Consider the following 57,671-nt stretch of genomic DNA (forward strand, 5'->3'; position numbering starts at 1 on the left):
CCGACGCGAAGCTTTGCAGTACTTCACGAACCGACGCCACCCACAGCAACCGCTCTTCAGCAGTCAACACAAGGGCGTCAATACGCAACCGGAACTCCGCTACCTCCTGATCGGAAATTCCATACTCACGACGAAAGCGCTGAACGGCTCCCGACACTCGCCCGTCTTTACCGACAGAATCCGCAGCATTGCTCCACGCATGCAGCCCATCCTTGAACAACGCACCGAATGCCCGCTTTTCTGTCAGCAGTTGGCTCAAGGGATGCGCGCATTCGACCAAGGGTACATCCGGCCCATCGAACCAGAGCTCATGCGCCCCCTGTTGCGTGACGTGTTCAAAGACATCACCTACCGAGTCTTTGCCCAGGCAGCCGAGCTTGCCGTCAAACGACCATTCGATCCAGACATCGTCATAGTGGCGGATGATCAATCTGGCGAAAACCTCCAACGCCTTGCTGGCATTGAAATCGTTGTGCGCCGCGCTGGCAGCGGCCATCAGATCCGGCATAGCCAAATGCAACTGGCTACGCAGCTTCACCGCCAGCGGATCATTACTGTCACCGTGGCAGCTGATTTTTGCGGTTTTCGGTTCGAAATGCTCCAAACCGTAGCGGCAGGCGTTCTCTTTGCTCAGTTTTCTGACCACCCACAATTTGATGTCGTTGAACGAGAGCAATGCGGTGGGATTTTCCCCACTATCGTGCCAGATGCGGTCCCCTGCGCAGCCCCACGCCAGTCCTTGTTGGCGCCCCGCTTCGCCGACGACTCGATAGAGCACGGGCGGTGCCAGGCTTTCGTGCTTGAGGGTCAAATCCATCAGACTGCGATACAGCTCGCGCAAATCACGCAGCGCCGCCGAGTCCAATGTGCGCGGATCAATGTGCCGCAGGCGCTCAAAAGCGCGGCGCACCCGCTCGGCGCCATTGGTCTCCAGTGCATTGGCAATCCCAAGCTGGGCGTACCAGGTCGCGTCATTGCCTCGTTCTACTTCCAAACGCGGCAACAACAAGGTTCTGAACCCCCCACTGCTCCGCTGGCGCCAGATGTCCAATGGCGCATAGGGACCCTGGCCCTGCAGCCCGTCACGGATAATCACCGTGCCGCCGCTGTGCAGCCAGCGGCACCGCTCCAGGGCAGCCAACAGATGCCGGCCTTCCTCTCGGGCGAGAAAGCCGGAAAGCAATGGCCAGCGCGCAACAAGCTCGGTCATCGTTTCGACCGGCAACTCATCGGGCAATGCGATCGTTTCAGGGTCGGACAATGGAATAGGGCCAATCCCCAATAGCAGACACAGATCATCGATGGTGGGCGACGGCACAATACCGTCCACAACTTCAGCCAGCCAGAGCTCATCCAGTTGCGGCCACGGTCCTTTGACTCGTGCACACGCCTGTGCGGCATGCCAATGGCCATCCATCCCTTTCACCATCAGGCTGGCCAGGCTTGCACCAGCACTGGCGGCAGTTTCCTTGCTAACAAAACGCCAGGCCGCGCCGACACCACGCTCCTTCGCCCGACGCAAAAACGAGCCAACGCCTCCAGTGCCCTCATGACCGGCCAAGGCCAGCGCGGCGCAGACCAGCTCGACATGATCGTCTTCGTTGTCCCCAGGACGAAGTTGCGCGAGTATTTCTGGTCGATCAAAGTTGATCAGTCCTTGTTGCGCGAGTGACATATCCAAGGCAGGCGTGAAGGTCGTGATAAAGGACTTCTGACGCATGATCACTTGAGCCAGCTCGGTTTGATTTTCAAGCCCTGAGCGGCGGTAGTAGATGCGGTCGACCTCGGCACCACGATGCTGCCCCCTGGCAATTTGAACCAGCGGCTGCGCGCGCAGGACAGGCGCATTCTCCTCCAACCCCTCGCTGACAATCGGCAGGACCTTGGCGCCACTGGCCTGAATCCGCGCTAGCAGATATTCACGGTGCGATGAAAGATAACCGAGCTTCAGGTTGCGATAAGCGTAATCCGCCCAGGCTTCAAGCGCCTCGAACAGCTGTCGGTAGCGCACCAGAGGCCATGTCCGGCCATTCGAAAAACTCTTCTTCACCATGCTTTCAAATACCGCTCCGCGCGCCTGCCAGAACAGCGTGGCGACTTCGCGTTTCAGGTGCGGGCAAGTACAGGCACGCGGCGTGGCGTATTCCCAGAATGTTTCAGCCAGGCAAACTTCCGGCGTTTGCCAGAGCTCAACGATGCACTCAGCGGCCAGACGCACCAAAGTCGCATTCCACCCAGCCGGGTCAGTCGCTTGCCCGGTGCCTTCCAGTTTTCGCAGCGTCAGGTGACGGCGCGAATTGCTCAAGTAGAAGTCGCCGTGAATCTGAACGCCAAACCCGGCAGGCTGTTCGGTGGGCAAATAGGACCAGTAGCGCGAGTTGCGCGGGTCATTGGACGCAATCACCCGCACATCAGCGACGTCCAGATCCAACCCGGTACTGGCACGCACTTCGACGGGGAATGCCATGTGCCGCTGCGCCATCGCCAGGTAATTCTTGGCGTCGATAACATGGGTGACGTCCTGCTCCCCTGCGACACTCAAGGTAATGCGCAAGCCAAGTGCGGAGCGCTCCTGCAGGAAGGCCAGCGGTCCACGGCTCAACTCCGCCATGGATGCCTCAATGCTGGCAACGACCTCAGGTTTTCTGATGTCCTGCAAGCGAATCAGTGTGACATGCTCTGAATCGAGTTCTGGCTGGGCCGAGAGCATCAGCGGCGCGTAAAAGCTGGCCGCGTCCTGGCTGATCCAGCCGTCAACGGCCACCGCGAAGCGCGCCGGATGTTGCAGATGCATGCCCCACCAATGGCCATCTTCAGCACGACTCCAGACCTCGACCTGACTGCCGGCACCAAATACCGAACGAAAGCCGACACCTTTATTGCCAATGCTTTCGCCAGCTGATTTGCTGCTCGAATGCATACTCAGCAACGCCTGAATATCGGAGCGACGCCCGTCCACGCTCTGGGTCGTGATCGCGCGTCCATCGTTGGCGACTTCGAGAATCTGTCGTTGTCGATCCCAGCGAAGCAAAATATGGCCAGTAGCGCGATCAAGGGCGTTTTGCAGCAGCTCGAAGACAACCCGTCCCGAATAATCCTGCACCACCGCTTTTTCCGAGCCCAGGTCCCGCAGCCGAGTACTTTCCGGCAGGTGCCGATGTTCTTCGAGATGCGCGTGCAACAGGGCCCGCACCTGTGCAAGGTTGCGGGGTAATCCCTTGATACCGATCATCGTTGAGCCTCTTTGGACAACTCAGCCTTTAACTGCAATGCCAGCCCACTCAAACGCTGTACATTGCGGCTCACCGCGCCCTCAAACACCCCAGGGCCGGCCTCAATCAGGCTGAACCAGTTTTTCGCGCGGGTAATGCCGGTGTAGAGCAGTTCCTTGGTCAGCACCGGGTTTAGCGCATCCGGGAGCAGCAACGCGGTGTGGTTGAATTCCGAGCCCTGGGATTTATGCACGGTCATGGCGTAGACCGTTTCGACTTCAACCAGCCGGCTGGGCAAGACAAAGCGTACATCGCCAGTGCCGTCATTGCGGGGGAACGCCACCCGCAGGCTCATGCGTCCGGGTTGACTGTCATCGGGCACAGGAAGGTAGAGCGCTATGCCGATGTCGCCATTCATCAATCCCAGGCTGTAGTCATTGCGGGTGACTAGCACTGGTCGGCCTTCGTACCAGCCATGGTCGGTGTCGATCAGTTTGCGATGTTTCAGCTCGCCGGCCACGCGCAGGTTCAATCCTTCTACGCCCCAAGGGCCACGGCGCAAGGCGCAAAGCAGCCGGAACTCATCGAAGGCTTTGAGAACATTGCTCGCCCATTGCACCCAGCCATCGCTGTTCCAGACAATGCCAGTTGCCGGTCGCAGCTGTTGCAATTGCTCGAGGTAATAGCGATAGCCCGAGGGCTTGCCGTCAGCCTCGGGATGACCATCGATAATCAGACGGGTAAGTTTGCTGTCTTGTTCGCCTCGCAGTTTCAAGCTGAACAGTTGTTCCGGCGGATGTTCGAGCAGTTGTCGAGCCTCGCCAGCATTCTTTTCGTTGACCAGCTTTGCCAGGCGTCCGATGCCTCTGTTGGCATCGAAACGTCGCGAGTAACGCAGCATCACTGTCTGCTGCGCCAACGGGTCGCCCAGGCCCTCGCCAAGTTGCAGGCCCGTCGCTTCAATTGCTTCGTGGGTGTGTTCAGTGAGCCAGGCGCTGGTCGCCGCAGAGTAACGCCCAGCCTCGGCGTCGCGACACAGGTCACCCAGCACGGCGCCAGCATCGACAGAGGCCAACTGGTCCTTGTCGCCGAGCATGATCAAGCGTGCCTGCAGCGGCAAGGCATCGAGCAGGCAGGCCATCATTTCCAGATCGATCATCGATGCTTCATCGACCACCAACACATCCAGCGCGAGAAGATTGTCCTGATGGTGGATAAAGTTGCGCGAGTCGGGACGACTGCCCAGCAAGCGATGCAGCGTCGAAACATCGGTGGGGATGGCCTGGCGAACGTCGTCCGTCACTTGCAGTTCGCTGACCGCCTTGCCGATGGACTCCGACAAGCGTGCAGCCGCTTTGCCAGTCGGCGCGGCCAAGCGAATGCGCAAGGGTTTGCCAGCCTCGACGGCCGGGGTCTGCAGCAGCCCCAGCAGGCGCACCACCGACGTGGTCTTGCCGGTGCCAGGCCCGCCGGTGATCACGCTGAAATGCCCACGAGCAGCCAACGCACAGGCCAGCTTTTGCCAATCGGTGATCCGCTGACCACCGTCCTTGGCCGATTCTGGAAACAATTCATCGAGCCGTTTGGACAAATGATCGGGGGTGATCGACGGCTGAGTCAGTCGAGCGCTGAGCGCTTTGGCAATTTTCTGCTCGTAGTTCCAAAAGCGTCGCAGGTACAAGCGTTGCCCGGCGAGCACCAAGGGGCGCTCCGGGTAACGTCGTAGGGTGTCGCGATCCTCGACCAGACCACTGGCAGCCAATGCCTGACGCCAGGTGACCGCATCCACGCAGTGCAACCACTGCGATGGTAGCTGTCCGCCCTCATCGCCTTCAGGCGGCAGCGAAAGGACAAAGTCCGGCGCGCTGAGGGTTGCCGTCAGATCGAGACAGGAATGCCCTCGGCCCAATTGATGGCTGGTCATCGCAATCGCCAACAGGACACTTGGCGGCGCTTGGGGGTCCTGCTCCAGGACGAACGCGGCCATTGAACGATCCAGGGCGCGCAGCCAACCGCGGGTCACCCAAAGCTCCAACTGCTGCAGCAAATCCTGGCTAGAAGCCTGAGACAGGGCAATCGCAGGTGCGTCGCTGCTGCGCTGGCTGTCACTGAGTTGTTTGAGTGTCAGGATCATACTGCCACCTCCGTGTGCTGGCCCATGAAAAGTCTGTCCATTTGTTCGATGAGTTGGCGAGGCGGTCTTTCGAAATGCACACCCTGGCTGGCGGAATGGTGCCCGCGCACGAATAGATACACAGCACCGCCCATGTGCCGGTCGTAGTCATAGTCACGTAGGCGCAACTTCAATTGCCGATGCAGGGCCAGCAGATAGAGGCAGAACTGCAGGTCGTAGCGCTTGCTAAGCATGGTTTCGGCCATCGCTGCAGCGTCATAACTGTCGTCATTGCGGCCCAGCCAGTTGGACTTGTAGTCGGCCACGTAGTGGCGCCCCTGATGTTCGAACGTCAGGTCGATAAAGCCTTTGAACATACCGTTCAGCTGGCCGGGATTGAGTACCGGTCGCGGTTCGCCATTCAAGGTATATTGGCGCACCAATTTGTCGAGCTGCTGGACATTTACCGACTGACTGGAAAACCAGAACTCCATCTCCACCTGATAGGTGCTCAAGCCACTCAGGCTGACCGAGCTGCCGTCAAAACGCAGCGGTGTACTCAGATAGGATTTGAGCCAAGCCGCCAGTGGTTCGATCCAGGTTTCCCAGCTTCGCAGGTTGCAACGGCGGCCAACTGTGCTGTCGATCGACTCGGGCATGGCCTGAGCTTTCGCGAAGCCTTCGTTACCCGCCCACTCGAACAACCCATGCAGGAAAGTACCGGGGCCTGCGCCACGGGGAAAACCGTGAATGCCCGGACCCGCAGGAAGCGTCGCGACTATTTCATCCACAGCAAGGCCTTCCTCGCTGAGGTTCGCCTCCAGGGCCGTGGCAGGCTCAAGCCGCTGACCGGCTTCGGCGCCCATCAATTGGTTGCCGTCGGCGATGGACAGTGCCGAGTAGCTGGCGATCCACCAGTTTGAGGCGGGCTTATGCAGGGGGATCAATGCCTGGCTGAGCTCGGCTTTTAGTGGTGGTGTATAACAATCATCCGTGGCCTCGGGTGCTGGTTCACAGACGATGTGTTCGCAGTCCCCGCGCAGCTCGGACAAAAGCGACTCAAGTTGCCCGGCAACAATCTTGTCACCGCCAGCCAGCAGATAACCCAGGCCGCCTTTATCCAGATCGGTCGCCTTGCCATTGGAGCGACCCACTGCTGCGATACCCAGCCAGGTGGCGTAACGGGCACGGGTCAATGCCACATAGAGCAGACGCATTTCCTCGCCCAGACGCTCGTCGTTGGCTTTTTCATACGCCACCCTGGCTGCCTCGGACTTGCCCAATTCGATGCACAACTCGCCGTCTTCGTCGCCATGGAACATCGGCGGCGACTTGCTGCGACCATTGAGTTCAGTCGCGTTGCAAATGAATGGCAGCAGAACCAGTGGATACTCCAGCCCCTTGGATTTGTGGACGGTGATGACTTTAATCAGATCGGCATCGCTTTCTAGACGCAGTATTTCTTCTTCACTGGCAGCTTGCAGCTGCTCGGCCAAGTGACGAATCAATGCATTTTCGCCGTCCAGCTCAGTGGCGCTACGCTGCAGCCATTCGGCCAGATGCAGCAAGTTGGTCAGGCTGCGTTCGCCGTCGGTCTGCAGCAACAAACGCGCGGGTATCTGAAAGTCTGCCATCAGTTTGCGCAGCATCGGCAGCACACCTTGCTGCTGCCAGAGATGACGATAATCCCGGAAGCGTAAAACCTGTTGCTCCCAGTAAAGCTCGTCATGGTTGAGCTGCTCCAGCGTCAGCCAGCTTAAGCCAATGCTGCGCGTCGCCAGCGCCGCCCTGAGCAGCCGATCCACTGAAGGCTCAGCGCAGGCACGCAGCAGATAAAGCAGGTCCTGGGCTTCTGGACTGTCAAACACCGAGTCGCGATCAGACAGATATACGCTGGCCAGTTTGCGCTGGGACAGCGACTTGCGGATGGCCTCGGCTTCGGTTCGATTGCGCACCAGAATCGCGATGTCGGCCGGTCTCAGGGCAACGAAGCTGCCATTGGGCTGTCGCAGACCTGCTTGCTGGGCACCATCCGGCACCAACCAGGATTGAATAGCCGAAGCCGCTGCTTCTGCCATGCCTCGCCGGTACGCCCCGGTGCTGATCATGCCGTCAGTGCCGGGTAGGCTCCACAACGTCATCGCGGCAGCGGCCTCACCGCCTATTTCCAGACGCGCCTCGCGCCCCTTGGCAAGCACGGCGGAAAACGGCACTGGGTTGGCAAAGCCTTCCCGGGCAAACCGAAAGGCCGCTCGCGGATGTCCTTCGGCAAACTCGAAACAGCGGTTGGCGGCCGTCACCATGGCCTCGGTGGAGCGGAAGTTTTTACCCAGGGTGTAATGTCGTCCACTGGTGGCTTCACGGGCGCTCAAGTAAGTGTAGATGTCCGCGCCACGGAAGGCGTAGATCGCCTGCTTCGGGTCACCGATCATGAACAGCCCGCTGTCCGGTGAATTGTCGGCGATACGGTAGATGCTTTCGAAAATTCGGTACTGCACAGGGTCGGTGTCTTGAAACTCATCGATCAAGGCAACCGGATACTGCTCACGAACAGTTTTTGCCAGTCGCTCACCCGACTGCCCCTGCAGCGCCGCATCGAGCCGATTGAGCAGATCATCGAAGCCGATTTCGGCGCGGCGCAGTTTTTCGGTATCGAAACGCTCGCTGATTTCAGCCAGCGCATGAAGTAGTAACTGGGCCCGAATGTCCTGCTTGCTTGCTTGATGGTCCGCCAAGGCGTCGATGGCTGCGAACGCTGCATGCGATGGGGCCTGTGCGCCACCGGTGAGTTTGAAACGTTCCTGACCAAACTTGCTCAGATTGCCAGGTGCGGTCTGGCCCTGGCTCCAGTTCGCCAAGGCCTCAAGCCACCCGGCAAATACCTGATCATCCTTGACGCCCCGATAGGTATTGCCATGCAGCTTGCTGCGCATGCCGTGCAGCAATTGTTCAATCTGCTGCCGGTCATCGCGCCATGCCGTTCGTGCGAGTTGCTCCAATGCAGAGAGGCTGACCTTCCAGTCAGCAGGCGCCTTGAGCAAGGCCGCCAGGGTTCCGGGGGCAGGCAATACTGCGCCGCCATGCATGAAGCTCGCAGTGCGCCGCGCCAGCAAGGACGAGAGCAGCTGACCCAACTCTTGAGGCCCGCTGAAATAGTCGGCGATCACCTCAGCCTGATCCAGCGATAGCCCATAAAAATGCCGCCGCCAGTAATCCCTCACCACCTCGGCCAGCAATTCGCTCTGATCGGTTTCCAACGTCTGGGTGAACAGGCTGCCGCTGTCGAAGGCATGCTCACGCAACATCCGATAACACCAGCCATGGATGGTCGAGACCGCCGCCTCATCCATCCACTCGCCGGCCAGTTGTAGGCGACGGGCGCAATCGGGCCAATGCTCAGCCGGATAATCAGCCCGTAGTTGCTCCAATAACGAATCGTGACTACCGAGGGGCTCGGCGAAACACTGCGCGGCTTCACTCAAACGCAGGCGGATACGATCGCGCAATTCCTGAGTGGCGGCGTCCGTAAAAGTCACGACCAGAATCTGCGGCGGATTGAGCGGCTCTTTGAATGCATTCGCGCCACCGTGCCCAAGCACCAGCCGCACATACAGCAACGCAATAGTGAATGTCTTGCCGGTCCCGGCGCTAGCCTCGATCAGACGGCTGCCGTGTAACGGAAAATTCAGAGACTCCAGATTCACGGGATTCATAGGTCGCTCCCTGCGCCAGCAGATGAAAGATGGTTAAACAGAGGGCCATACAGGTGTTCGGCCAACAACGTAAATCGTCCATCACCAGACAATGCATCGAAGTCGGGATAAGCGCGGCGCAAGGCGGCCGAACTGGCGACCTCCCCGGTCACCATATAGCCGCCCTCGAATGTTTCCCTGGCCTGGTCCAGAGCCGCGCCCCCACTGCCCGACAACCAGGCGAAAGCAGTCTTGCAGCCAACCGGCAGCGGTTCGCACATGCCCTCGACCCAGTATTGCAACAAGTGCTGCAGATGGTCTTGCGCAGTAGCCTTGCTCAATGGCGGGAACAGCACATTGCCGTTGAGACAAACCAAAATCGTCGTGCACGGCTCGGTACCCAGCTGCAAAGCAAGGTGCCGTACCCAGAGACGGACTAGGTTATGCCAACGAAAACCGTCGTCGGTGAGCAGTTTGTTGCTCACCAGTTGTACGTAGGCCAAGTCCTTCCCGGCGTTACGGCGCAGCCCGCCCAGCCAGTCGACGAAGCCTGGCGTCGAATACGTCGGCTCGCACCTGAGCTCGATCTGGCCTGGCTCTACCTCGCTCCATTCCTGAATGGCCGCGTGGTAACGCGCCATCAGATCAGGAAGCGGTCCAGCAAGCTTGGCCGCACTCAGTGAGCCGAATGCCGCCAAGGGCAATTTGCCCTCCCGTTGCAAACGCTGCACATGCTGTTCCAGCTGGGCGTCCATATGCTCAGGCTGATAGGACTCCTCGACCCAGCGTTTGAGTGATTGGCTCAAGGTTTCCTGATGCTGCCAATTCTCCAGCGCGTCCAGCTCAAAAGGCTCCTCATCGCGGCTGACCATTTCATCACTGTCGAAATGTACCTTGAGGCGCTGTTGAAAGAACGCAGCCACCGGATCGCGCAGAAAACCCGCCAGTTGGCGCAGGTTCAAAGGCGTGTCTTGCTGGAGCGGTGTCAGCTCGATCGGCGCCTGCACTGCCTCGGCAACCGTATGGACGTTGCGCCACTCATGGGAATAGGTGAACAGACCGTCCGGCCCCGACAGATTCGCAAAATACGAAGGGCTAAAGGGCTGCAGCGGGTGTTCCAGGGTCAGAGCGTCAATCAGCGCCTTCGGATTCTCCTCGCTACCGCTCAGTCGCCAACCGGTCGAAAGGTGATCGCGCAGTTGCCCGATCAAAACCGATGGCACCCGCTCACTGTTGTCGCGGATATTGCGCCCCACCCAACTGACATACAGCTGATCCCTGGCCGACAGTAGCGCCTCAAGCAGCAGGTAGCGGTCATCCTCACGGCGGGAACGGTCACCGGGACGGTAGTCAAGACGCATCAGGTCGAAGTCGACGTGGGACTGCTGGCGAGGGTAGTCGCCATCATTCATGCCAAGCAAGCACACCACCTTGAAGGGGATCGCACGCATCGGCATCAAGGTACAAAAATTCACCGCGCCCGCCAGGAAGCGTTGGGACAGGCCGCCCTGATCCATGCCGCCAAGCCAGGTTTCGTGGACAACGCTCAGCGGCACCGCCTCATCAAACTCAGCCTCGTTGCAGGTTTTCAGCCAGTCATCGAGAATCTTCAGCAGTTGGTTGACGAGCAATTCATCGGCCTCGCCAACGGGCCGGAAAAACACCTTGAGCAGCGACTGTAAACGCTCAACCCAAACCTTCGGCACTGTGGGTTGCTGCAAGTCCAGACGGGCGATTTCCATGTGATCGAGCAGGGTCAGCAACGGGCCTGCCAGCGCGGCTTCGAGGCCGGAGACTTCGTCGTAAGGCTCGATGCCGTCCAGCGCCGGGCCTTTGCCCGCGGCATATCCCAGCAGCATGCGGCGCAAGCCGAAGCGCCAGGTGTTTTGTTCAAGCCCGGCTGGCATGTCCAGGCTTTCACGCTGCGCGCCATCGAGTCCCCAGCGAATACCGGACCCTTCAATCCAGCGATGCAGCGTAGGCAGATCGGCCTCGGTGACGCCAAAGCGGGCACGAAGCGCGGGCACATCAAGCAGGTCAAGAATATCGCTGACCGCAAAACGGCTCTGCGGCAGCTTGAGCAAGTGCTCCAGCGCGATTAACAGCGGCTCGCGACCACGCGGCCCTTGGTCGGCGAGAGTAAACGGGATGTAACGCGGGTCGTGGTAAGGCACTTGCCCGAAGACTGCCTCGATGTGCGGCGCATACGCGTTGATGTCCGGGACCATGACAATCACGTCACGCGGGCTGAGCCGTGGGTCTGCACTGAAACGGGCCAACAGCTGGTCATGGAGGATTTCCACTTCTCGCTGGGGGCTGTGCGCCACATGGAAACGCACCGAGCGATCCTTGTCCGACAGTACCGGCGCCCAGTGTTCGCGAGTTTCAGCCAGTGGGCGCAGTTCCAGAATGTCGTCCTGCAATTGCGATAGCAGCGTTGGTGCCTCATCTTCACTGAACAGGTCAATTCGTCCGCCGTTCACGTCTGCAAACAGATGCCGGTAGCTGGAGGGGTCGTCGTAGCTGTCTAGCAGATTGATATAGTCGCGGCCCTGTTTTCCCCAGGCAGCCAGCAGTGGTTGACCGTTTTGATGCAGCGGATCTGCCAGCGTCGGGCTGGCCGCCTTATGTTGTTGACGTTTATAGCTGTGAAGCAGCAGGTCCTTGTCGGCCACGATATCGATCCAGTGGTGACGACAGGGGTTATGCACGCAGAGCAGCACCTGACTGAAACGCGAGAGCATCGCCAGGGCTTCGAGCACCTGAGCCGGCATCGACGAAATACCAAACACCACAATGCGCCGAGGTAGACCTTGCGGAGCCTGTTCCACCGACTGCAAGCGGGCAACAAAGCGCTTATGGACACCTGCTCGGCTGCGCTCAAGCGCGCCTTCGCCGACATCCAGCAACAGCTCGCGCCACAGGTCAGCCTGCCAAAGATTATCGGCATCCAGCGGGTTAGGCATGCCATTGATCTGCTTGAGCTGGTCGCGGAGTTCAGCCCAGTCTTCCAGCCAGTCCGCACGGTACACCTGGTACTGATCGAACAAATCGGCCAGACGCTCGGCTAACTGATGACGCTTGCGAAGATCGTCGTCCTGCTCCAGAAACCGCTGCAGGCTCTGGAAATTAGGCTTGCTCATCAGCTGCGGCAGCAAGCGCATCAGCCGCCAGCTCAGGGGAGTCTTGTCCAGTGGCGAGGTTTCAGGTGTTGAGTCCTTACCCAACACTGATCGATAGGCTTGCCACAGAAAACGTGCCGGCAACTGCACGTCCAGCGCAGCTGCGATGCCGCAACCGCCTGCTTGAGGGTCATCGGCCAGGGCCAGCTTGAGCCACTGCGAAATACCATTGCTATGGACCAGCACCACTTCGTTTTCCAGTGGTGCCAGCGGATAACGCTGCATCCAATTCACAGCCAAGGCTCGCAAATCATCGAGACGATTGCTGTGGATAATCATGAAGCCAGGCTTCAACTCGTCAGCGTCCTGCATAAACCACTCCCACATTCTTAGACTGTCGCCAACACCTGGGTGCCGGCATCGGAAAATCTGTTAGTACACTAGGGCCTGATTCGCCCTTAACGCCTTCAAAATCGGAACAAGGCCAAGCGCCGTTGCTGAGCGCAGACGGTTTTTTGAGCCAAAAAAAAGAGGTGTTTTGATGACCGAACGTAATGAAACGATCGGCACTCACCACCGCATAACTGTTGCGGGATTTTTCGGCGAGTTGTCGGTCCTGGCTGCACACGCTTTGTAGCAGGCCATCGAACACATCATGATCAAACAGATAAATCCCGGCGCCGTACTTCCAGATTCGCACGCCAAATTTGCGCAACCACTCATCCTGAAACGCACGAATTGTCCGCTGGGTACAGCGCTGAACGGCATGATGACTGAACTCCCCCCTTTCGCCCGCCTGGCGATGATCTACATGACATAGAAAACATCAAATCCTCCTTGATTCAGGCTTCAGCGGTCGGGGCCAAAATTCCGTACACGCAGACGATATGTCGTTAAACACTACCGGGGAATATTGGGCGGATATACAGGTCAAGTTTTGCAGCAGGTTCCTCGCGTCGACAGGGGAAAAAGCAGCATACGGCGAGCGGAGATCCATTGTTGTGTGCGTTTTGTTGACGGTAGGCCACTGTTGGTCGTGATCAAATGAAGGCCAGCACAAGCCCGCCAGATGTTATGCCGGGACGTCCTGACTTTCATCTTGATAAAGAATAGGGGCCAGCTGGATCATGAGCCGCCGCTTCAGCTTCTCCAGGTCGCCGGTGCACAGGTTGAGGCTCTTGAGATGCTCAAGCAGCTCACTCTGGCCAGGTTGGCCGAATGCCAGGCGATACAGGGATAAGATTTTCAGCATCTGCGGATAGCGTTGTTGCTCCTGACTCATCGCCATGACTGGAACCAGACGACGAATCTGAGCATCGCCCTCGGGATAGTGCCAGTAAGGTACGAGGTCGGTTTTCCAGGGCATTTTTGCAGCGGTCTCAAAGAGTGCTGCCCACCGCTGGAACGAGTCGGTCTCTTTGGAAAGCGCCTGGACCACCCGCCGTCTCACGACCAATGACTGGTAGCGATTCACTCGTCCTTCACGCTGTTCCAGGTCGATGGGATTGCTTGGCAGGTTCCAATGCACGACATCACTACAATACCAATGGAAATCCAGTCCTTCTTGACCAATCGACGTCGAGGCGAGAACAAACGGACGAAACGGCGAGTTGAAGCTCTCACGGATACTGACGACCCGTTCCTGACCTGCTTCATCACTGGCCTTCTGCGTACCGAGCTGCACTGCGTAGTGACAACGCAAGTGAGTGCTGTCATCGATCGGACCGGCTTTCCAGACTTTCACGCTGGACGGCTTGGTGCGCAGCGAATTATCGATAGCTTTCACCGCGTCATCGACACCGTTCGATGAGGAGAGCATGTAGAAATACTCCTCCAGCATCGCTTGCAGCCCCCCTTCAGCGCAGTATTTGATAATGCCTCGCCAATGCTGTCGTTTGCTGATGCGCTTGATGACGGCGCTACCGCTGACCCCATTGAACAAGCTGACGAACGCCAAAGCGATGGAGCTGGCATGCCCGGCATTCACCGTTGGATCATCTTCGCTATAGGTCAGAGACAGTGCGCGATAAGCACATATAGCAGGTGAACCAACAGACAACCAGGCGAGATACTCTGGCAAATCGGCAGGCATTTCACCGAGCTCTTTAATGCTGTCCAGCCGCTGAGAGATATCGTCCACTCGCCCTAGAGTGTTTTCGTTAAAATCAGATCCGTTGCTGATACTCGCGATCCAGTCCTCATACCAATTGTCGTTGTGCATGCGGTCGAGCAACATTGGTCCCAGCACATACCAGTGATTCTGATTGCGACTTCCGCTATGCCCCGCCGCCAGTGGTTTGAGCAGCCCGGCAAAGTGTTTGATTCTCTCGGCAAGCAAATCTTTGAGCGATGCTTCATTTCGCTTCAGAGGAACATCGATCAACACTTTGCTCGGATAAACCAGCGACCAGTACGCAAGATCGCCAGCGTCCAGCCGGATCAGACGATTCAGATCATGATGGCTGGCGGAGTCATCTCGCGCCTTACTCCTTGTCTTGCGCGGAAAATAATCAGCCTCAGGCTGGCGTCGACCTAACACCCGCCTCTCGGACTCATAACTTAACAAACCACTGAGCATCCGCGGGACCATGGCCCAGGCAGAAAATAACAGCGTCTTGCTGAATGTTTCGTGGCCGATAAAGACACCTGCCAGCGGATAGTGGGGCATGCTGGGCGGAACCCACAGCAGCATTTCCGGCCCACTTTTCTTACCGTCACCAAACAAATGAGTAGTCAACGACCGCACCCTAGGATTTGGAGCATCCCGTGCGACATTCAATTTATAGTCGTTGACCTGATCCCGAGGCAGCCAAAGGCTCTGGCTGCGTTTTACCCACTTACGCACTTCGGGATCACTCTCGAACTTGCTCTGCAATACATCTTGCAGTTTGTAGCCTGTGCTAAACGACAGCGGCCATGCGGCTGACTTGTAGAAATCCATCATCTGCCGGGAGAAACTCATGTTGCGGTCCTTCTCAAGCAATCTTCCCAGTCGATCCAGCTCTATGTAAGCCTTGATGTCCTCGGCACGCACTTCAGCGCTGCAGTCGAAAGGGGGCGCATCGATCAGACGGTTTACATCGACGGCTATCTGGCTTCGTTCGGTACGGACAATAAGCGGGCGCAGTAGGCTTTCAACCTGCTGGCGAGGGCGCTCATCTAGATCATCAACTTTCACGCCCGCCTGACGCAGGCGCTGCAATTCCGACTTCAGCATTTTGCGCACAGGCTCATAGGCCGTAAGCGGAGTCAGGTTCAGAAAACTCAGTATTTGCTCCAGCTTGGCAAGGTGTCCGTCGTCGTTTTCGTCATCGGGGATGGTGCTCAGTGCCTTGAACGGTGTCGCCGAGAGTAAGATGATCTTGCTGCGGCGGTTCTTGCGGAACACCTGCTGGGCAATCATCGAGTGCTCGTTCCCCTCAGACTGGTCGAGCAAACTTTCAAACCGCTGAAACTCGTCGAGGATGAACAAGTCCGCCTGCAGGTGTGCCGCGCAAGATCCAGCAAAAAGCACGCGTAGCCGACGCAACAGGCTGTGTTCTTCGGGGCTGTCTCGATTAACGCCAGTCTGGGCGACCTTCGTCAGCACCTCCATGTTTGACCGGGCCTCACCCGGAGCAACTTCCATCAGCTTGTGATGAAAGTCCTCAACGATCTTTGTATTAAGTCCGCGGACTTGAACTTCCTGAAGCCCGTACTCCCAACCCTCGACGTCCTGCACCCGATCGCGAAACAGATCAGACAATTTGCCCTGCAGTGGGACGATATCTTCATGTTGAAGGAGAGCCGCAAAAATCACCAACCGTTCGCGTTTGTTGCCTGCGCCGTAAGTCATCGAAAAAGAAGTACTGGGCGTGAGCGTACAAACTTCCAGCAAGGCACCGTCGGCCAGATCCGGTTCAGGAAGCAGCGCGACTTCTGCCAGCCTCGAAAAAGCGGGCTCGCGCACCAGGCTAGCCATGCTTGGGTCCTTGAAAACCGCAAGCTTGGAGCGGTTTTCAGTCGCCAACGCAAGGTTGGAGCAAATGTACGTGACGCGAAACGGCCGGGGCTCATGCCAGTCCAGTAACAAAGATGCGATGACGCCTTTGGCAACTATCGTTTTACCCAGTCCCACTTCATCAGCCACCAAAATCCGGTGGTTATGGTTGGGGTCATTGAATAAAGAAGTTATCCGTTGCACCGTAGCCTGTTGGAAATCCTTGAGTCCAGAGAGCGTGGACCTTAACTCCAGGCATGCGCGTTCACGCGTCGTAATGCTTGTATTCACGCTTTTTCCATCCCTAGAAATGCTTTGTAGTTATGCCACAGCTGGTTGAACTCTTTGGGTATCCGGCCTTCCACAGATCGCAGATGACTGAGTACAGCCTCTATTCGCTGCAGCTTTTCGGGCTGCCGGGCTGCACACAGCAGTAGCGACTCGTAGATGGGCCCACCCATCAGATGGCTCAACAATTCGTCAGAGCCATCTAGTGCTGAAGCGCCAGGGTCGCGGGCGAACCATTCAGTTTTTTCATGATCAGGCTGCAACACCATTCGTATGTACGCCAACAGCTTGTGCGGGCTGTCGATCAAATCGCTGACAATTTTCTGCTCTCGACCGTCGCCACCGTCAATGATGAGTGAGGCTTTGATTACCCGCTCGATAACCTTGTCGCCAACCCGCACTTTCACGACCAGAAAGGCACTGACCTGCAAGAGGCTCAGTCGATCCCACACCAACGTCGCCTTCAAGTCCTGGTAGCCAGGCACGTCCAGAAACCGCACCTGGACCGATTCGGAGCTTGCAAGGAGCGGCGCTGAACAGTGAACTTCACACCTGTAGGTGAAGTCGGCATTGACCTTGGCCCTGACACTCCAATCGTCCTTAATCAAGGTGTGCAAAAGTTTGCGCAGACCCTCGTCGTCCGAGCTCTGCTCTTGCTGCTCTTCATTCTGGAACGAGTGAGGAATGAAAACTCCCGTCGGATTTTCCTCGCTACCGATCAGCTCCAATTTCAATTGTTGGGCCGACTGGGCGATACTCGAGCTTGAAAGGCGCAACATGAATTCAGTGTTACGAGGCGGTGCTTGCCTGAGACCACCAAGCGCTGCCTTAGTCGCATTGGCGGAGCCCACGTGCCAGTGACTGGTAGCGCCGTTCTGGACCAAAACCAGCTTTGCATGCAGGTTTTGCGTTTTACCGCTATCCAAGTGATCTTCGCCATTGACGACCCGCTGGTTAAGGGCAAAACACTCCCAACCCGCGAGTTTCTCAGCCCCAAGTCGTTCCAACTCTTCAGCACGACTGAATAACCAATGGCGCTCGCCACGCTCTTTGAGCATGTCGAGTGCCTCCGCATGCAGAAAAGGCGATATCACCAGCACAGTGTTCGTGGAGCTACCCAAGTCCAGCGGAACTTGCTGTGCCTTACCCATTAAGGTTTTTAGCTCTCGAAAACCATTGGGTTTTTGCCAAACGACACGAGGCAGTTCTTTCTTGAATAGAGAGAAGGCCGGGGCGAAATCCAACGCTTTGTCTTTATGCCTAGCGAAAGGTGTGAGCTCCTGCAAAAGCTCCAACAGACCTTCATTCTCCCGACTGCTTTCCTTGGCCACCTCCCCCTCAAGCGCGACCGCCAGATCCCAACTGCGGTCAAACGTCAGATTACGAGACAGCACCAGTAGCCGGTAGCGCACCTGCCGGATGTCATTGGTGAACCGCAGCAGCCATATCTTGGGGTGGAAGGAGCTGAAGCCGCCGCTTGGAACCATAGGCACCAAACATGGTTCGAGGAGCGTAAACAGTGGGGTAAACGCACTGGGAACCTTGATATTGCCTTGCTGAAAAAAGACTTTCAGTCGACCTTTAAGTTGGCGGATGCCCTCAAGCGCAGCCAGCTTGCCGCCATGCGGATTGCCCTCCAGCGTGCCGTTCAAGGACAGTGCCAGGGGTAGGCACAGCAGGGTATCGAGCTCCAGTGAATAACTGGTTGCCACCGCGTAGCTCAGCTGAAACCCTTCTGGGGCCTGCAGCTTTTCGCCGTAGTCAAGACGATCGACGCTCGGATTTAACATGGCAAACCCTCCTGAATATCGCCCAGGATGGTGCGCACTTGAGACCACCGGAAATCAAGACGGCTCATGCCGATCCAACGGTAGTTATCAGGCAAACGCTTTTTCAGAATTGATCGCTCTTTTTTGTTTCCCAAAGCCTGTTTTTCGACCAGAGCATCAAGCACTACTACCGATGCGTTGTTGGCAATGTGCTCGCTCCATTCCATCAAGAATGCCCCCACCCGGCCTTGCAGCGTGATGTTGGTGGCTGCCAGCCATTGCATAACCTGTTCAGGTCCAGCCTGACGAACCTTACGCCAGTCGAGCCAGTGCGACTCGTACTGATCGAGCAAATCCTCGCGCTGATTATTCCTAGCAACCAGAATGTTGAAGCGAAGATGGGCACCGTAGATCAGCTCACTGAATGCATGAGCCATCTTTACCGTGTCGCGGGTGCTCTGAGCCAAGTTGGGCTTTGCCGCTACCCACCCGGCAAGTTGAGCGAAGCCCGCCAGATCCTCATCTAAAACCTCTTTCAACAGGCCATTGAGCTCAAACTGCGATGGCAGGCTATTGATCGGACCGTGTTGAAGTTTGTCGCTGAGAAACACCGCCTCGGACTCGGTCAAGGTGATGTGAACATCCTCGATCCATTGCGGATTGTATCGATCAAGGTGAACCCTGCTATCAGTCGAGACGCCATCGGCATCGTCGGCCTCATCTGGCAGGCTGCTTCCCAAGCTGCTTTCGGGAGGTTTGACTGACTTCAAGAATTGATTAAGCGAAGCCTGGGTATTGATGATGCCCCAAGTACGTAATGCCACCCAATAAACAGACGATGGCAATCGCGCAACCGACTCGCCTTCCTTCATCGTTGAGCCGATGATGCCGGTCACACCCTCATTCTGGTGTTGCAGGGTCAGAGCCCTGGCAAGCTGATTTTCCTGCTGTTCAAGATACTGCTGCAGTGACTGTCTGCGTTGTTGCGCTGGCTTGAGCGCCAGATAATCGCGAATGATCCGTGGAATGGTTATCAGGTATTTAGCGCGGGTTTGAATGGTCGAAAAACCAGGAAACATAAGGTCGGCAAAACCATCACGCAGGGCACCGATTCCAAGTTCATCAAGGGTTCCAGGTTCTGAGAGCTGCTTGATCACATCCCTCACCCGATCCCTGTCCTCGGATGAAAAATCCACCCACCCCATTTCACTCTTATTCAGCATACCGATGACCTCCCCTATGGCGTCCCACTAACGACATCCTTATTAAAAATCGTGCGCCAGCATGTAGCAGGCTCTAGCGCAGGGCAATTAGCCATTAGCCATTAGCAGCAATCATTCAACAAACAACAGAATGGCTGCCTACCACGACGGAATGAGTCGCGGACGATCAGCCTGCACGTCCTTTAGCACCGCACTCCTCGCAAATCTGCCGCTGCTGGGACCCAGACCGCGACACATTACGACGCACCCCTGGCTCATGATCGTGTCTCGTCAGTATCAGGAGTAGTCGCCGTGCCCATCCCGCGTTCGCTGAACCGCAGTAAAGTACGTAGTTCCGGCCCACATAACGCGGACACCTGCGCCCTGACGCTCAAGTGGTCGTTCATGATGATGCTCGACCTGGGCGGGCATCGGAATCTTATCCAACGCCATGGCTTCAACGATGACGAACTGGCCATCGAGCTTGGTCTGCAAGCGCTGATCGATGAAGAGGATTTCCATCCGCGCCAGGCACTCCTGCGCTTGAAGGGCGAGCGCAAGCTGTTCGATGAGATGGTTACCGACTGCGATTACCCCGACCTGCTGGAGGATAATCTCGAGGCGCTGGGAGAGTTGCTGGGCCTGGATGCGGCAGAGCTGCGGATTCTCGGTTTTTGTGTCCTGATGCAAACCGATCCGACGCTCAATAACGCTGCCGACCTACTGGGCATGCTCGGCTTCAACCGCATGCTCGCTGCTCTCAGTGCCCTGCTGGAAATTCCGCAACTGCAATTGACGCATTACCTGAGCAACGACGGTCGACTGGTCCGGGCGGGTTTGCTTGAGGTCAATACCATGTCCTCCGCAGTCACCACCCTGAGCAGCCGATTGTGCGTGGGTAATTCTGATTTGCCTGGATTGATGCGTTTCAATCAGGAAGAGCCCATCGAGCTCTTCAAGTATGCGTTTAGGCTCAGCCCTCCGGGCACTCTGCAGCTCGACAACTACGAACACCTGCGTCAGCACGTTGATATCGCCCAAGCCTACCTGGGCAAGGCTCTGGCTGAAGGCCGTACTGGGGTGAACATTCTGCTCTACGGCCCGCCAGGGACGGGCAAGACGCAACTCAGCCGCCTGCTTGCCAAGACGCTAAATACCGACCTGTATGAAATCGCCTGTTCCGACAGCGACGGTGATCCGGTCAGCGCTAGCCAGCGCCTGTGCGCATTGCGCTCGGCCATGAGTGTCTTGCACTCGCACAAGTCGCTGCTAGTCCTGGACGAAATCGAAGACATCTTCGATAGCCCCATGCCCATGGGTATCGGTGCTCGAAGCAAGGCACAAAAAGGCTGGATTAATCGGATGCTAGAGGAAAACACCCTGCCCTGCTTCTGGTTGAGCAACAGCGTCGAATCACTGGACGCCGCACATATCCGTCGCTTCGATCTGGTCATTGAGCTACCCAACCCGCCTAGGGCGCAGCGCGAGCAAATCGTCAGGGATTGCAGCGCCAACAAACTGGGCACCGACCTCGTAGAGAAACTGGTCGATCACGAGCATGCGACACCGGCAGTGGTCACCCGCGCGGTGCGTATCGCCCGTAGCCTTAATCCCCGCGCGGGCAAAGCACTCGATGCGACAGTCGAGTGCCTGGTCGACAGCACACTCAAAGCCCAGGGTTTTGACAAACTGGAAGCCGCACATGGCCAGCGGCTGCCGAGTTTCTATTCACCCGATTTGATCAACACCGATGTGTCGCTCGATGGACTAGTCGAAGGTCTGCGTAAGCACGCTGAAGCACGCTTGTGTTTTTATGGTCCGCCCGGCACGGGCAAGACAGCCTTCGGCTGCTGGCTGGCGCAGGAGCTGGGCAAGCCATTGATTGTGCAACGTGTATCGGACCTGGTTGCACCATATGTAGGTCAGACTGAACAGAATCTGGCCAAAGCCTTTGAAAAGGCCAGCCAGGATGGCGCGGTGTTGCTCCTCGATGAAGTTGACAGCTTTCTGCAGGATCGGCGCAAGGCCAGACAAAGCTGGGAGGTGACAGCTGTCAATGAAATGCTTACCCAAATGGAGAGCTATCGCGGCCTGTTCATTGCCTCAACCAACCTGATCCGCGATCTGGATGAAGCGTCGCTGCGCCGTTTCGATATGAAGATTCACTTTGGCTACCTGGGCCAGCCGCAGGTGCAACAACTATTCGGTGGCCAGACGCGCGCGCTTCAAGTCCTTCGCGACCGCAAATGAGCTGGCCAGTGCATTGATTGCCGAAACTCGCCTCAAGACTGCCGGGCAACAGCGACCCATCGGCTTCGTCCATTAACAGCGCCGACTTCGCCGCGGGCGTTGACTGGCTTATTGCCATATAACGCCCTTGCCGCCATGCTGGGCTTAAGCACTACACAAGGATTCCTGTCTTGCCCTCCGCCAAAGCCCATTCCACCGTCAATCGTCAGTGGGAATTGCTTCGTCAGTTGCCCTCGAAATCACCTGGCATTACCACCTCCGAAATCACCACGCGCCTACAGTCGGCAGGTTACACAATCAGCAAGCGCACGATTGAACGTGATTTGATTGATTTGTCGTTGATGTTTCCCCTGCAATGTAACGACGCAAGCGCGCCTTACGGTTGGCACTGGAAATCCGGCGTCAGCGTCGAGCTACAGGGCATTACGCTGACCGAGGCCTTGAGTCTGGCTTTAGTCGAAGACGCGATCCGCCCCCTTCTACCCAAAAGCATGCTAAAGGTGCTGGAGCAGCGCTTCAGCCACGCACGACAAAAACTCAAGACCCTGGGCGAGGAGAATCATGCCGCCCGCTGGCTGGATAAAGTGGCCAGCGTGCGCCCGGACTTGAACCTGCAGGCGCCGGATATTCCCGAAGATATCCTGGAGACGTTGCAACAGGCTTTGCTGGAGGAAAAGCAGCTGCATTGCCAGTACTACTCCGCGCACACCGACAAACTCAGCCAGTTGACACTCAACCCTCTGGCCCTGGTGCAACGCGGCCTGATCACTTACCTGATTGGCACTGCTCATTCCTACACCGACGTCCGCCAGTACGCGGTACACAGATTCCGCGAACTGACCATCATGCCCACCGCAACACAGGGGCTAAAGGATTTCAATCTACAGGCCTACTTGAGTACCGACGCGCTGCAATTCGGTAGGACTGAGAAAATCTCCTTTCAGGCCTGGCTAAGCGAAAAACAGGCCCGCCTGCTGCGGGAAACCCCGCTGAGTGTTGATATGGCTCTAACCGATATTGGCAATGGCAATGGCTATCGCGTCACGGCAACGATCAGCGATAGCTGGCAGCTGCAGTGGTGGATCTTGTCGCTGGGCGATGCGCTGGTTGTTGAGAAACCGCAGAACCTGCGTGAACAGATCGCAGAGAAGCTGAGGAGTGCTGCGGCTGGGTATGAGTAACCACACGAAAGGAGGTTTGTTGGTCGCTCGTGGACGCTTACCACTGAACACCCAGCTAACGGGCAACCTTTTTGCCACTAGATCTCTGACAACCTCTTAATTTTTCTATAGATTCCTGACGTATTGCTCCTCCAAGGTAGGAACCGCACATGAAGATCGGCATTGATTTCGGCACCAGCTACTCCAGCGCCGCAGCTTTTCGCAACGGCCGCATCGAACACGTCATGTTCGATGGGCAGCCGCAATTCAGGACGTCGGTATTCTTTCCCGACCGTGCAGTCGATATTTCGGGGTTCGAACTCACGTCGCTCCACGAGCAAGAAATCAGCGATGGTATTCGCTCTGCCAAAGCGTCTTATGCCAAGCGACTTGCCGAATACAACAAGGATATCGCAGCGATAGAGATGCGCGCGCGAGCTGCAGCTCGCAACAAAACACCAATGTCCGAAGAGGAAAAAGCAGAACGCCGCGCCATGATCGCGAAGCCGTTCCTGAGCCGCGATCAGGACCTTCGTGAGTCTGCCGTCAATGCGATCAAGCGTCACTGGCTTAGCGATGAGATCGCGAAGGCCAAAGAGGCTGACATTCATCTTGATACCGCAATCTTTGGCGAGGAAGCCATTGATGCCCTGTTCATCTACGAATCTGGTCGGTTAGTGCAGTCGCCAAAATCGATGCTGGGCTTTCGCCTGGAGCGGGTCCAGCGCGGCTACATCACAGGGATCGTGACACGCATCCTCAAGCACATCCGCGAACAAGCCAGCTTGCAACTTGGGCAAGAGGTAACGCAGGCGACCCTGGGCAGGCCGGTAAAATTTCGCAGCTCGATAGGTCCAGATGGAGGGTTGCAGGCCATTGCCATACTGACCGAAGCCGCCCTTGCTGCCGGCTTCGAAAAAGTCGATTTTCTGCATGAGCCTTCCGCGGCCGCTGTGGGTTACCACACTAGTTCGGCCACGGCTCACCACGCGTTGATCGTCGATATCGGCGGTGGGACCACCGACATCGCATTAGCTGAAGTCGGCACAGAGGATACGCAGCCTCATATTCTGAGCACTTGGGGTGAACCCAAGGGCGGCACCGATGTTGACCTTGGTCTCTCGCTTCGCTCTGTGATGCCGTTGTTCGGCAAGGGGGTATGCCCCGAGTTGTTGGCACCGGTGTTTATGGATGCCGCGTCAGTAAGTGACCTTAATCGTCAGAAGTCCTTCCGGGACCGTCGCTTCATTCATACTCCACTGCCTTACGCTTCCCGATTGGCGGAGTTGCAGAAGCCAGGCATACCCGTGCGCCTGAACCGTGACGTGGAGAAGCTGAAGATCGAGCTGAGCAAAACTGCGCGTAGCGAACGTTCACTGAGTTACATCGAGCCGAGCTTAGTAGCGCAAGCGACCGATACCCACTTGGCATCGGGAGCCGAGAGTTTCATGCGCTCTTTTGAGCAACTTCTTGCGCAAGTCAGCAAGGAGATTCAGGAATATACCCCGGTGCTGTTCTTGACTGGCGGCATGTCCCGAGCGCCCTACGTGATTGAAGCGGTAAAGCAAGCCTTCCCCCGATGCGACATAGTCCCCAGTGAAGCGTCCCTGGGAGTCGTCGATGGATTGTCGGTGTACGCATCGTTGACCCAGGATGTTCGGTATCCCTAACCTGCCTGAAATCCCCCATTGCCGCACGCAAGACGCGATAAAACGTCGCCTCCGACGCCAGATAACGTTCTTGATCGGCCAACCGCGGCACGATCTGGCTCGGCGGCAGATGGGCATACTCAGGGCTGTTGCACAGCGTCACAATCGCCTGTCGCTCGACCTCGCTCAGCGCATTACGCGGCGTTGGCCGCACGCTTGTAGTGCGGGCATCGGCTTGAACGACCTCTGCCTCGGTCCAGCGCTGCAAGGTTCTGAGCGACAGACCGATCTCATGACAAGCCCTGATTTTCCTGCTCCCTGCCGCGACGGCTTCGGTCATCGGTGGAAGCCAAGCAGCGCGAAAAAAGTGAATTGAAAATCCTGACCCGACGTTGGGCGAAGGCCAAGAGTCACTCCGTAGAAACCAGGTGGTTAGGGTTGTGGATGGGGATACGGGGAGGTCTTTCGGGTCAGTTTTCGGTCAGCGGCAACAATTTTTCACGCACCGGGCGCCGACGCTATCAGCAATCCACGCGAAATCACTCAAAACGCAAAAAACTTTACAGTAAATAAATTTACACTGATGCCTCATATCAGGCATCATCTGGACCAGCTCACATTCAGGAATGCCAATGCCGCTCCCCAAACACGAAGCCCTCCTCAGGCTACGCGCGATAGAGCTAATCAGCTATTGGGAGGGTCGCCTGGTCACCACTCAGTTGATGACATGGTTTGGCATCAGCCGCCAGCAGGCTTCTTCCGACATCAATCGCTATAACAGCGAATTCAATCCAGGCTCGCTAATTCACAGCCCTGCAGTTAAAGGCTATGTCCCGACGGCTGGCTTTCAGCCCGTACTGAGCGCTGGGCACATCAATGAGTACATGGCACTCATCTGCGATCAATCTGATCAGCCCGTGTCTGAGATTTTGGAAGCTCACCCCAGCGTTACTACTGTCCAACTTCCAGACCGTGCAGCCCGCCCTGAAGTGGTTCGCGAGTTAATCAGAGCCTGCCGCAATGCCGGCAGCCTGAAAATACTCTACGCCTCCATGTCCAACCCGCAAATTCATGAACGTGTGATTTCACCTCACACTCTCGTTTATACGGGTTTCCGCTGGCACGTTCGCGCTTGGTGCCATAAGCGCCAGGCCTTCCGCGATTTTTTACTCTCACGTATCTATCGCACGCCAAAATCGTGCGACGCCCAGGCTCCTCTATCGAGTACAGACAGTAGCTGGCACGACCAAGTCAACCTGACACTAATCCCTAATGAACTACTCAGCGATGCCCAAAAGTCTTTAGTTGAGCGCGATTTCGGTATGCCAGAAGGCCGCCTACAACTGACAGTTCGTACAGCACTTGCCCACTACTCCCTTCAACGATATCAGGCCGCCATCACCTCAGAAGAAGCCGAGCGAGTACGCGAGCATCCATTGCAATTGCTTCCAACTGATCGCGCCAAGCTAACTCTCTTCCTCTTTAGCAGTGATGGGAAATAGGCATGCATAGCTTCCATTACGACTCCGACTTAATCGGCGGCTCGTTGCAGGTGCGTGAATCACGCATCGTTGCAGACCTGCTGCTGCAGGACGCTAGCCTTGAGCAATGGCATGAAGTCATACAGCAACAGAACCGGCTGCAGAAACGCGCACCAGCTTCGGCCAAGCGTGTGGCTCAAGCCATCCGCAAGCGGCTGGAGCGATTGGATGCCCCTTTCTGGCGGGCAATTCGAGATGGAGATGATGAACTCGCTACCCAAGTGGTGTTCTGCTCGGCCTTGGAGCGCAACCTGCTCCTCGTCGAATTCATCGAGACCGTCCTCAAAGACGCTTTCGTCACCCGCGCCGGCGTGCTCGAATCCTACCACTGGAATGAGTTTCTGGATGAACGCAGCCATCGAGATTCGGCCATCACCACCTGGACGGAGTCCAGTCGCAAGAAGATGGCGCAGGTCGTCTATCGCATGCTGACCGAGGTCGGCCTGTTGAAAAGCACCCGCAACATGAAACTACAAAACCTGATGATTCGGTCAGAGGTCCGCGTATTGCTGGATGACAGCTACCGCAATCGCATAAAAGCCTGTTTGGAAGTATCCAATGCCACCGGATAGTAGGCGTGGAATAAGGAGTGTTCGCATGAATCAGCAACTGCAGGATCGGCTAAACCAGATCCCAGACAAGATCCTCACCGAAGAGTTCTTGAGGAGCCAAGGATTGGGCAATGAGCTCGGTTTCTGGATCTTCGACTACGCCCCCGAGGATGAGCTGCAGGTGCGCGAATACCTCAGTTTTCTACAGGGGTTCCTCGCCAAGAAGCATAGCCAGCTCAAAGTGGCTCATATCAATTTGCTGCAGGCTATGCGCGAATATCTGGATCAACGCAGCTTCACTGAAAAAGCCATTCAGATGCAGCAAACCAAAGGTGACCTCGCGTTGCTCAAGGCGTTGTCCGGACCGCTGCATATGGACAAATTCGCGCCCTTCCTAATGGAACACAGCGACGCCGATCAACACGACGTGGTGCTAATCAGTGGCGTTGGCTCAGTTTGGCCGGTTCTTCGCGCCCACAACCTTCTCAACAAGCTACACGCGCTGCTTGGCCACAAGCCTCTGATTCTTTTTTACCCCGGTCATTACTCAGGGCAGTCACTCGCCTTGTTCGACCGCATTCCCAGCAACAACTACTACCGCGCCTTCAAGCTGGTTCCCTGATAAATAAGGACGATTGCCGTGAGCATTAAAGATATTTTCTTCAAGGAACTCGATCGCCCGATCAACGGCGTGGTTAAGGCGGATCAGTCCGACGACGCAACCGTGCACCAAGAGCTGGATGAGTACGTTGTCACCAACGAGCTGGAAAAACACTTCCGCAGCTTCTTCGAGTCCTACAGTACTGACTTGAACGATCCCTCCATCGCCAACCGCGTGGGCGTATGGATCAGCGGTTTCTTCGGCTCGGGTAAGTCGCACTTCCTCAAGACCTTGTCATACCTGCTGGCCAACATCGAAGCGCGCGACGACCAGGGCAACGCCCGCAAGGCTGTTTCCTTCTTTGATGCGAGCAAACTGCGTGATGCCACCATCCGTGCCGACATCGACAAGGCCGTTGCCAACAGTGCCGATGTCATCTTGTTTAACATCGACAGCAAAGCCAGCTCCAACGATGCTGGCAACCCGATCCTCAATGTCTTCCTACGGGTGTTCAACGAGCATCAAGGTTTCAGTGGCGACCATCCCCACATCGCCCACATGGAGCGTCATCTGGCCCAGCGCGGCGTCTATGAGCGATTCAAGCAAGCCTTTAATGACTCCACCAGGATGGACTGGACTGAGGAGCGTGATGGCTATCAGTTCTACCAGGATGACATTGAGCAATCGGTAGCCGCAGCCCTCGATCTGTCTGCTGAGGCTGCGCACAAATGGTTCGAAGACTCCGAACAAACGTTCAGCGTCTCAGTCGAGAACTTCTGCAACTGGGTGCGTGAGTACCTCGACACCCAGCCAGCTAAACACCGCATGCTATTCCTGGTGGACGAAGTCGGCCAGTTCATCGGCAGCGACACCAAGTTGATGCTGACCCTGCAGACCATCACCGAAAATCTCGGCACGATCTGCAAAGGCCGCGCCTGGATCATCGTCACCTCCCAAGCCGATATGGATGCCATACTGGGCGAGTTTTCCGCCTCCAAGGCCAACGACTTCTCGAAAATTGCCGCGCGCTTCAAAAGGCTTTCGCTGTCCAGCTCCAATACTGACGAAGTCATCCAAAAGCGCCTGCTGCGCAAAACACCGGAAGCTGAAACCGAGCTGCGCGCCCTCTGGGAACAGAAAGGCGACATCCTACGCAACCAGATCACCTTCGACCGTTCCGGCCCGACCCTAAAGAACTTCGATGGTCCGGAAAGCTTCATCAGCAACTACCCCTTTGCCCCGTACCACTTCCAACTGGTGCAAAAGGTCTTCGAGGAAATCCGCAAGGTCGGTGCCACCGGGGCACACCTGGCCTACGGCGAGCGCTCCATGCTCGATGCCTTCCAGATGGCGGCCATGGCCATTGCGGATAAACCGCTCGGCGCGTTGATTCCCATGCACAGCTTCTACCGCGCCGTCGAAGGCTTCCTCGACACAGCCGTCAAGCGCACCATCGACCAGGCGGGCGAGAACAGCATCCTCGACGCCTTCGATGTACAAATTCTGCGCACCCTGTTCATGATCCGCTATGTTGACCTGATCAAGGGCACCCTCGACAACCTCGTTACCCTCTCCATCGAACAGGTCGACGAAGACAAACTAGCGCTACGTCGCCGCATCGAAGAAACCCTCCAGCGCCTTGAAAAGGAAAGCCTAATCACCCGCAACGGTGATGAGTTTGTCTTCCTAACCAACGAGGAGCGCGACATCACCCGCAAGATCAAGGCCACAGAGATCGCCGGCTCAGAAGAGAACAAGGCACTCTCGGACCTGATCTACAAAGACCTCTTCAAGGACAAGAACAAGTTCCGCTACAGCGTGAACAAGACCGACTACAGCATCGGTCGCTACCTCGACGGCCACAGCCTCGAGGGCCGTTACGAGCACGACCTCCGTGTCGAAGTCATCTCGCCACTGGATCTCGACTACGCCCTTTATGGTGAAGCCGGCTGCATCAATAAAAGCAACGAAGCTCCTGCCGGAATGGCACTGTTCAAATTGCCCGACAGCAAGGATTTCTTCACCGAGCTGCGCACCTGGCTGAAGACTAACAAGTTCGTCCGCCTCAACGACGACGGTAGCCAGCCTGAGCTGAGCAAGATCCTCGCCGAACGCGGCCGCGAGAACCAGGAGCGTAAAAAGCGCCTGCGCTTGCTGCTGGAAGAGCTGGCCGAGCGCGCAGAAGTCTATGCGCAGGGGCAGCACCTGAAGTTCAACAGCAACAATATCGTCAGCAAGTTCGACGAGGCGTGCCAGTACCTCCTTGAAAATACCTTCACCAAACTGAGCTACCTGCGAGTATTACAGCAGGAGCCCGAGCGTGAACTCCACGCCATTCTGCACACCAACGACATCGGCCAACTCGGCCTGACCCTCGATGGTGACGAAGGCAATCCGCAAGCCATCAGGGAAGTTGAACAGTTCATCTCACTGCGCGCCTCCGGTAACGAACGCTTACTGGTCGCAGACATCATTGAGCGTTTCAGTAAGCGCCCCTACGGCTGGCCGGACGGAGAGATCCTGCTAATCCTCGGACGTCTGGCCGCTTCCAGCCGTATTTCATTCCACGCCGCGGGCCCCAGCATGCTGCTGTCGGAGGCCTTCGAGTACCTCACCAACAGCCGTAAGCGTCGTGAAATTTCGGTGCAGAAGAAGCGCCAGACCGACGAAGGACTGCTCAAGCAAGTACGCAACCTGACCCAGGAGTTGTTCAACGCCCTTGGCCCAGCAGGGGAAAAGGAGTTGTTCGATTACTACTGCGTGCACTTCGGCAGCTGGCGAACCAACCTGGAAAAATACAAAGCAACGGTTAGCGCCGGGCGCTTCCCTGGTAAAGAGTCCATAGAACAGGCCTTACTCAGCCTGCAGCGCCTGCTAAGCAACACTGATAGCGTCGACTTTTTCAAGGCCGTGGTCGACAACAAGGATGACTTGCTGGATCTGGAAGAGGACTACCGGGATCTACACGAGTTCTTCACCAACCAGTTGCATACCTGGCAGCAACTGCAGCTGGCCTTGCGTCGTTTCGACAAGAACAGACCAGCGCTGGATAAAGACGAGAAAGCCCGCAAAGCGCTGGCCGAGTTGAAAGCCATTGAGCAGAACACCACGCCCTACGGTCAGCTGCACCAGGTCGCCACACTGGTTGAAACAGTAGAAACCATTAACGCCGCCATCCTGGCTGAAAAGCGTCAACATGCCCTGGCCCGTGTCGACGAGAAAATCGCCCAATTGCAATCCGAGATTGCCAAGAGCGGTATCGAAACCGCCGAGCTGAGTAACCGCTTACTGCGCCCCCTGCAACTGGTCAAGGCGGACCTAGAGACCGAAACCAGCATCGCCAACATCTACATGCTGCAAACCCAGACCGCTGACGAGCGCCTGAACGACGGCGTGTTCGATCTGGAGCGCGCCATTCAGGCCGAGGTTGAGCGCCTGCAGAAGCTTCAGGAAGAGCAGACCAAGGCCGCACAGGCAGCCAACACAGCTAACGGCGTCAAGGAGGACCGAGCGCCTGCCCTGGTGCCAACCTCCAAACCTGTAACGCCGCCCAAACCGGTGGTCGAGGTGGCAGCGACCAGTGTGTTCAACAAACTAGGGAACGGCTTGTATCTAGAAAGCCAGAGCGATATCGACCGCTTTATTGACGCCCTCAAGGTCGAGCTGGAAAGTGCGATTAAGCAAGACAAACGCATTCGTATTCGCTGACCCAGCGCAACCTGTAGGAGATGAGGCAACCGCCAGGCCGCAGCAAAGCGTCAATGTCAGCTCAAGAAAATTAGGGAAAGCCCATATGAACACCAATAACATCAAACGCTACGCCCCCAAGGCACGCACCGCCTTCATTGCCGCAATGACCAAACGCGCAGCGCTGTTTGGCATCCGCGAATCCAGCATCCCCAGCATGGGCATCGAACCGCTGGAGCAGAAAGGCGATCTGGCCCTGATCGGCGATCGGCCTTTCCCGGCCAGCATCATCCGCCCTCGCGCCGCGTTGGTGAAAAAGGTCGAACAAATGGGCTTTGCCCAAGCCATGGAGCAGGCCGCCTATAGCTGGTTCAACCGCCTGTGCGCCATCCGCTTCATGGAGCTCAAGGGCTACCTCGACCACGGCCGCCGCGTGCTCAGCCACCCGGAGCAGCCGGGCAGTTTCCAGATCCTCGACGACTGCCTGGATATCGAGCTGGAAGGCCTCGACCCACAGCGCATTGCCGAACTGAAACTCGATGGCACCAAGGATGAAGAACTGTACCGCGAGCTGCTGCTTGCCCAGTGTCACGCCCTGCACCAGGCCATGCCGTTCCTCTTCGAGGCGGTCGACGACGCCACAGAGCTACTGCTGCCCGACAACCTTACCAAGACCGACTCGCTGATTCGCGAGCTGGTCAGCGCCATTCCCGAAGAAGACTGGCATGACGTGGAGATCATCGGCTGGCTCTACCAGTTCTACATCTCCGAGAAGAAGGATCAGGTCATCGGCAAAGTGGTGAAGAGTGAGGACATCCCCGCCGCCACTCAGTTGTTCACCCCCAACTGGATCGTCCAGTACATGGTGCAGAACTCCTTGGGTCGCCAGTGGCTGCAGACCTATCCAGACTCACCGCTCAAGGCCAAGATGTCCTACTACATAGAGCCAGCCGAGCAGACGCCAGAGGTACAGGCTCAGCTGACAGCTATGACCCCGGAAAGCATCGACCCGCTGAGTATCAAGGTGCTTGATCCCGCTTGCGGCTCTGGCCACATTCTGGTCGAGGCCTACAGGGTGCTCAAGGAGATCTACACCGAGCGCGGCCAACGCAGCCGTGACATTCCGCAGCTGATCCTAGAGCACAACCTGTTTGGCCTGGACATCGACGATCGTGCAGGCCAGCTCGCCGGATTTACCCTGATGATGCTCGCCCGTGAGGACGACCGCCGAATCTTCGACCGCGAGGTAAAACTAAATGTGCTGTCCCTGCAGGAAAGCAGCCAGCTCGACTTCCCCAACCTTTGGAAGGCTCTCAACCTGAACAGCGACTGGCAGCGTGGTCAGTCGCGGACCCTGTTTGACAGCCAGCAGAGCGACCTCAGCGCCGCCCAAGCCGACAATCGCTACCTGTTGTTAAAAGCTACCTTGGCGCGCTTTACTCAGGCCAAGACCTTCGGCTCGCTGATCGAAGTACCGACCGAAGATGCCAAACCGTTGGGCGAGCTGCTGGAGCAACTGCGGCATCTGGCCAAGGACGGCGATGTGATGCAGAAGCCGGCGGCGCATCAGATAATCCCCTATGTGCAGCAGGCTTGGGTATTGGCCCAGCGGTTCGACGCAGTGGTGGCGAATCCTCCGTATATGGGTAGCAAGTACCAGACGCCAACCGTGAAAAAATTCCTGAAGGATAATTTCGGCGGCTTTGAGAAGGATCTGTTCTCCGCATTCATTATTCGCAATATCGACCTTGCCAAGCCGCATGGTCAGCTTGGTTTTATGACCCCGTTTGTCTGGATGTTCATTTCAAGCTATGAAACGCTGCGGGCACGCCTCATTGACGAAGAAGTAATTTCAACTTTAGTTCAGTTGGAGTATTCAGGGTTTGACGGCGCTACTGTCCCAATTTGTACCTTTACGCTTAACAAGGGGTATATTCAAGACTACAAGGGAAGCTACATCCGCCTGTCAGAATTTCGGGGCGCGATAAACCAGGGCCCAAAAACTTTGGAAGCGATTCGGAATCGCGATTGCGGCTGGTTTTATATGGCCAAACCAGATGACTTCAAGAAAATCCCAAGTAGTCCAATTGCGTATTGGGAGTCACCCTCTGTACTTGAGACATTTGTGCTGGGTGAGTCTCTTGGCAAAAAGGTGATAATGCGAAAGGGCATGGTGACTGCTGATAATGAATCATACATACGCAATTGGAGTGAGGTTTCTTTTTCAAGAGTTGGACTTGAATTGCCGACTAGAGAGGCAAGCAAGGCGTCTGGAAAGAAATGGTTCCCTTATACAAAGGGCGGAGAGTTCAAGAAGTGGTATGGAAATAACCAATTCGTAGTAAATTGGGAGAACGATGGCTATCTTCTACAAAACAAGAGACACCATACAGATGATCGAGTCGCGGCAACCAACTTCAACTTGGATTTTATATTCAAGCCGGGGGCCACATACTCCAGCATTAGCTCAAGCAGCTTCTCAATAAGATACACACCACCTGGCTTCTTGTATGATCAGAAGGGCGCCCCTGTTTTTTCAGAAAGCAAAGAGAATCTTTTGTTTTCAGTTGCACTACTCAATAGCAAGGTGGCATCTAGGTATCTTAAAATTCTGTGCCCTACGCTCGACTTCAACTCAGGCAGCGTAGTTTCAATTCCAGTTCTTAATCAGGATAGAGTGTGGGGCGAACTACGTGAAAAAGTTAATCACCTTATCGATCTATCCAAACTGGACTGGGACTCTTTTGAATTTTCTTGGGACTTCAAGTTAAATCCAATTGTCAAAGTCGCTCGCCACGACGGACAGAAAAAGATCCGTACATCTATAGCAGAGCACGCTAGTGACTGGAGGGATAAAGTTCTTGACGCTGCAAATGTTGAAGCCTCGATAAATTCGGAGCTTGCAAAAGCGTATAATTCTCTATGCATTGAAGACAGTACAGCCTGCACAGATGAAGTAACTTTATTGAATAATCCAAAGTATCGGTACGGAGTTTCCGAAGAAGATCACGACAAAGCACCAATACAAATGTCCGATATTACATCGGAGCTTGTTTTTTACGGTATCGGTTGCATCATGGGCCGATACTCCCTTGACCGTGAAGGGTTGGTCTACGCCCATGCAGGTAACCAAGGCTTTGCCGAACTAGTCGCAGAAGGTGCCTACAAAACCTTCCCCGCCGACAGCGACGGCATCCTGCCGCTGACCGATCAGGAATGGTTCGCCGACGACGCCACCAACTGTTTCCGCGAATTTGTCCGCACAGTCTGGGGCGACGAGCATCTGCAGGAAAACCTCGACTTCGTTGCCGAAAGCCTGTGCCTGCACGCCATCAAGCACAAGCGCGGCGAGTCGGCGCTGGACACTATCCGCCGCTACCTCAGCACACAGTTCTTCAAGGACCACCTCAAGACGTACAAAAAGCGCCCTATTTACTGGCTGTTCAGTTCAGGAAAGCATAAAGCCTTCGAGTGCCTGGTCTACCTTCACCGCTACAACGAAGGCACACTGGCACGCATGCGTACCGAGTACGTCATTCCGCTCACCGCCAAGCTCAACACATACGCCAACAAACTCGAACAGGATATCGAAGCCAGTACCAGCACCGCCGAGAAAAAGGCGTTGGAGAAACAACTCGCCACCCTACACAACCAACAAGCCGAACTCGCCACCTTCGACGAAAAACTCCGCCACCACGCCGACCAACGTATCAGCCTGGATCTGGATGACGGGGTGAAGGTGAACTACGGGAAGTTTGGAGATTTGTTGGCCGAGGTTAAGGCTGTAACGGGCGACAAGGGCGACTGACCATCCGCATGGAGCATTACCCATGGCACTGAAAGCATTCCGAGGCACACCCTTCGAGCATACGCACGAAAATCGAGCATTCAACGAGCTGTTTGATTTGCTCGACGAACACTGTTCGGTTTCTGGACAGGACTGGTACCTGCTGGGCAATTTCTATGTGGGCAGCCGTGAACTGGATGCCATGGTGATCAAGCCGAATGCGGTGATCATCCTCGACTTCAAGGAGTTCCGTGGAAAACTACAATTTTCCGATGATGGCCCTTGGTTGATTGTGGATGAGGAAACGGGGAGCAACGTCCAAGTAAAGGGTGGTGCCAGCGTCAATCCGCTGCGCCAGTTGCGTAACAACAAAGGGGTCATGCTTGATTTTTTGGGCCGGAACTTTACCGACCTTAACGCGACCTGCAACTGGCGGCATGTCGCAGCACTGGTAGCCTTTCAAGGGCCGATTGAATTCGATCATCGCCACTTACCCGGCCCGATAAAGCCCTGGTTCCATATCAGTGATATGGGACGGATCGTTCGCGATTTGGACGCCATTGTCAGCCGGGAGATCTTTCTCTCGCGCGAAAACATGGAACGCCTCACCGCTCAACTGGGGATTGATCCTTTTGTTCCGGCAGGCGCTCCCAAACTCAATCGATTGTGCGGCCGGGAGACTTCAGCGCGTGATGGACACAGATTGACTCAGCAGCAAAGTCAGGCACTGGGCGAGTTCTCGACCTGGCTGAAATCTGGCAGCGGCGTATTTCGTCTCGCCGGCATGGTATCGACCGGCAAGCGCTTTTTGTTCCCCCACCTTGTGGATGCATTGGAAGAGACCGCTGTCGAAATGCTTTTGTTGACCCCTAGCGCCCGTATTTCCTCGACTTATCATCACCCAATGGCACAGCCGATCTCGATCTATACATGGCTTTACAGTCAGCAGCCGAACCGTTTTGAGACCAAAGACGGCCGCAAATTAGGAATTCACGAGACAAGAGAGGACCACCCTTTACACGGCAAAATCCCTGTATTGGTTGATGCCCACCTGCTGAGTGACGAAGAGTTTGAAGTGGGGGACCGGCGATATGGTTCTGGTCGACTGATTCATGACTTTCTCTCGGTTATTGCAAAGCATAAAACGCCTTTTGTGGTGATCGGCGATCCCTATCAGATGCCTAGAGGATCACTGCAGCGCTCCCTGATCAGCGGCAACATGCTGGAGCAGTTAGGGCTCGGCGTTGTCAGCTACCTGTTGACCGAACAGATTTTGGACGACGGAGATGACGCGCTAAGCAAACTGCAGGCGCATCTCGTGGATAGCTTAGACAAAGACCGCTTCAACAAGCTGCCGCGCCTGTCGGGCAAGCGTCTTGAGATTCTTGAAAACGTCAATTCAAGGGGCTGGGTGCCGGACATCTCCAATGTACGCGCTGAATCCATTCTGGTTTGCGGCACTCATGAACAAGCCGCCAAGGTCAATGGCGCGGTGAAAACAAAAATTCTGGGCCATCTCAGTCCGAGCAAATTGGCGGCGGGTGATCGGATTGACTTCCACAACCGCACGCCGATCTTGTCGTCCGAGCCTGATGCATTCAATCAAAGTACTATTCGCTGGGTCAGCTCCGGAGAGATCGGTCTTGTCGACTTTGTTGAGGAGCGTATTGAAACTCACTTTGTTGAGCTGCGTGGACGCAAAGAGCCAATACACCTTCACTTCCAGCGAGCCCGTTGCCGGCTGCCAGGCTTGGGAGAAGTGGAGTTCCGCTACTTGGTAGATTACTTTGAAGCTGATCGGCCTGACATCACCGCAGACCAGTCCCTGGCGCTCCAAGTACTTGCTCGGCAACTTGCCAAGCCAGATCTTGAAGTGCACAAGCAGCGACTACCGAATAAGACTGATCCCAGCTATAAGCAGGCAAGGGCCGAATATGACAGGTTTGAATACCAAGTTCTGCAGGCGCGAGGGTATCTGTCTGCAGCGCTTATCCGTCCTGCTCACGCATTGACTCTGCATCGCGCTCAGGGGCGCCGCTGGCCTAGTGTCTGGGTAAATGCATCACGCAGTGCTTCGAGTGTAAAACCCAACAACGCCGACTATTTCCGCTGGTTGTATACCGCCTCCGTCGGCGCTGACGAGACCTTCACTGTCCGACAGATGCCCTTGCTCAGTCCCCTGAGTAATGCAGCTGTGAGCCGCGCCCATAACATCAAAATTGGTACTTTCCCGCTCAAGCACAGTCTGTTTTATGACGCATTTCGCAACCCCACAGTACAGGAAGCCTCGATGGCTATGCCGTCGAGTTTCAGCGACATGGCATTGCGCCCGCTTTTTCTTGAGCTAAGCGAAAGGCTTGCCGATTCAGACTGGAGCCTTAGCGACTGGCGTGAGCATAGCTATCAGGTGGTCATCACATTCTCTAACCGAACAGCCGCTACAAACATTCGAGTCAGACTGTATTACGACAAAAAATTTGCCGTTACCAACGTGGTTTTTATAGACGGCAATGATATTGAACAGAAAGCCATTAGAAAGCTCCTGATGAAGCCTTTCAAGCCGCAGAGCGAAAACTTGGCTGAAGCTGTCGAGACACTTCTGGAGCTATTAACTGCGAATAGCTTCGTGATAATTGAGGGAACGGAGGCCAGTTACCGGGTGCAGTTGACGCTCGCAGTTGATAACGAAGGCATTGAAATCCAAGTTGATGCTAACAAAGACGGAATGGTCAGCTCCATACGGGTCTTGAAAGCGTCCACAGAAGGTATCGTGCAACAACTGGAGAAAGCTCTGGCGGTACCGTCATGAGCATTTTTGATGATATTCGGGATCACAAATCGCGTGAGGACCTGGAAGGTGCCTGGCAGGTAGGTTCCATGGCATTGGAGCAAGACTCTGGTAACGCGTTCTTGAAGACTTCGCTGTTTTGGGTCATTTATGCAGCGCTGAAAAAGCTGCTTGAGCCTATCAAAACACGCGATAACAAAACGCCGCATCCCAATGAGCAGCGGATGATTGATCTTTGGGCATCTCGCATTCAACTCCTTCAGCTAGAGCTCCCAAGTGAAAATATTGATTTCCGGCTGTGGAATCTTTTCCGTGAGACCGGAAAGTTCTGTGATCCAATCTGTCTTTTTATTCTGCAACGCGGCAGCTCCTTGTTTAGCCCTGACGATCACAAACCATTTAGCACAGAAAAAGGAGAGTCACCCAGCGTTGTACTGCGACTGGCACGCATGGTGGCCGTCAATTACCTGCAAAAAGGCTTAGAAAGCTCCCTTCCAGCTAGTCGAGTCGTCGCACTTATAAACTACGCACTGGATAAGACTCAGGACTCATCGAAAAGCAAGATTTGGCTTGAATACGATAAAGCCAGAATTTTTGTAGCTGCCGGCGACATCGTAAGGGCACGAGACGCCTATATGTCCGTGCTGAGAAACAAACGCGGTGAATCCTGGGCATGGTTTGGCTTGGCCAAGACCTACGAAAACGAACCGAAAAAATCTATTTGCCTAATCTCTTTCGGCTTAACCTGCGCTCATGACCCCATATTCAGCATCCCCGGACTGGTGCGACTGGCGGAGTTACTTGCCCAGACAGGCGTGCATGATTACGCCTCAAAGGCACTGGTAAAACTGACAAAAATCTACAGCAATAATAGCTGGCCGCTTAAAGGCAGCATCGTTGAGCTTACGTCATCTGCATGGTTTGACGCATCGCTGGATACCAGTGATCTTGATGCTCATGTAGAGGAGCTCGCAATAGGTGCCGATCAGTACGCCATGATCAAACCTACCTACTTGTCAGGCGTACTTCTTTCAGTGCACGAGTCAGGTAAAGGCGCCACGATTTATATCCACAGAGATCTTAAGTTTTCTGCGAAAAAGTCTGTATTCGAGTATCGAAAAATCCCTAAGCCTGGAACTTTTGTGAAGATTTTTTGTGACATGGGCTCTGAGAATCAGGATGTCATTTCGGTTGAGAACATACAGGTGATTGAAACTCAGGATATCCGTTCATTCAAAGGGCGCTTGAAAGTAAGCGAAAAAGGATTTGGGTTTGTAAGTGGCGAAATTTTTGCCCCCGCAACTCTGGTTGAAGGCGTACAGCGGGACGCCGAGGTTGCCGGCGTAGCCGTTATGTCTTTTGACAAAACCAAAAACAAATATGGATGGAAAGCTATTTCTCTCTTGAAAGAAGCTGGCTCACCAAACTCAGGCGAACTCGGACCATTGCAATGCCAGCCATGAATTACAACTATGGTGACAACACAGGCTTTTCGAGAAATAAATCTCCGGATGTTTTCAAGAACCACATCTACGCCGAAAAAACGTACATATTGATGAGTTCCGGGCCGTCAGGGATGCATTGTTGTCTTACGATGACATTTCCCACGCTGACCTCTCGTTTCCTGTTTCAGGCCTAGGCGAATAAGTGCATGAACACCCAACAACTGACCCAAGGCCTGAATCAGGCATTCTTCACAGAAAACCACCGCATCGTTTTTTGGTACGACCCTGAGCAAGGCTTCACGGATGAACTCCGCCAGCTTGATCTGCCCGGCGTTCAGGTGCTGAACATGCAGGGGCATTCCACCTTCGGTACCAAGCTCAAGCTGGAGCTTGAGGACACTGAAGGTAAGTACCTGCTCTATTTCCCTTGCGCCGAACCAGACGCGAATGATGACTGGCTGCTGGACATCAAGCTGTACTCGCGCAGTTTCTACGCTGACAAAGTGTCACTGATATTCAATGACCTGGGCTTACACCAGCAGGTACTCCGTGAACATCTAGCCAAACGTGAGCGCTTCCTTGGCAGCAAGGCTCGTCTAGCTAGCCTGAAGCGTTTGATCCAACCAACTGACACTGAGCATGAGCTGGATCTGGCGATGATTGCCGCTGTGCTGGGTGCAAGTGGCAGTGAAGTCATGACGCTGCTTTGCACTTTGGCCGATGGTGCCGTACGTGACGATTTGGGTCTTGAGCAGAATCCAGCGGTCATCGATGAACTGTACAAGCTCGACCTTATGCCTGCGTTGCTGCAGGCCCTGCGTGACGAGGTAGGCTATCCAGCCTCCATCGAGGAAATCAGTGGCGATAAACCCTTCAGCTTCGGGCATTTCCTAATTCGACTGCTGGCAACCGGGTTCTGCGAAAGTATCGGCGATATACCCAACTGGGCCTCAGCGATTGCTATCCCCTCAGCCAGCGCACGCGCTACTTCACGTGCACTGCTATCCCGCTGGCGTGACAGCTCACGGTTTTACCAAGCCTATGATGAGATTTCCGGCTGGGTCGGTGAGGCCCTACATATCACTCAGAAAATTTGTGAAGTTTCGTTGGAGAGCTTGGCAAATGTTGCAACCTTCGAAGCCGTCGAGCGGCAGATCATCGTCGATCTGACCAAGGCTATTCCGGAGGCAGATCCGCGTGACCTCGGTCAGTTTGCGAAGATCATTTCCGAGCGACTGGATAACTATTGGGCGACTCGCCATAAGGACGATGAGACACGCCGCAAGTACCGGCTGCTATACACGGCGCTGTCGGCTGCAATCGACCTGTTTACGCTGCGGCACCAGCACGCTGCAGGCTTCCACTTCACCAGTTCAGAGGCACTGTACAAAGCCTATGAGAGCGAGTTGTATCGCTTTGACACGGCTTACCGCCATTATTTCGCCGCGTCTCAGCGCGCCCACGTCGAGCTGCTGAAGAAGCTCGATGAGGCCGTCGAGCAGTGCTATGCGTATTGGTATCTCGATCAGCTCGGGCGCTCCTGGGGCGACCGCGTTGAGGCCGAACAGCGCTTGGAGCACTGGAAAATACCTGGCATTCCTAACCAGCAAAATTTTTATGAGCGTTGGGTAGCGCCCTTGTTGGAGGGGCATCGTAGCAAGCGCGTTGTAGTAATCATCAGCGATGCCTTCCGCTATGAAGCCGCCGTCGAGCTGTGCCAGCGCATCAATGAAAAGCGTTACAGCAAGGCCAGCCTGAATAGCCAGTTGGGCGTATTGCCGAGTTACACCACGCTGGGCATGGCGTCCCTGCTGCCACACCAGACGCTGGAGTATCGCGAGGGCAGTGATGGTGTTTTTGTAGACGGACTCAATACTGGCAACACCATCGCTCGCGATAAGGTTCTTGCCCAGCATGGCGGCATGGCCGTGACCGCACTTCAAGTCAAAGAGTGGTCCCGTGACGCTGGGCGTGAAGCGCTTAAGGATCAGCAACTGGTTTACGTCTATCACAACGTGATCGATGACCGTAGTGACAAAGGCGGTGGCTCCGAGGTGGATACCTTCCACCACGTGGAGTTCGCCATTGAGGAGCTGACCGAACTGACCCGCAAGATTCTCATGCACTTCAACACCAGCACGGTGTTGATCACGGCCGATCATGGGTTCCTCTTCCAGCAGAGCAAGCTTGATGCGGCGGATCGCACCTCACTCGCAGAGAAGCCGGATAGTGCGATCAAGAGTAAAAAACGCTATGTCATTGGCCATACTCTGCCTGCTGCCAAGGATGTCTGGCAGGGATCGACCAAGCAGACTGCGGGCACAACATCAGACACTCAGTTCTGGATACCAAAAGGCGCAAATCGTTTCCACTTTGTGGGCGGTGCACGCTTCGTCCATGGCGGGGCCATGCCTCAGGAAATCGTGGTGCCTGTGCTGATGGTCAACCAGTTGCGCGGTGAGAAAGCAGAGAAACGCACCAAGCGTAAAGTCGGCGTGATCTCACCGAAATCAGCCCTGAAGATGGTCACCAATATCCAGCGATTTGACCTGATCCAGACCGAATCGGTCAGCGAACAGGTGCTTCCAGTAACGGTTGCTGTTGCGATCTACGAAGGGGAGCAGTCTGTCTCCAGTGAGGAGGTTGTTACGTTTGATTGCGCGACTGACTCCATGAGCGAGCGCCTTAAGCAGGTACGCCTGTCACTTTCAGGCAGCGACTTCGACCGGCAGAAAGATTACTTCCTGGTGATCCGCGACAAGGATCTGAATACGGAGCTTGAGCGCTACCGTGTGACGATTGATCTGGCTTTCACCGACGACTTTTTTTGAGAGTACGAGACTAGATGGAAAACCAAGTAGATAAAGATCTCGATCAGTTGCTCAACGAGCATTTCGCCGGACGCGTGGTGCGTAAGGATCTGACCAAGCTAATCAAGGAAGGCGCGAACGTACCGGTTTACGTGCTTGAGTACCTACTAGGCATGTACTGCGCCTCCAATGATCCAGAGGTCATCGAGCAGGGCCTGAAGAACGTCAAAACCGTACTGGCCGAAAACTATGTTCGCCCGGATGAAGCTGAGAAGGTCAAATCGTTGGTTCGCGAGCGTGGCACCTACAAGGTAATCGACCGGGTAACAGTGCGGCTCAATGAGCGCAAGGACCGATACGAGGCCTCATTCAGCAACCTCGGCATCAAGGATGCTGAGATATCTGCCGGCATCGTCAAGGAATACGAAAAGCTGCTGGTCGGCGGTATTTGGGTAATTGCCACACTCAGTTATTACCACGAGGAAGGCCAATCGGGATCACCTTTTGGCGTCACACTGCTCAAACCAATCCAAATGCCGAACATGAACATGCAGGAGCTGTTCGAAGGGCGCGCAGCGCTGAGTAGCGTAAACTGGCGCGAGACACTGATTCGCTCCATCGGCATGGAGCCATCGACGCTGGATGAATCCGTGCAGTGGCATTTGCTGGCCCGCATGGTTCCCTTCGTGGAGAACAACTACAACGTTTGCGAGCTCGGCCCTCGCGGTACTGGCAAGAGCCACATCTACAAGGAGTGCTCACCGAACAGCATGCTTGTGTCTGGCGGCCAAACCACCGTCGCTAACCTGTTCTACAACATGAGCAGTCGCCGCATAGGTCTGGTCGGACTTTGGGACGTAGTGGCCTTCGACGAAGTAGCAGGCATCAACTTCAAGGACAAGGACGGCGTGCAAATCATGAAGGACTTCATGGCCTCCGGCTCCTTCGGTCGTGGCCGTGAGCAGATGGAAGCCTCCGCTTCCATGGTCTTCGTCGGAAACATCAATCAGAGCGTCGAGTCTTTGGTGAAAACCAGTCACTTGCTGGCCCCCTTCCCTGAGCCGATGATCGACGCAGCCTTTTTCGACCGATTTCACGCTTACATTCCTGGGTGGGAAATCCCAAAAATGCGCCCGGAATTTTTCACCAATCGATACGGATTGATCGTCGATTACCTGGCTGAGTTTTTCCGCGAAATGCGCAAGCGCAGCTTCGCCGACGCCATCGACAAACACTTCAAACTGGGTAACAACCTAAACCAGCGCGATGTGATCGCAGTACGCAAAACAGTATCCGGTCTGCTCAAGCTGCTCTACCCGCACGATGTGTTCACCAAAGAAGACGTGCGCCAGTGCCTCGAATACGCACTTCAGGTCCGCCGACGAGTGAAAGAACAACTAAAGAAGATCGGTGGAATGGAGTTCTACGATGTTCACTTTAGCTACATCGACAACGAAACCCTCGAAGAACACTTCGTCACTGTTAAAGAGCAAGGCGGTGGTGGTCTTATCCCTGAAGGCCCAGGAAAGCCCGGTTTTATCCACACTATAGGCTTGAGCGGCAAAGGCATGCCTGGGCTATATCGGATCGAACTGCAGGTGACCAAGGGTACTGGCAAGCTAGCTACCTCAGGTCTGTGGAATTCCAGCTCTGCCAAAGAACAGGTGAAAATTGCCTTTGACTACTTCAAGGCCAACGCCTCGCGCATCAGCGCTTCAGCAAAGGTGCTCGACCATGACTTCCACCTGCATGTGGTTGAACTACAAAACACCGGCCCTCTGACTCATATGGCGCTACCAAGCTTAGTCGCCTTCGCCTCTGGACTGATGGGCAGGCCTGCACAAGGGCAAATGATCGTCCTCGGCGATATGAGCCTAGGCGGCAGCATCACGCCAGTTGAAAGCATCGCCGAGTGCCTGCAAGTAGCTTTCGACGCGGGAGGTAAACGTGTAGCGCTTCCAATGAGTAGCGCCAAGGACATCCCCAGCATACCAGCCGAACTATTCACCAAGTTCCAGACCAGCTTTTATGGTGAACCAGTTGAGGCTATTTTTAAGGCAATGGGCGTAGATTGAAACAAGTCCATTTATTAGCCCGCTTGCGACTTTGAGGCGGGCTGTTTGAAACGCCACTGATTCCGCAGACACCTCCAAGCCTCATTGGGAGGCTCGACAGGATTGGGTTTGAGGTGATGAGTGCACAGTTTCTCTTCTTCAGGAATAACGGCCGGTAGAGAAGCATGGCAAGCATCCGGCAAGCATCAGTTTTCGAAATGCTGGCTTGGTTCATTGATTCACCTTTACAATTCCACTCTAACCAAGGAGTGCAATCGGATGGCGTTTTACATCGAAGGTATGGGTGAGGCTGTGATCAGCCTTCAAAATGAGGAATTTCGGGTTGACGCCGACACCTTGAAGCAAGGTGATACTGTCCAGACAAGTCAACAAGCTTATGATGAGGACGACGTCGACTTCGAAACTTCGTTCTTCACTACGTCGCAGGGTGAAACCACCGAAACAAGGCAGCTCTTCACATGGAAGGTGGGGTACACCCAAGATTTCAGCACCGGCAAGCTTTCTATTAACGCCGCTCAGTGTGTAACCCCAGGCGTGATAATGATAAAAGACCTCGGTTTCAGCGCCGTAGCCGTGGATGAAAATGAGTAGTTAAAAAAATTTGCACCGGGCGTTTTCTTTTGAGCGCCCATAGCCTCAGCCATTGCGTGCAATGACAATGGATGACCGCATAGCTACATCGAACCTACTCAATTTAACGAGCGTCGAGAAAGCCTTACCTTGTCAGTTGCTTCGAGCTTTGTCTGACTACACCATCTCGGGCCTTCCTCCGAACTCCAGAAAAACCGCCCCTCTACAACGCTCACCATGCGACGATCTCCACTCAATTGATGCCAACTGCAAAGGGTCCCGCCTGCGCCGCCCCTAGGCCCTCTCACTGACGCCAAAAGCACCTCACTGTTGCGGATGGTACGGATCTATGCCACCCGCAGGACAAAAACACCTGCCTTACACAGCTGGTGATCGATCTCACCCTGATCTTCCATATCCTTCAGGTGGAGATCAAAAAAAGAGCTGAGTACAACTCTTCGTGCCGATATCAGATATCAGCCAGTGCCCGTCAAGAGAAAGTTCGCGACAAGGAACAGACCGCAGCCAATACAGTCAGGACTGGAGCTTTGACAGAGCTCAACGCAACGATGCCCTGTATGGCACTCTACGAGCCTTTTGCTAACGGTGACCCAACGGTGACCAAAATGATCAAACCGCAGAAACAACAAAGCCCGGTCGTCTCCGAACCGGGCTAAGTCATTGAAAAATATGGTCGGGACGGAGTGATTCGAACACTCGACCCCTAGCACCCCATGCTAGTGCGCTACCGGACTGCGCTACGCCCCGACTAGGCGTGTTACTGGGTTCGCTTCTTAACGAAGCGAACCGGAATATACCGCAAGCTTTTGAAATGTGGAAGTATTTTTAAAGCTTGAATCATTTTTTCAGCACCACCAGTACATCTTCCAATTCGGAGATCATCTGGCGGATCAGTTGCTTGTATTGGGTGGTGTCGTCTTTGGCTTCATCACCGGACATACGCTGGCGTGCGCCGCTGATGGTGAACCCCTGGTCGTACAGCAGCGCGCGGATCTGTCGGATCATCAGTACGTCCTGGCGCTGATAATACCGACGGTTCCCGGTGCGTTTGACGGGGTTGAGTTGAGGAAACTCCTGCTCCCAATAGCGCAGCACGTGCGGTTTTACCGCACACAGCTCGCTGACTTCACCAATGGTGAAGTAGCGTTTGCCTGGGATGACGGGTAGCTCGTCGTTATGACTTGGTTCCAGCATAAGCCTCAACTCGGGCCTTCAACTTCTGCCCTGGACGAAAGGTGACCACACGGCGAGCCGTGATCGGGATTTCTTCTCCCGTTTTTGGATTGCGGCCAGGCCGCTGGCGTTTGTCTCTCAGGTCAAAATTGCCGAAACCGGACAATTTGACCTGTTCGTTGTCTTCCAGAGCGTGTCTGATCTCTTCAAAAAACAGCTCGACCAATTCCTTGGCCTCGCGCTTGTTCAGACCCAACTCTTCGTACAGACGTTCCGCCATCTCAGCTTTCGTCAAAGCCCCCATACGTCACTTCCTTAACGTGGCGTTCAACCTTTGTTCGAGCGAGGTGAGGATATTTTGCGTCGTGGTATTCACCTCATCGTCATTAAGAGTGCGCGATGGATGCTGCCAGGTCAAGCCAACTGCGAGGCTTTTTCTATGCGGATCAATGCCTTTACCCTGATAGACGTCAAATAGCCTGAGGTCTGTCAGCCATTCCCCTGCATTTTCACGGATTACATCCAGGACTGCAGTGGCAGCGACTTCACGGTCGGCAATCAGGGCCAGGTCGCGGCGCACTTCAGGGAAGCGCGACAACTCGCTGAATTTAGGCATCTTGCCCGACGCAACTTCAGCCAAGACTAGCTCAAACACGAAGACTGGACGGTCCAGACCCAAGGTTTTCGACAGTTCCGGGTGAATGGCGCCGACGAAGCCCACCAGGCGACCTTCACGCTCGATACGTGCAGTCTGGCCTGGGTGCAAGGCTGGGTGGCTGCCCGGTACAAACGTAAAGGCGTCCAGCGCACCGGCAAAGCCCAGCACCGCTTCCACGTCAGCCTTGACGTCGAAGAAGTCCACGACCTCACGGCCTTGCGCCCAGCCTTCCGGCAGGCGGCTGCCGCAGACAACACCCGCCAGCATTGGCTCTTGCTTCAAGCCATCGAGCTGGCCGACGAAACGCAAGCCGCTTTCGAACAGGCGCACGCGGTCTTGCTGGCGGTTCAGGTTGTGGGAAAGTGCCTTCACCAGGCCCGGCCACAACGAGGAACGCATGGCGGCCATGTCGTTGGAGATCGGGTTGGCCAGCAGCAACGGCTCTACGCCAGGGTTGAACAGTTCGAACTGTTTTGGATCAATGAAGCTATAGGTCACTGCTTCCTGGTAACCACGGGCAACCAGCAAACGACGCAGTTCAGGCAGGTGCGCACGCGCTTCGGCCTTGGGTTGCGGTGCCAGGCGTGCTTGCGGATAGCGAACCGGCAGGCGGTTGTAGCCGTACAGGCGCGCCAGCTCTTCGATCAGATCGACTTCCAGGCTGATGTCGAAGCGATGGCTAGGTACTGCAACCTGCCACTGCCCTTCCCCACCCGCAGAAATACCCAGGCCGAGCGCAGACAGCAGTTGCTCGATTTCAGCCGGCTCGATGACCAGGCCGAGCATTTGCTCAACGCTTTTGGCACGCAAGGTGATCGGCGCAATCGACGGCAGGTACTGTTCGCTGACGGTTTCGGTGATCGGGCCGGCTTCGCCACCGGTGATTTCCAGCAGCAGGCCGGTGGCGCGCTCCATGGCTTCACGGGCGAGTTTCCAGTCCACACCACGCTCGTAGCGGTGCGACGCATCGGTGTGCAGGCCGTAGGAACGGGCCTTGCCAGCGATCGCGATCTGGTCGAAGAACGCACTTTCAAGGAATACATCACGGGTGGTCGCGGATACACCGCTGTGCTCGCCACCCATCACGCCGGCAATCGCCAGGGCGCGTGCGTGGTCGGCGATCACGAGGGTATCGGCACGCAGGCTGACTTCCTGACCATCGAGCAGCACCAGCTTCTCACCCTCTTCGGCCATACGCACGCGGATGCCGCCGTTGATTTCGGCAAGATCGAACGCGTGCAACGGCTGGCCCAGTTCAAGCATCACGTAGTTGGTGATGTCGACGACGGCGTCGATGCTGCGCACGTCGGCACGACGCAGGCGCTCGACCATCCACAGCGGGGTTGGCTTGGACAGGTCGACGTTACGGATCACACGCCCCAGGTAACGCGGGCAAGCGTTGGGCGCCAATACTTCAATCGAGCGCACTTCGTCGTGTACCGCCGGTACGGCAGCGACCACTGGACGAGTGACAGGTGCGTTGTACAGCGCGCCCACTTCACGGGCCAGGCCAGCCAGGGACAGACAGTCGCCGCGGTTGGGGGTCAGGTCGACCTCGATGCTGGCGTCTTCCAGCTCCAGGTAAACACGGATGTCCTGACCCACTGGCGCGTCGGCCGGCAGCTCCATCAAGCCATCATTGCCCTCACCCACTTGCAGCTCAGCCTGGGAGCACAGCATGCCGTTGGATTCAACGCCACGCAGCTTGGCCTTCTTGATCTTGAAGTCGCCCGGCAACTGGGCGCCGATCATGGCGAACGGGATCTTCAGGCCCGGGCGCACGTTAGGCGCTCCGCACACGACCTGAAAGGTTTCCGAGCCGTTGCTGACCTGGCACACACGCAATTTGTCGGCATCCGGGTGCTGCTCGGTGCTCAACACCTCGCCCACCACCACGCCGCTGAAAACTCCGGCGGCCGGGGTAACGCTATCGACCTCAAGGCCGGCCATCGACAGACGCGCAACCAGCGCGTCGCGATCTACCTGCGGGCTTACCCAGCCACGCAGCCATTGTTCACTGAATTTCATCCTGCTCTCCTAAAGATTCGTTACGACTAGCGAAATTGCGCGAGGAACCGCAAGTCGTTGTCGAAGAACAGACGCAAGTCGTTCACGCCGTAACGCAGCATGGCCAGACGCTCAACGCCCATGCCGAAGGCAAAGCCCGAGAACTCTTCCGGGTCGATCCCGGACATGCGCAGCACGTTGGGGTGAACCATGCCGCAGCCCATCACTTCCAGCCAGCCGGTCTGCTTGCACACACGGCAGCCTTTACCGCTGCACATCACGCATTCCATGTCGACTTCAGCCGATGGCTCGGTGAACGGGAAGAACGAGGGACGGAAACGCACCGCCAACTCTTTTTCGAAGAACACCCGCAGGAACTCTTCGATGGTGCCTTTGAGGTCGGCGAAATTGATATCGCGATCAACCAGCAGGCCTTCGACCTGGTGGAACATCGGCGAATGGGTGATATCCGAGTCGCTACGGTACACACGGCCTGGGCAGACAATGCGGATCGGCGGCTTGTTCGCTTCCATGGTGCGGACCTGTACCGGCGAGGTATGGGTGCGCAGCAGCATGTTGGCGTTGAAATAAAAGGTGTCGTGCATCGACCGGGCCGGGTGATGGCCTGGGATGTTGAGCGCCTCGAAGTTGTGGTAGTCGTCTTCGACCTCAGGGCCTTCGGCAATGCCGTAGCCGATGTGGGTGAAGAACTGTTCGATACGTTCCAGAGTCCGGGTGATCGGATGCAGACCGCCCGAGGCCTGGCCACGACCAGGCAAGGTCACGTCAATGGACTCGGCGGCGAGCTTGGCCGCAAGATCGGCCTCCTCGAGCGACGCCTTGCGCGCATTGAGAACCTCTGTGACACGCTCCTTGGCGACGTTGATCAGCGCACCGACTTGCGGACGCTCTTCAGCAGGCATATTTCCCAGGGTCTTCATCACCTGAGTCAATTCACCTTTCTTGCCAAGGTAGTGAACCCGGATTTGCTCCAGGGCATTTACATCTTCAGCGCTTTGCACAGCCTCAAGGGCTTGGGCGACGAGCGCGTCCAGGTTTTCCATGTACAGACTCCAGATACAAAATAGGGGAAGAGCTTGAAGGCTCTTCCCCTATTTATGACGTTTACCACCTTGGGCCACAGGAGTAGCCCAGGGTGACTGTCGGGGGTACTTAAGCCAAGGAGGCTTTAGCTTTCTCGACAATCGCAGCAAACACCGCTTTTTCGTTCACGGCCAGTTCAGCCAGAACCTTACGGTCGATTTCGATGGACGCTTTTTTCAGGCCAGCGATGAAACGGCTGTAGGACAGACCGTTAACACGTGCACCAGCGTTGATACGAGCGATCCACAGAGCGCGGAACTGACGTTTTTTCTGACGACGGTCGCGGTAGGCGTATTGGCCTGCCTTGATTACCGCTTGCTTGGCAACACGGAATACGCGTGAACGTGCGCCGTAGTAGCCTTTAGCAAGTTTCAGAATTTTTTTGTGACGCTTACGGGCCATGACGCCACGCTTTACACGAGCCATGAGTTACTTCCTCTATTCTTGAACCAAAATTAACGAAGGCGCAGCATGCGCTCGACTTTTGCCACGTCAGACGGATGCAGCAAGCTGCTACCGCGCAGTTGACGCTTACGCTTGGTCGACATTTTGGTCAGGATGTGGCTCTTGAAAGCGTGCTTGTGCTTGATGCCGTTAGCAGTTTTCAGAAACCGCTTAGCAGCACCACTTTTAGTTTTCATCTTTGGCATGTTCGGTACTCCGCATTCAGTTGATAAACATAATCAGAAGGCCTGCCGTGCCCTGTTGATTACTTCTTCTTTTTCGGGGCGATGACCATAATAAGCTGGCGTCCTTCCATCTTAGGATGCTGTTCGACCGAACCGTACTCGAGCAGGTCAGCTTCAACCCGCTTGAGGAGTTCCATCCCCAGCTCCTGGTGGGCCATCTCACGGCCGCGGAATCGCAAGGATACCTTGGCCCTGTCCCCATCACTCAGGAAACGTACCAGGTTGCGCAGTTTTACCTGGTAATCCCCTTCCTCCGTCCCTGGACGAAACTTGATTTCTTTTACTTGAATCTGCTTCTGGTTCTTCTTCGCTGCGGCAACCTGCTTCTTCTTTTCGAAGATCGATTTGCCGTAGTCCATCACCCGACAAACAGGTGGGATTGCATCGGCGGAGATTTCCACCAGGTCCAGCTTGGACTCTTCTGCAATACGAAGCGCTTCATCAATCGAGACGATGCCAATCTGCTCGCCATCAGCGCCAATTAACCGAACCTCGCGTGCCGAGATATTCTCGTTGATCGGGGCTTTCGGTGCAGCTCGTTTATCTTGTCTCATTTCACGCTTAATAATAATTACTCCGAATCTGGGCGACCACGCCGGGAAACCGCTTGCGCGAGGAACTCAGCGAACTGGGCGACGGGCATCGAGCCCAGGTCAGCACCTTCACGAGTACGCACAGCGACAGTCTGCATCTCGACTTCCCGATCTCCGATAACCAAGAGATAGGGAACCTTGAGCAAGGTATGCTCGCGGATTTTAAAGCCGATCTTTTCATTTCTCAAGTCGGACTTGGCACGAAACCCGCTTTCGTTGAGAGTTTTTTCAACTTCAGCGGCAAAATCTGCCTGTTTATCAGTGATATTCATGATCACTGCCTGGGTCGGAGCCAGCCACGCAGGGAACGCGCCCTCGTAGTGCTCGATCAGGATACCGACGAACCGTTCGAACGAGCCGAGGATCGCCCGGTGCAGCATAACCGGGTGTTTACGGCTGTTGTCTTCGGAGACGTATTCGGCTCCCAGACGGATCGGCAGGTTAAAATCGAGCTGCAGGGTACCACACTGCCAGACACGGCCAAGGCAATCTTTGAGCGAGAACTCGATCTTCGGACCGTAGAAGGCGCCCTCACCCGGCTGCAGATCGTACGCAAGGCCCGCACTGTCCAGCGCTGCGGCCAGTGCCGCTTCGGCGCGATCCCACAGCTCGTCGGAACCGACGCGCTTTTCCGGACGAGTGGACAGCTTCATCTCGACGTCGGTAAAGCCGAAATCGCGATAAACGTCCATGGTCAGCTTGATAAACGCTGCGGACTCGGCCTGCATCTGCTCTTCGGTGCAGAAGATGTGGGCGTCATCCTGGGTGAAGCCGCGCACACGCATGATGCCGTGCAACGCACCCGATGGCTCGTTACGGTGGCAGGCACCAAACTCGGCCAGGCGCATCGGCAACTCGCGGTAGCTCTTCAGGCCCTGGTTGAAGACCTGCACGTGGCACGGGCAGTTCATCGGCTTGATGGCGTAGTCGCGGTTTTCCGACTGGGTGGTGAACATGTTGTCGGCGTAGTTGGCCCAGTGCCCGGATTTCTCCCACAGGCTGCGATCAACGACCTGCGGGGTCTTGATCTCCAGGTAACCGTTGTCGCGCTGAACCTTGCGCATGTACTGCTCAAGCACCTGGTACAGGGTCCAGCCATTCGGATGCCAGAACACCATGCCCGGCGCTTCTTCCTGAAGGTGGAACAGGTTCAGGCGCTTGCCGATCTTGCGGTGGTCGCGTTTTTCGGCTTCTTCGATGCGCTGGATGTAGGCGGCCAGCTGCTTCTTGTCAGCCCAGGCCGTGCCGTAGATCCGTTGCAGTTGTTCGTTCTTCGCATCACCGCGCCAGTAGGCACCGGACAGCTTGGTCAGCTTGAACGACTTGAGAAAGCGCGTGTTCGGCACGTGCGGGCCACGGCACATGTCGACATATTCTTCGTGGTAGTACAGGCCCATGGCCTGCTCGTCCGGCATGTCTTCCACCAGACGCAGTTTGTAGTCCTCGCCACGCGCGGTAAACACGTCGATCACTTCGGCACGCGGGGTGACTTTCTTGATGACGTCGTAATCTTTTTCGATCAGCGCGTGCATGCGCTGCTCGATGGCCGCCAGGTCGTCCGGAGTAAAAGGACGCTCATAGGCGATGTCGTAATAGAAGCCTTCTTCAATGACCGGGCCGATCACCATCTTGGCGGTTGGGTACAGTTGCTTGACCGCATGGCCAATCAAGTGCGCGCAAGAGTGGCGAATGATCTCCAGCCCCTCTTGATCCTTGGGCGTGATGATTTGCAGGCTGGCGTCGCTGGTGATCAGGTCGCTGGCGTCAACCAGCTTGCCGTCGACCTTGCCGGCCACGGTGGCCTTGGCCAGGCCTGCACCAATGGATGCGGCGACCTCGGCTACGGAAACCGGATGATCGAATGAACGTTGACTGCCGTCGGGAAGAGTAATAGTTGGCATGGCGCCTCCTCTCCTAGTGGTGACCCCTACCAAAGGTCACGTGGGTTGGGATGAGCCAGTACAAGATCCAACACCAGGCCGTTCAATAATGAACGCCTGCCTTACAGCGGCAGGAGCCTTTCGGCCAACCGATAATCGAACCAGAGTGACTGGAGTGAACAAAAAGAACCTGGCAAGGCGGCAAATGGCGCGCCGGGAAATAGCCAGGCAAGGATGCTAGCACAGATGAACGGTCATCGCGTCGGCCAAGCGTTGGGTAAAGAGCAATTCATGGCTTTATAGCTGTGAAAGTGAACTTGAGCTGTACGTAGGGCCTCAAAGCCACTGAGAATCGCCGTTCGTCCTCGACCCAAAGGAGCATCCCCATGATGCGTTTTACCTCTACCCTCGCTGTCGCCGCTACCCTGAGCCTCCTTTCCCTCGGCGCGCAGGCTGCAGCCCCTTCCAACTGGCCAGCCGGCGCCCGTGACGCCTTCGTCAACGACTGCAGTGCCGCCGCCAGCCAGAACGTGGACGTCAAAACTGCCAAAGCCCACTGTGAATGTGGCGCCGACAAGATCAATGCCGAATTGAGCACTGCCGAGATCAAGGAATTGATGACCAACCAGAACGCCAGCCCGGAGCTTAAAAACAAAGCGGTCGCGGCTATTTCGTCCTGCAAAGTGGTGAAGAAAAAGTAAGATTGGCTGACGATTCGACGGCCATTTCGCTGGAAAAACAGCCTGAAAACTGCCATTTCGCACAAATTATGCAGGTTTTACGGCTTTTTTTAATAGCTGATATGTCGTCGCAAAGCCCCGTAAATCGGGGCTTTCAGCCCAATGATAGATCAAACGCAAAGCGATTGATTAGCAAACAGTGCCTTGGGGGGGCTCCCAAGCCGAACATTTCGACTATGATAGCCCGGTGTGCCCAGTTGGCCTGAGCAGCACAGCACTACTGAAAATATATGTTTCTTGGAGATACACCATGTCTAATCGCCAAACCGGCACCGTTAAATGGTTCAACGATGAAAAAGGCTTCGGCTTCATCACTCCTACAGGTGGCGGTGACGACTTGTTCGTACACTTCAAAGCTATCGAAAGCGACGGTTTCAAAAGCCTGAAAGAAGGCCAAACCGTTTCCTTCGTGGCTGAGAAAGGCCAAAAGGGTATGCAAGCTGCACAGGTTCGCGGCGAGTAATTCTCCGCTGAGCTAAAAAAAACCCCGTCCATGTGACGGGGTTTTTTATGGGTGATGCAAAAGCCGCATCAGCCGCAGTTAACCCGGTTGATCACCAGGTTGTTGTCGGTGTTCAGGTTCAAGCGGTCGGAGCGATACTCCAGCGTGATCATGTCATTGGGCTTGAGAATGCGTGCATTCTGCGCGCCGGCACGCGTGCGGGCCTGTTCCAGCAATTGAGGCGAGGCTTTCTGGCCGATGGCGAACTCTGCAGCCTTCGACTCACAGCGGCTATGACCGGCATCGGTCGCAGTGGCAGCTTTGCCTGGCTCAGAGGCACCCGGGGTGCTGCAACCCGCCAACGCGAGCGCAGCCAACAAAGTACCGAATGATGCGAGCTTCCAAGGCATGAAGCCTCCTATGATAAAAAGTGGACAGAGATCGTGCGACAGCAGTCAAAGCGATTGGTTTCAAGACGTTAACCGCTTGTGGGCAAGTCTGCCTGACTCACTGCTGGCAAGCGCCCTGTCAATCGTGACTAGATATGAACGCCCTTAGTAGATGTCGATATAGTCTGACGTCGCTGTAGGCCAATTCTGCTTCAGTGCGTTAAAAATCTGCATGACCCAAACTTCGTCACTGGCCGCCACGAGACCGACATAACCGGAACCCTTGGCCCAGGTCTCCAGGCGAAACAGCAGGCCATCGATATCAGCCCCCCCGACTACGCCGGAAGAAATGTAGGCGACGCCTTTTTTGGTCACCCGCAGCTGGGTATGTTCGTCGTCACTGGCGCTGCCAAGCAGTTGGCGCACAGCCTCCAGCGTCAGGTTGTCGAGCTTGCTCAAATCGATTTGCACGCGGTGTTTCCCGGCCATTTAACAGGCCGACAGTGTCGCACAGCCTCTGCGTCATGCCTAAGTAGCAGTGCCAAACGCCGTACAAAATGCTTAACTGCGCCCCTCTGGAACGGCGTTCCAGTGCATTACCACGCATTTTCAGCCCGTGAGATTTCCATGACCACCGTAACGCTTCAAGCCGACATCAAAGCCAAGTGGCCCCAAGGGCAAAGTTCCTACAGCCCCGGAAGCCCGGAAGAACTGGCGATCATTGGTATCGACCTGTTGGTCAAGGAACTGGGCACCCAGGCGGCGCAAGCGTTCATTGGCCAGATATTCGAGAAATACCCGGCCGACTACATGGGCGCCCAAGAGCGCGAATAGAACCGGGCGACGAGCGCCGCCCGGCAAAACACCTTACTTCAGACGTGCCAGGCGCTCGGTCAGCAAATCGAAGAAGCCCTGCGCGTCGCCATTCTCAACCCAGAACACATTCTTGGGCTGCTTTAGGCCGTCGTACCAATCGACGATGGTCTGGCCGAAGGTCGGGCCTTCGCGGCTGTCGACCACCATGTTGGCCTCACGGCCGCTGAACAGCGAAGGCTTGAGCAGGTACGCCACCACGGTAGCGTCATGGACCGGGCCACCCGGAATGCCGTAGTGCTCCATATCGCCTTTGACGTACTCATTCAGAATACTGCTGACCACCTTGCTCGCATTGTTGTTCAGGTCCGCAATCTTTTTCAGGCGGGCGTCGCTGGTGAGGACTTTATGGGTCACGTCCAACGGCAGGTAGGTCAACTTCACCCCGCTTTTGAGCACGATCTCAGCCGCCACCGGATCGGCGAACAGGTTGAACTCAGCCACAGGGGTGATATTGCCACCATTGAAGTGCGCGCCGCCCATCACGACCACTTCCTTGATGCCCTGGGTGATTTCGGGCGCCTGGGTCAGTGCCAGTGCCAGGTTGGTCTGTGGGCCGAGCATGGCGATGGTGATGCTGTGCGGCTTGGCGCTGCTCAGGGTTTTGATCAGGTAGTCGACCGCATTGCCTTCGGCCAGGCCTTTTTTCGGTTCATGCACCGTGACGCCCGAAATGCCTTCCTTGCCATGGATGTTCTCGGCGTAGATCGGTTTGCGCAGCAGCGGCGCTGGCGCACCGGCGTACACCGGGATGTCCTCGCGCCCTGCCCACTCGCGCGCCAGGCGCGCGTTGCGGGAAGTCTTGTCCAGGCGCACATTGCCGGCCACGGTGGTCAGCGCACGAATGCTCAGTTCCTGCGGCGAAGCCATGGCGAACAGCAAGGCCACCACATCGTCGGCACCCGGGTCGGTATCGATGATCAGGTCGATTTTTTCCGCCGCTTGGGCGCTTGCAGCAGTGAGCGCGGACAAAAGCAGAACACTCCGGAACAGGTTTTTCAGGGTAGGTAGACCACGTTGCATAAAGCACTCCTTGTCATTGGGGGGGGGACGCTAGAACGTTACGCCGGACACCAGCGCGATATTGCAGTACGGCTGGCACTCGCCAGTGCGCACCACGGCGCGGGCATTGCGGCTCAATTGCTTGAATTGGTCATGGCTGAGCAGGCGTCGTTCGCCCAGTTCAGCCTGCTCTGTGAGCGCATTTAGCGCGGTCAGCGCGGGCGGTTGTTTCAGCAGGATCTCTTCTGCCAGAACATGGCTTTCCACCTGCATTTCGCTAAGCACGATGCGCAAGGTGCTGATGAAGTCCGGGATGCCTTGGGTCAGGGCCAGGTCGATCAGTTCGACGCCGGGAGGCACCGGCAGGCCGGCATCGCCGATGACCAGGATGTCGCCATGGCCCAGGGACGCGATCACGCGCGACAGGGCGATATTCAGCAAAGGGGTCTTTTTCATGCGGGCACAAAACCTTGTACGTCGTGCAGCGTAGGAATGGAAGGCTGAGCGCCGGCGCGGGTCACTGACAACGCCGCCGCCACCTGGCCAAAACGGATCGCCCGGGCTTCGCTCTGGCCCGCGGCCAGCGCGGCGGCAAAGCCACCGACAAAGGTATCGCCAGCAGCGGTGGTATCCACCGCCTTGACCTTCGGCGCCACCAAGTGCTCAAAGCTCTTGCCGTCGGCAAACAGCGCGCCCTGGGCGCCCAGGGTGATGATGACCTTACCGGCGCCCGCTTTGATCAGCGCGGTCGCGGCGACCTTGGCGCTGTCGAGGGAGTCGACCGTCACGCCGCTCAGGGCGCTGGCCTCGCTTTCATTGGGGATCAGATAATCGATCGAGGCATACCAATCAGCGGGCAACGGCCCGCTTGCCGGGGCCGGGTTGAGAATGACCGTCTTGCCCAGTTCGCGCCCCCGCTGGAGCGCATACCCAACGGTCTCCATTGGCACCTCAAGCTGACAGATGATCACATCTGCCGCCTGCAGCACAGCGTCGCACGTTCGCAGCGACGCAGGCGTCAGCTCACCGTTGCTGCCGGCCACAATGACGATGGCGTTCTGGCTGCTGTCATCGACCACGATCAACGCCACACCGCTGGAGCCGTCCACCGTGCTGACAGCCTGGCAATCGATCCCTTCCACCAACAGCGCATCGCGCAATTGGCTGCCATAGGCGTCGGTACCGATGCACCCCACCATGGCGACACTCGCCCCCAGGCGTGCCGAGGCGACGGCCTGGTTGGCGCCCTTGCCACCGGGCACAGTGGAAAATGTCTGGCCGATCAGGGTTTCACCGGCACGCGGCAAGCGACTGGCGCGGGTGACCAGATCCATGTTCAAGCTGCCTATTACCACTACTTTTGCTGGCATACATCAGTACTCATCAATTCGGTTCAGCGGTATTGGGCGAACACATCAGCCAATGGCGCGGTCGACTCACGCAAAACAATACTGGGCGTCACGATACGTTGATCGATCGGCAGTTGGGGTGTTGCTATTCGTTGCAGTAATAATTCGGCTGCCGTCTCACCCAATTGCAGGATCGACTGGCCGACCGTCGTCAGCGCCGGGTAGACGTAGCGCCCCATCTGAATGTCATCGAAACCGATGACCGACAGCTCGCCCGGCACCCGCACATTGCGCTCGGCAGCGGCGCGCAGCACGCCAAACCCGATCATATCGTTGCTGGCGAAAATCGCGCTGGGCGGGTGTTGCGATAATAACTGTACGGCTGCGGCATAACCGCCCGTGCTGGTGAAATCGCTTTCCAGGGTACGACTGGCCAACACCTCGATGCCCGCCTCGCGCA

The 57,671-nt window shown here is 56.1% G+C and carries 39 protein-coding genes, 1 tRNA gene and 1 pseudogene (2 of these 41 cut by a window edge); 17 read left to right on the top strand and 24 right to left on the bottom strand.

The window, feature by feature from the left end; genetic code table 11:
* From TX24_RS25875 to TX24_RS25905, 8 genes are all read right to left on the bottom strand, one after another.
* Positions 1–3,232, bottom strand: the 5' portion of a protein-coding gene (locus tag TX24_RS25875; protein ID WP_057711656.1) for a sacsin N-terminal ATP-binding-like domain-containing protein. It extends 1,025 nt beyond the left edge of the window; only the first 3,232 of its 4,257 coding nucleotides appear in the window; its start codon is at positions 3,230–3,232; its stop codon lies beyond the left edge, outside the window.
* A complete protein-coding gene (gene recD / locus TX24_RS25880; RefSeq protein ID WP_057711658.1) occupies positions 3,229–5,346 on the bottom strand; it encodes an exodeoxyribonuclease V subunit alpha in 2,118 nt (705 codons plus the stop codon). The genes TX24_RS25875 and recD overlap by 4 nt, the downstream gene beginning before the upstream one ends.
* Positions 5,343–9,038, bottom strand: a complete 3,696-nt coding sequence (gene recB, locus TX24_RS25885) for an exodeoxyribonuclease V subunit beta (RefSeq protein ID WP_057711660.1) — start codon at positions 9,036–9,038, stop codon at positions 5,343–5,345. The genes recD and recB overlap by 4 nt, the downstream gene beginning before the upstream one ends.
* The gene (gene recC / locus TX24_RS25890) at positions 9,035–12,511 is read right to left on the bottom strand and encodes an exodeoxyribonuclease V subunit gamma (RefSeq protein ID WP_057711662.1); all 3,477 of its coding nucleotides are present in this window, start codon (positions 12,509–12,511) and stop codon (positions 9,035–9,037) included. Before recC ends, recB begins: the two co-directional genes overlap by 4 nt.
* Positions 12,498–12,854: a hypothetical protein gene (locus tag TX24_RS31990; protein ID WP_127881887.1), complete on the bottom strand. Its 357-nt coding sequence runs from the start codon at positions 12,852–12,854 to the stop codon at positions 12,498–12,500. Before TX24_RS31990 ends, recC begins: the two co-directional genes overlap by 14 nt.
* A gap of 357 nt (positions 12,855–13,211) precedes the next feature.
* On the bottom strand, positions 13,212–16,409 hold the full coding sequence (locus tag TX24_RS25895) for a DEAD/DEAH box helicase (RefSeq protein ID WP_057711664.1): 3,198 nt from the start codon (positions 16,407–16,409) through the stop codon (positions 13,212–13,214).
* Entirely contained in the window at positions 16,406–18,196 is a 1,791-nt protein-coding gene (locus TX24_RS25900) for a phospholipase D family protein (RefSeq protein WP_057711666.1), read from the bottom strand. The genes TX24_RS25895 and TX24_RS25900 overlap by 4 nt, the downstream gene beginning before the upstream one ends.
* Positions 18,190–19,398, bottom strand: a complete 1,209-nt coding sequence (locus tag TX24_RS25905; protein ID WP_233445876.1) for a DUF6361 family protein — start codon at positions 19,396–19,398, stop codon at positions 18,190–18,192. Before TX24_RS25905 ends, TX24_RS25900 begins: the two co-directional genes overlap by 7 nt.
* 291 nt (positions 19,399–19,689) lie before the next feature.
* Between TX24_RS25905 and TX24_RS25910 the strand changes: the two genes are divergently transcribed.
* The 3 genes from TX24_RS25910 (at position 19,690) to TX24_RS25920 (ending at position 24,457) form a co-directional block, all read left to right on the top strand.
* Positions 19,690–21,627: an AAA family ATPase gene (locus TX24_RS25910; RefSeq protein ID WP_338059765.1), complete on the top strand. Its 1,938-nt coding sequence runs from the start codon at positions 19,690–19,692 to the stop codon at positions 21,625–21,627.
* A gap of 170 nt (positions 21,628–21,797) precedes the next feature.
* Complete coding sequence (locus TX24_RS25915) at positions 21,798–22,808, top strand: helix-turn-helix transcriptional regulator (RefSeq protein ID WP_057711668.1); 1,011 nt, start codon at positions 21,798–21,800, stop codon at positions 22,806–22,808.
* 674 nt (positions 22,809–23,482) lie between these two features.
* A complete protein-coding gene (locus tag TX24_RS25920; RefSeq protein ID WP_420865855.1) occupies positions 23,483–24,457 on the top strand; it encodes an Hsp70 family protein in 975 nt (324 codons plus the stop codon).
* Here TX24_RS25920 and TX24_RS31395 read toward each other — a convergent pair.
* Positions 24,408–24,776 (bottom strand): annotated as a pseudogene (locus tag TX24_RS31395) (helix-turn-helix domain-containing protein); the annotation flags it as partial. The gene TX24_RS25920 and the pseudogene TX24_RS31395 overlap by 50 nt on opposite strands.
* A gap of 292 nt (positions 24,777–25,068) precedes the next feature.
* Here TX24_RS31395 and TX24_RS25925 point away from each other — a divergent pair.
* From TX24_RS25925 to TX24_RS25975, 11 genes are all read left to right on the top strand, one after another.
* Positions 25,069–25,938 carry a helix-turn-helix transcriptional regulator gene (locus tag TX24_RS25925; RefSeq protein WP_057711672.1) on the top strand — a complete coding sequence of 290 codons (870 nt, stop codon included), beginning with the start codon at positions 25,069–25,071 and terminating at the stop codon, positions 25,936–25,938.
* Positions 25,939–25,940: 2 nt separating this feature from the next.
* Complete coding sequence (locus tag TX24_RS25930; RefSeq protein ID WP_057711674.1) at positions 25,941–26,549, top strand: DUF1819 family protein; 609 nt, start codon at positions 25,941–25,943, stop codon at positions 26,547–26,549.
* Positions 26,550–26,574: 25 nt separating this feature from the next.
* Positions 26,575–27,150, top strand: a complete 576-nt coding sequence (locus tag TX24_RS25935; protein ID WP_057711675.1) for a DUF1788 domain-containing protein — start codon at positions 26,575–26,577, stop codon at positions 27,148–27,150.
* 18 nt (positions 27,151–27,168) lie between these two features.
* Entirely contained in the window at positions 27,169–30,837 is a 3,669-nt protein-coding gene (gene brxC, locus TX24_RS25940; protein ID WP_057711677.1) for a BREX system P-loop protein BrxC, read from the top strand.
* A gap of 85 nt (positions 30,838–30,922) precedes the next feature.
* Positions 30,923–34,624 carry a BREX-1 system adenine-specific DNA-methyltransferase PglX gene (gene pglX / locus TX24_RS25945; protein WP_057711679.1) on the top strand — a complete coding sequence of 1,234 codons (3,702 nt, stop codon included), beginning with the start codon at positions 30,923–30,925 and terminating at the stop codon, positions 34,622–34,624.
* A 22-nt stretch (positions 34,625–34,646) separates the two neighbouring features.
* Positions 34,647–37,412 (top strand): NERD domain-containing protein, encoded by a 2,766-nt coding sequence (locus tag TX24_RS25950; RefSeq protein ID WP_057711681.1) that lies wholly within the window; start codon positions 34,647–34,649, stop codon positions 37,410–37,412.
* Positions 37,409–38,854, top strand: coding sequence for a DUF7017 domain-containing protein (locus TX24_RS25955; RefSeq protein WP_057711683.1), 1,446 nt, complete (start codon positions 37,409–37,411; stop codon positions 38,852–38,854). Before TX24_RS25950 ends, TX24_RS25955 begins: the two co-directional genes overlap by 4 nt.
* Before the next feature lie 188 nt (positions 38,855–39,042).
* Entirely contained in the window at positions 39,043–41,667 is a 2,625-nt protein-coding gene (gene pglZ, locus TX24_RS25960; RefSeq protein WP_057711685.1) for a BREX-1 system phosphatase PglZ type A, read from the top strand.
* A 14-nt stretch (positions 41,668–41,681) separates the two neighbouring features.
* Entirely contained in the window at positions 41,682–43,721 is a 2,040-nt protein-coding gene (gene brxL / locus TX24_RS25965) for a protease Lon-related BREX system protein BrxL (RefSeq protein ID WP_057711687.1), read from the top strand.
* Between the two features lie 258 nt (positions 43,722–43,979).
* Positions 43,980–44,312, top strand: a complete 333-nt coding sequence (locus tag TX24_RS25970; protein WP_057711689.1) for a hypothetical protein — start codon at positions 43,980–43,982, stop codon at positions 44,310–44,312.
* A gap of 368 nt (positions 44,313–44,680) precedes the next feature.
* Positions 44,681–44,968, top strand: a complete 288-nt coding sequence (locus TX24_RS25975; RefSeq protein WP_057711691.1) for a hypothetical protein — start codon at positions 44,681–44,683, stop codon at positions 44,966–44,968.
* Positions 44,969–44,982: 14 nt separating this feature from the next.
* On the opposite strand, the gene TX24_RS25980 is transcribed toward TX24_RS25975, so the two are convergent.
* The 9 genes from TX24_RS25980 to thrS all read right to left on the bottom strand — a co-directional run bounded on the left by TX24_RS25980 (position 44,983) and on the right by thrS (position 52,437).
* Positions 44,983–45,059: transfer RNA gene (locus TX24_RS25980), tRNA-Pro, on the bottom strand.
* A gap of 90 nt (positions 45,060–45,149) precedes the next feature.
* Positions 45,150–45,506 (bottom strand): MerR family transcriptional regulator, encoded by a 357-nt coding sequence (locus tag TX24_RS25985; RefSeq protein ID WP_003174972.1) that lies wholly within the window; start codon positions 45,504–45,506, stop codon positions 45,150–45,152.
* The gene (gene ihfA, locus TX24_RS25990) at positions 45,487–45,789 is read right to left on the bottom strand and encodes an integration host factor subunit alpha (protein ID WP_002553164.1); all 303 of its coding nucleotides are present in this window, start codon (positions 45,787–45,789) and stop codon (positions 45,487–45,489) included. Before ihfA ends, TX24_RS25985 begins: the two co-directional genes overlap by 20 nt.
* 3 nt (positions 45,790–45,792) lie before the next feature.
* A complete protein-coding gene (gene pheT / locus TX24_RS25995; RefSeq protein ID WP_057711693.1) occupies positions 45,793–48,171 on the bottom strand; it encodes a phenylalanine--tRNA ligase subunit beta in 2,379 nt (792 codons plus the stop codon).
* 26 nt (positions 48,172–48,197) lie between these two features.
* A complete protein-coding gene (gene pheS, locus TX24_RS26000) occupies positions 48,198–49,214 on the bottom strand; it encodes a phenylalanine--tRNA ligase subunit alpha (RefSeq protein ID WP_034135967.1) in 1,017 nt (338 codons plus the stop codon).
* Positions 49,215–49,323: 109 nt separating this feature from the next.
* Positions 49,324–49,680 (bottom strand): 50S ribosomal protein L20, encoded by a 357-nt coding sequence (rplT, locus tag TX24_RS26005; protein WP_003192488.1) that lies wholly within the window; start codon positions 49,678–49,680, stop codon positions 49,324–49,326.
* Positions 49,681–49,709: 29 nt separating this feature from the next.
* On the bottom strand, positions 49,710–49,904 hold the full coding sequence (rpmI, locus tag TX24_RS26010) for a 50S ribosomal protein L35 (RefSeq protein ID WP_002553160.1): 195 nt from the start codon (positions 49,902–49,904) through the stop codon (positions 49,710–49,712).
* Between the two features lie 59 nt (positions 49,905–49,963).
* Positions 49,964–50,515: a translation initiation factor IF-3 gene (infC, locus tag TX24_RS26015; RefSeq protein WP_015884933.1), complete on the bottom strand. Its 552-nt coding sequence runs from the start codon at positions 50,513–50,515 to the stop codon at positions 49,964–49,966.
* Positions 50,515–52,437: a threonine--tRNA ligase gene (gene thrS / locus TX24_RS26020; protein ID WP_034135968.1), complete on the bottom strand. Its 1,923-nt coding sequence runs from the start codon at positions 52,435–52,437 to the stop codon at positions 50,515–50,517. The genes infC and thrS overlap by 1 nt, the downstream gene beginning before the upstream one ends.
* Before the next feature lie 365 nt (positions 52,438–52,802).
* Between thrS and TX24_RS26025 the strand changes: the two genes are divergently transcribed.
* Together TX24_RS26025 and TX24_RS26030 are read left to right on the top strand one after the other, a co-directional pair.
* Positions 52,803–53,117 (top strand): hypothetical protein, encoded by a 315-nt coding sequence (locus TX24_RS26025; RefSeq protein WP_019820908.1) that lies wholly within the window; start codon positions 52,803–52,805, stop codon positions 53,115–53,117.
* 289 nt (positions 53,118–53,406) lie between these two features.
* A complete protein-coding gene (locus tag TX24_RS26030) occupies positions 53,407–53,619 on the top strand; it encodes a cold-shock protein (RefSeq protein ID WP_003192493.1) in 213 nt (70 codons plus the stop codon).
* Positions 53,620–53,687: 68 nt separating this feature from the next.
* Here the strand turns inward: TX24_RS26030 and TX24_RS26035 are convergent, their stop codons facing one another.
* The gene (locus tag TX24_RS26035; RefSeq protein WP_003192494.1) at positions 53,688–54,008 is read right to left on the bottom strand and encodes an I78 family peptidase inhibitor; all 321 of its coding nucleotides are present in this window, start codon (positions 54,006–54,008) and stop codon (positions 53,688–53,690) included.
* Between the two features lie 144 nt (positions 54,009–54,152).
* Complete coding sequence (locus tag TX24_RS26040) at positions 54,153–54,458, bottom strand: hypothetical protein (RefSeq protein WP_057711719.1); 306 nt, start codon at positions 54,456–54,458, stop codon at positions 54,153–54,155.
* Positions 54,459–54,614: 156 nt separating this feature from the next.
* Between TX24_RS26040 and TX24_RS26045 the strand changes: the two genes are divergently transcribed.
* Positions 54,615–54,821 carry a hypothetical protein gene (locus TX24_RS26045; RefSeq protein ID WP_003192496.1) on the top strand — a complete coding sequence of 69 codons (207 nt, stop codon included), beginning with the start codon at positions 54,615–54,617 and terminating at the stop codon, positions 54,819–54,821.
* A 33-nt stretch (positions 54,822–54,854) separates the two neighbouring features.
* Here TX24_RS26045 and TX24_RS26050 read toward each other — a convergent pair whose 3' ends face one another.
* The 4 genes in view from TX24_RS26050 to TX24_RS26065 are tightly spaced (at most 30 nt apart) and all read right to left on the bottom strand, a layout consistent with a single transcriptional unit that may run on beyond the window.
* Positions 54,855–55,883: a nucleoside hydrolase gene (locus tag TX24_RS26050; protein ID WP_032896207.1), complete on the bottom strand. Its 1,029-nt coding sequence runs from the start codon at positions 55,881–55,883 to the stop codon at positions 54,855–54,857.
* Between the two features lie 30 nt (positions 55,884–55,913).
* Complete coding sequence (gene rbsD, locus TX24_RS26055) at positions 55,914–56,318, bottom strand: D-ribose pyranase (RefSeq protein ID WP_003192498.1); 405 nt, start codon at positions 56,316–56,318, stop codon at positions 55,914–55,916.
* Positions 56,315–57,232 (bottom strand): ribokinase, encoded by a 918-nt coding sequence (gene rbsK / locus TX24_RS26060; protein WP_034135970.1) that lies wholly within the window; start codon positions 57,230–57,232, stop codon positions 56,315–56,317. Before rbsK ends, rbsD begins: the two co-directional genes overlap by 4 nt.
* 23 nt (positions 57,233–57,255) lie before the next feature.
* Positions 57,256–57,671 carry the 3' end of a LacI family DNA-binding transcriptional regulator gene (locus TX24_RS26065; RefSeq protein WP_003192500.1) on the bottom strand. 607 nt of this gene lie beyond the right edge of the window, so 416 of the gene's 1,023 nt are visible here — the last part of the coding sequence; the start codon falls outside the window, past its right edge; the stop codon is at positions 57,256–57,258.

This window comes from Pseudomonas lactis, from assembly GCF_001439845.1.
Taxonomy (GTDB): domain Bacteria; phylum Pseudomonadota; class Gammaproteobacteria; order Pseudomonadales; family Pseudomonadaceae; genus Aquipseudomonas; species Aquipseudomonas lactis.

What these genes read in the sequence shown, in the direction of transcription:
- recD (WP_057711658.1), bottom strand. Translation starts at nt 5,346, where the DNA reads ATGATCCTGACACTCAAACAACTCAGTGACAGCCAGCGCAGCAGCGAC.
- recB (WP_057711660.1), bottom strand. Translation starts at nt 9,038, where the DNA reads ATGAATCCCGTGAATCTGGAGTCTCTGAATTTTCCGTTACACGGCAGC.
- recC (WP_057711662.1), bottom strand. Translation starts at nt 12,511, where the DNA reads ATGCAGGACGCTGACGAGTTGAAGCCTGGCTTCATGATTATCCACAGC.
- TX24_RS25900 (WP_057711666.1), bottom strand. Translation starts at nt 18,196, where the DNA reads ATGTTAAATCCGAGCGTCGATCGTCTTGACTACGGCGAAAAGCTGCAG.
- TX24_RS25905 (WP_233445876.1), bottom strand. Translation starts at nt 19,398, where the DNA reads ATGCTGAATAAGAGTGAAATGGGGTGGGTGGATTTTTCATCCGAGGAC.
- TX24_RS25920 (WP_420865855.1), top strand. Translation starts at nt 23,483, where the DNA reads ATGCTGGGCTTTCGCCTGGAGCGGGTCCAGCGCGGCTACATCACAGGG.
- TX24_RS25925 (WP_057711672.1), top strand. Translation starts at nt 25,069, where the DNA reads ATGCCGCTCCCCAAACACGAAGCCCTCCTCAGGCTACGCGCGATAGAG.
- TX24_RS25930 (WP_057711674.1), top strand. Translation starts at nt 25,941, where the DNA reads ATGCATAGCTTCCATTACGACTCCGACTTAATCGGCGGCTCGTTGCAG.
- TX24_RS25935 (WP_057711675.1), top strand. Translation starts at nt 26,575, where the DNA reads ATGAATCAGCAACTGCAGGATCGGCTAAACCAGATCCCAGACAAGATC.
- pglX (WP_057711679.1), top strand. Translation starts at nt 30,923, where the DNA reads ATGAACACCAATAACATCAAACGCTACGCCCCCAAGGCACGCACCGCC.
- TX24_RS25950 (WP_057711681.1), top strand. Translation starts at nt 34,647, where the DNA reads ATGGCACTGAAAGCATTCCGAGGCACACCCTTCGAGCATACGCACGAA.
- TX24_RS25955 (WP_057711683.1), top strand. Translation starts at nt 37,409, where the DNA reads ATGAGCATTTTTGATGATATTCGGGATCACAAATCGCGTGAGGACCTG.
- pglZ (WP_057711685.1), top strand. Translation starts at nt 39,043, where the DNA reads ATGAACACCCAACAACTGACCCAAGGCCTGAATCAGGCATTCTTCACA.
- brxL (WP_057711687.1), top strand. Translation starts at nt 41,682, where the DNA reads ATGGAAAACCAAGTAGATAAAGATCTCGATCAGTTGCTCAACGAGCAT.
- TX24_RS25970 (WP_057711689.1), top strand. Translation starts at nt 43,980, where the DNA reads ATGGCGTTTTACATCGAAGGTATGGGTGAGGCTGTGATCAGCCTTCAA.
- TX24_RS25985 (WP_003174972.1), bottom strand. Translation starts at nt 45,506, where the DNA reads ATGCTGGAACCAAGTCATAACGACGAGCTACCCGTCATCCCAGGCAAA.
- ihfA (WP_002553164.1), bottom strand. Translation starts at nt 45,789, where the DNA reads ATGGGGGCTTTGACGAAAGCTGAGATGGCGGAACGTCTGTACGAAGAG.
- pheT (WP_057711693.1), bottom strand. Translation starts at nt 48,171, where the DNA reads ATGAAATTCAGTGAACAATGGCTGCGTGGCTGGGTAAGCCCGCAGGTA.
- pheS (WP_034135967.1), bottom strand. Translation starts at nt 49,214, where the DNA reads ATGGAAAACCTGGACGCGCTCGTCGCCCAAGCCCTTGAGGCTGTGCAA.
- rplT (WP_003192488.1), bottom strand. Translation starts at nt 49,680, where the DNA reads ATGGCTCGTGTAAAGCGTGGCGTCATGGCCCGTAAGCGTCACAAAAAA.
- rpmI (WP_002553160.1), bottom strand. Translation starts at nt 49,904, where the DNA reads ATGCCAAAGATGAAAACTAAAAGTGGTGCTGCTAAGCGGTTTCTGAAA.
- thrS (WP_034135968.1), bottom strand. Translation starts at nt 52,437, where the DNA reads ATGCCAACTATTACTCTTCCCGACGGCAGTCAACGTTCATTCGATCAT.
- TX24_RS26025 (WP_019820908.1), top strand. Translation starts at nt 52,803, where the DNA reads ATGATGCGTTTTACCTCTACCCTCGCTGTCGCCGCTACCCTGAGCCTC.
- TX24_RS26030 (WP_003192493.1), top strand. Translation starts at nt 53,407, where the DNA reads ATGTCTAATCGCCAAACCGGCACCGTTAAATGGTTCAACGATGAAAAA.
- TX24_RS26035 (WP_003192494.1), bottom strand. Translation starts at nt 54,008, where the DNA reads ATGCCTTGGAAGCTCGCATCATTCGGTACTTTGTTGGCTGCGCTCGCG.
- TX24_RS26045 (WP_003192496.1), top strand. Translation starts at nt 54,615, where the DNA reads ATGACCACCGTAACGCTTCAAGCCGACATCAAAGCCAAGTGGCCCCAA.
- TX24_RS26050 (WP_032896207.1), bottom strand. Translation starts at nt 55,883, where the DNA reads ATGCAACGTGGTCTACCTACCCTGAAAAACCTGTTCCGGAGTGTTCTG.
- rbsD (WP_003192498.1), bottom strand. Translation starts at nt 56,318, where the DNA reads ATGAAAAAGACCCCTTTGCTGAATATCGCCCTGTCGCGCGTGATCGCG.
- rbsK (WP_034135970.1), bottom strand. Translation starts at nt 57,232, where the DNA reads ATGCCAGCAAAAGTAGTGGTAATAGGCAGCTTGAACATGGATCTGGTC.